The organism is Bradyrhizobium sp. MOS001 (assembly GCF_004634465.1).
GTDB lineage: Bacteria > Pseudomonadota > Alphaproteobacteria > Rhizobiales > Xanthobacteraceae > Bradyrhizobium > Bradyrhizobium barranii.
The window spans coordinates 54,298-110,423 of record NZ_SPVJ01000014.1; the positions used below are offsets into that span (position 1 = coordinate 54,298).

Annotated in this window: 51 protein-coding genes and 1 tRNA gene (2 of these 52 only partly in view); 28 read left to right on the plus strand and 24 right to left on the minus strand. The window is 65.6% G+C overall.

What is annotated here, in order from left to right:
- Both rpoH and CT676_RS19400 read right to left on the minus strand, forming a co-directional pair.
- Nucleotides 1–378, minus strand: partial view of an RNA polymerase sigma factor RpoH gene (gene rpoH, locus CT676_RS19395; RefSeq protein WP_014492123.1) — the 5' portion only. It extends 522 nt beyond the left edge of the window; only the first 378 of its 900 coding nucleotides appear in the window; the start codon lies at nt 376–378; its stop codon lies off the left edge, out of view.
- Between the two features lie 216 nt (nt 379–594).
- Nucleotides 595–1,602 (minus strand): RluA family pseudouridine synthase, encoded by a 1,008-nt coding sequence (locus CT676_RS19400; RefSeq protein WP_063985479.1) that lies wholly within the window; start codon nt 1,600–1,602, stop codon nt 595–597.
- On the opposite strand from CT676_RS19400, the gene CT676_RS19405 reads away from it, so the two are divergent.
- The 4 genes from CT676_RS19405 (at nt 1,601) to CT676_RS19420 (ending at nt 3,446) form a co-directional block, all read left to right on the plus strand.
- Complete coding sequence (locus CT676_RS19405) at nt 1,601–1,945, plus strand: hypothetical protein (protein ID WP_063985478.1); 345 nt, start codon at nt 1,601–1,603, stop codon at nt 1,943–1,945. The two genes, CT676_RS19400 and CT676_RS19405, sit on opposite strands and share 2 nt — an antisense overlap.
- Before the next feature lie 98 nt (nt 1,946–2,043).
- Nucleotides 2,044–2,634, plus strand: coding sequence for a DUF2846 domain-containing protein (locus CT676_RS19410; RefSeq protein ID WP_085400470.1), 591 nt, complete (start codon nt 2,044–2,046; stop codon nt 2,632–2,634).
- A 141-nt stretch (nt 2,635–2,775) separates the two neighbouring features.
- A tRNA-Glu gene (locus tag CT676_RS19415) sits at nt 2,776–2,850 on the plus strand.
- 62 nt (nt 2,851–2,912) lie between these two features.
- Nucleotides 2,913–3,446: a 2'-5' RNA ligase family protein gene (locus CT676_RS19420; RefSeq protein WP_085400472.1), complete on the plus strand. Its 534-nt coding sequence runs from the start codon at nt 2,913–2,915 to the stop codon at nt 3,444–3,446.
- Between the two features lie 80 nt (nt 3,447–3,526).
- On the opposite strand, the gene CT676_RS19425 is transcribed toward CT676_RS19420, so the two are convergent.
- Nucleotides 3,527–4,522: a tetratricopeptide repeat protein gene (locus CT676_RS19425; protein WP_167768096.1), complete on the minus strand. Its 996-nt coding sequence runs from the start codon at nt 4,520–4,522 to the stop codon at nt 3,527–3,529.
- 284 nt (nt 4,523–4,806) lie between these two features.
- Here CT676_RS19425 and CT676_RS19430 point away from each other — a divergent pair, with 284 nt between their 5' ends.
- Nucleotides 4,807–6,297 (plus strand): amidohydrolase family protein, encoded by a 1,491-nt coding sequence (locus CT676_RS19430; protein WP_244623205.1) that lies wholly within the window; start codon nt 4,807–4,809, stop codon nt 6,295–6,297.
- Nucleotides 6,298–6,301: 4 nt separating this feature from the next.
- Entirely contained in the window at nt 6,302–7,231 is a 930-nt protein-coding gene (locus tag CT676_RS19435) for a GTP-binding protein (RefSeq protein WP_085400477.1), read from the plus strand.
- Nucleotides 7,232–7,265: 34 nt separating this feature from the next.
- On the opposite strand, the gene CT676_RS19440 is transcribed toward CT676_RS19435, so the two are convergent.
- Nucleotides 7,266–7,643 carry a tautomerase family protein gene (locus CT676_RS19440; RefSeq protein ID WP_085400479.1) on the minus strand — a complete coding sequence of 126 codons (378 nt, stop codon included), beginning with the start codon at nt 7,641–7,643 and terminating at the stop codon, nt 7,266–7,268.
- A 171-nt stretch (nt 7,644–7,814) separates the two neighbouring features.
- Between CT676_RS19440 and CT676_RS19445 the strand changes: the two genes are divergently transcribed.
- Nucleotides 7,815–8,414: a TetR/AcrR family transcriptional regulator gene (locus tag CT676_RS19445; protein WP_063985470.1), complete on the plus strand. Its 600-nt coding sequence runs from the start codon at nt 7,815–7,817 to the stop codon at nt 8,412–8,414.
- 142 nt (nt 8,415–8,556) lie between these two features.
- Here CT676_RS19445 and CT676_RS19450 read toward each other — a convergent pair whose 3' ends face one another.
- Both CT676_RS19450 and CT676_RS19455 read right to left on the minus strand, forming a co-directional pair.
- Entirely contained in the window at nt 8,557–9,030 is a 474-nt protein-coding gene (locus CT676_RS19450) for a hypothetical protein (RefSeq protein WP_135215193.1), read from the minus strand.
- 11 nt (nt 9,031–9,041) lie between these two features.
- Nucleotides 9,042–9,392, minus strand: coding sequence for a hypothetical protein (locus tag CT676_RS19455; RefSeq protein ID WP_244623207.1), 351 nt, complete (start codon nt 9,390–9,392; stop codon nt 9,042–9,044).
- 447 nt (nt 9,393–9,839) lie between these two features.
- On the opposite strand from CT676_RS19455, the gene CT676_RS19460 reads away from it, so the two are divergent.
- From CT676_RS19460 to CT676_RS19470, 3 genes are all read left to right on the plus strand, one after another.
- Nucleotides 9,840–11,522: a cache domain-containing protein gene (locus tag CT676_RS19460; RefSeq protein WP_085400483.1), complete on the plus strand. Its 1,683-nt coding sequence runs from the start codon at nt 9,840–9,842 to the stop codon at nt 11,520–11,522.
- Between the two features lie 194 nt (nt 11,523–11,716).
- Nucleotides 11,717–15,019, plus strand: a complete 3,303-nt coding sequence (locus CT676_RS19465) for a carboxyl transferase domain-containing protein (protein ID WP_085400485.1) — start codon at nt 11,717–11,719, stop codon at nt 15,017–15,019.
- A 95-nt stretch (nt 15,020–15,114) separates the two neighbouring features.
- Nucleotides 15,115–16,971 (plus strand): sigma-54-dependent Fis family transcriptional regulator, encoded by a 1,857-nt coding sequence (locus CT676_RS19470; protein ID WP_085400487.1) that lies wholly within the window; start codon nt 15,115–15,117, stop codon nt 16,969–16,971.
- A 195-nt stretch (nt 16,972–17,166) separates the two neighbouring features.
- Here the strand turns inward: CT676_RS19470 and CT676_RS19475 are convergent, their stop codons facing one another.
- Together CT676_RS19475 and CT676_RS19480 are read right to left on the minus strand one after the other, a co-directional pair.
- The gene (locus tag CT676_RS19475; RefSeq protein ID WP_094183977.1) at nt 17,167–17,721 is read right to left on the minus strand and encodes a flavin reductase family protein; all 555 of its coding nucleotides are present in this window, start codon (nt 17,719–17,721) and stop codon (nt 17,167–17,169) included.
- A 56-nt stretch (nt 17,722–17,777) separates the two neighbouring features.
- Nucleotides 17,778–18,875 (minus strand): LLM class flavin-dependent oxidoreductase, encoded by a 1,098-nt coding sequence (locus CT676_RS19480; RefSeq protein ID WP_063985464.1) that lies wholly within the window; start codon nt 18,873–18,875, stop codon nt 17,778–17,780.
- A 240-nt stretch (nt 18,876–19,115) separates the two neighbouring features.
- On the opposite strand from CT676_RS19480, the gene CT676_RS19485 reads away from it, so the two are divergent.
- The 3 genes from CT676_RS19485 to poxB all read left to right on the plus strand — a co-directional run bounded on the left by CT676_RS19485 (nt 19,116) and on the right by poxB (nt 22,493).
- Nucleotides 19,116–20,030: a 2-dehydro-3-deoxygalactonokinase gene (locus CT676_RS19485; RefSeq protein WP_085399798.1), complete on the plus strand. Its 915-nt coding sequence runs from the start codon at nt 19,116–19,118 to the stop codon at nt 20,028–20,030.
- Between the two features lie 13 nt (nt 20,031–20,043).
- A complete protein-coding gene (locus tag CT676_RS19490; RefSeq protein WP_085399799.1) occupies nt 20,044–20,676 on the plus strand; it encodes a 2-dehydro-3-deoxy-6-phosphogalactonate aldolase in 633 nt (210 codons plus the stop codon).
- A gap of 80 nt (nt 20,677–20,756) precedes the next feature.
- Complete coding sequence (poxB, locus tag CT676_RS19495) at nt 20,757–22,493, plus strand: ubiquinone-dependent pyruvate dehydrogenase (protein WP_085399837.1); 1,737 nt, start codon at nt 20,757–20,759, stop codon at nt 22,491–22,493.
- Here the strand turns inward: poxB and CT676_RS19500 are convergent.
- Nucleotides 22,490–22,855, minus strand: coding sequence for a hypothetical protein (locus tag CT676_RS19500; RefSeq protein WP_038942774.1), 366 nt, complete (start codon nt 22,853–22,855; stop codon nt 22,490–22,492). The two genes, poxB and CT676_RS19500, sit on opposite strands and share 4 nt — an antisense overlap.
- Before the next feature lie 68 nt (nt 22,856–22,923).
- Nucleotides 22,924–23,832 carry a PaaI family thioesterase gene (locus tag CT676_RS19505; protein WP_135215195.1) on the minus strand — a complete coding sequence of 303 codons (909 nt, stop codon included), beginning with the start codon at nt 23,830–23,832 and terminating at the stop codon, nt 22,924–22,926.
- A 160-nt stretch (nt 23,833–23,992) separates the two neighbouring features.
- Between CT676_RS19505 and CT676_RS44115 the strand changes: the two genes are divergently transcribed.
- Nucleotides 23,993–24,310 carry a hypothetical protein gene (locus tag CT676_RS44115; protein ID WP_028151536.1) on the plus strand — a complete coding sequence of 106 codons (318 nt, stop codon included), beginning with the start codon at nt 23,993–23,995 and terminating at the stop codon, nt 24,308–24,310.
- A 38-nt stretch (nt 24,311–24,348) separates the two neighbouring features.
- On the opposite strand, the gene CT676_RS19515 is transcribed toward CT676_RS44115, so the two are convergent.
- Together CT676_RS19515 and CT676_RS19520 are read right to left on the minus strand one after the other, a co-directional pair.
- A complete protein-coding gene (locus CT676_RS19515) occupies nt 24,349–25,818 on the minus strand; it encodes an amidase (RefSeq protein WP_167768098.1) in 1,470 nt (489 codons plus the stop codon).
- 112 nt (nt 25,819–25,930) lie between these two features.
- Nucleotides 25,931–27,061: a ring-opening amidohydrolase gene (locus CT676_RS19520; protein ID WP_085399802.1), complete on the minus strand. Its 1,131-nt coding sequence runs from the start codon at nt 27,059–27,061 to the stop codon at nt 25,931–25,933.
- Between the two features lie 248 nt (nt 27,062–27,309).
- Here CT676_RS19520 and CT676_RS19525 point away from each other — a divergent pair, with 248 nt between their 5' ends.
- From CT676_RS19525 to CT676_RS19540, 4 genes are all read left to right on the plus strand, one after another.
- A complete protein-coding gene (locus CT676_RS19525) occupies nt 27,310–29,646 on the plus strand; it encodes a Tex family protein (protein ID WP_085399803.1) in 2,337 nt (778 codons plus the stop codon).
- 340 nt (nt 29,647–29,986) lie between these two features.
- Nucleotides 29,987–30,544 (plus strand): hypothetical protein, encoded by a 558-nt coding sequence (locus tag CT676_RS19530; RefSeq protein WP_085399804.1) that lies wholly within the window; start codon nt 29,987–29,989, stop codon nt 30,542–30,544.
- A 100-nt stretch (nt 30,545–30,644) separates the two neighbouring features.
- A complete protein-coding gene (locus tag CT676_RS19535; RefSeq protein WP_135215196.1) occupies nt 30,645–31,337 on the plus strand; it encodes a response regulator transcription factor in 693 nt (230 codons plus the stop codon).
- Nucleotides 31,324–32,400, plus strand: coding sequence for a HAMP domain-containing sensor histidine kinase (locus CT676_RS19540; protein WP_085399805.1), 1,077 nt, complete (start codon nt 31,324–31,326; stop codon nt 32,398–32,400). Before CT676_RS19535 ends, CT676_RS19540 begins: the two co-directional genes overlap by 14 nt.
- Nucleotides 32,401–32,412: 12 nt before the next feature.
- On the opposite strand, the gene CT676_RS19545 is transcribed toward CT676_RS19540, so the two are convergent.
- Both CT676_RS19545 and CT676_RS19550 read right to left on the minus strand, forming a co-directional pair.
- Nucleotides 32,413–32,784, minus strand: coding sequence for a helix-turn-helix transcriptional regulator (locus CT676_RS19545; protein WP_135215197.1), 372 nt, complete (start codon nt 32,782–32,784; stop codon nt 32,413–32,415).
- Nucleotides 32,781–33,647: a S1C family serine protease gene (locus tag CT676_RS19550; RefSeq protein ID WP_135215198.1), complete on the minus strand. Its 867-nt coding sequence runs from the start codon at nt 33,645–33,647 to the stop codon at nt 32,781–32,783. The genes CT676_RS19545 and CT676_RS19550 overlap by 4 nt, the downstream gene beginning before the upstream one ends.
- A 200-nt stretch (nt 33,648–33,847) precedes the next feature.
- Here CT676_RS19550 and CT676_RS19555 point away from each other — a divergent pair, with 200 nt between their 5' ends.
- The 3 genes from CT676_RS19555 to CT676_RS19565 all read left to right on the plus strand — a co-directional run bounded on the left by CT676_RS19555 (nt 33,848) and on the right by CT676_RS19565 (nt 38,265).
- Nucleotides 33,848–34,813, plus strand: a complete 966-nt coding sequence (locus CT676_RS19555; protein ID WP_085399807.1) for a VOC family protein — start codon at nt 33,848–33,850, stop codon at nt 34,811–34,813.
- 64 nt (nt 34,814–34,877) lie between these two features.
- Entirely contained in the window at nt 34,878–35,753 is an 876-nt protein-coding gene (locus CT676_RS19560) for a dihydrodipicolinate synthase family protein (RefSeq protein WP_085399808.1), read from the plus strand.
- A gap of 187 nt (nt 35,754–35,940) precedes the next feature.
- On the plus strand, nt 35,941–38,265 hold the full coding sequence (locus CT676_RS19565) for a xanthine dehydrogenase family protein molybdopterin-binding subunit (RefSeq protein WP_085399809.1): 2,325 nt from the start codon (nt 35,941–35,943) through the stop codon (nt 38,263–38,265).
- 238 nt (nt 38,266–38,503) lie between these two features.
- Here the strand turns inward: CT676_RS19565 and CT676_RS19570 are convergent, their stop codons facing one another.
- The 3 genes from CT676_RS19570 to CT676_RS19580 are packed head-to-tail and all read right to left on the minus strand — an operon-like array spanning nt 38,504 to nt 41,714.
- On the minus strand, nt 38,504–39,700 hold the full coding sequence (locus CT676_RS19570) for an acyl-CoA dehydrogenase family protein (RefSeq protein ID WP_085399810.1): 1,197 nt from the start codon (nt 39,698–39,700) through the stop codon (nt 38,504–38,506).
- A gap of 15 nt (nt 39,701–39,715) precedes the next feature.
- A complete protein-coding gene (locus tag CT676_RS19575) occupies nt 39,716–40,855 on the minus strand; it encodes an acyl-CoA dehydrogenase (protein WP_085399811.1) in 1,140 nt (379 codons plus the stop codon).
- A gap of 4 nt (nt 40,856–40,859) precedes the next feature.
- Nucleotides 40,860–41,714: an enoyl-CoA hydratase gene (locus CT676_RS19580; protein ID WP_135215199.1), complete on the minus strand. Its 855-nt coding sequence runs from the start codon at nt 41,712–41,714 to the stop codon at nt 40,860–40,862.
- A gap of 171 nt (nt 41,715–41,885) precedes the next feature.
- Here CT676_RS19580 and CT676_RS19585 point away from each other — a divergent pair, with 171 nt between their 5' ends.
- The 6 genes from CT676_RS19585 (at nt 41,886) to CT676_RS44120 (ending at nt 47,235) form a co-directional block, all read left to right on the plus strand.
- Nucleotides 41,886–42,494 (plus strand): LemA family protein, encoded by a 609-nt coding sequence (locus CT676_RS19585; protein WP_063985447.1) that lies wholly within the window; start codon nt 41,886–41,888, stop codon nt 42,492–42,494.
- A 138-nt stretch (nt 42,495–42,632) separates the two neighbouring features.
- Nucleotides 42,633–43,529, plus strand: a complete 897-nt coding sequence (locus tag CT676_RS19590) for a YgcG family protein (RefSeq protein WP_085399813.1) — start codon at nt 42,633–42,635, stop codon at nt 43,527–43,529.
- Between the two features lie 5 nt (nt 43,530–43,534).
- Nucleotides 43,535–44,032, plus strand: coding sequence for a TPM domain-containing protein (locus CT676_RS19595; RefSeq protein ID WP_085399814.1), 498 nt, complete (start codon nt 43,535–43,537; stop codon nt 44,030–44,032).
- A gap of 351 nt (nt 44,033–44,383) precedes the next feature.
- Nucleotides 44,384–45,343, plus strand: coding sequence for a hypothetical protein (locus tag CT676_RS19600; RefSeq protein ID WP_085399816.1), 960 nt, complete (start codon nt 44,384–44,386; stop codon nt 45,341–45,343).
- A 93-nt stretch (nt 45,344–45,436) separates the two neighbouring features.
- Nucleotides 45,437–46,987, plus strand: coding sequence for a hypothetical protein (locus CT676_RS19605; protein ID WP_135215200.1), 1,551 nt, complete (start codon nt 45,437–45,439; stop codon nt 46,985–46,987).
- A gap of 80 nt (nt 46,988–47,067) precedes the next feature.
- Nucleotides 47,068–47,235, plus strand: coding sequence for a hypothetical protein (locus tag CT676_RS44120; protein ID WP_014492272.1), 168 nt, complete (start codon nt 47,068–47,070; stop codon nt 47,233–47,235).
- Between the two features lie 11 nt (nt 47,236–47,246).
- Here CT676_RS44120 and CT676_RS19610 read toward each other — a convergent pair whose 3' ends face one another.
- The 3 genes from CT676_RS19610 to putA all read right to left on the minus strand — a co-directional run bounded on the left by CT676_RS19610 (nt 47,247) and on the right by putA (nt 52,557).
- The gene (locus CT676_RS19610; protein ID WP_085399818.1) at nt 47,247–47,894 is read right to left on the minus strand and encodes a glutathione S-transferase family protein; all 648 of its coding nucleotides are present in this window, start codon (nt 47,892–47,894) and stop codon (nt 47,247–47,249) included.
- A 341-nt stretch (nt 47,895–48,235) separates the two neighbouring features.
- Nucleotides 48,236–49,441, minus strand: a complete 1,206-nt coding sequence (locus CT676_RS19615) for a CoA transferase (RefSeq protein ID WP_085399819.1) — start codon at nt 49,439–49,441, stop codon at nt 48,236–48,238.
- A gap of 116 nt (nt 49,442–49,557) precedes the next feature.
- Entirely contained in the window at nt 49,558–52,557 is a 3,000-nt protein-coding gene (gene putA / locus CT676_RS19620) for a bifunctional proline dehydrogenase/L-glutamate gamma-semialdehyde dehydrogenase PutA (protein WP_135215201.1), read from the minus strand.
- Nucleotides 52,558–52,671: 114 nt separating this feature from the next.
- Between putA and CT676_RS19625 the strand changes: the two genes are divergently transcribed.
- Nucleotides 52,672–53,133 carry an Lrp/AsnC ligand binding domain-containing protein gene (locus CT676_RS19625; protein ID WP_038954741.1) on the plus strand — a complete coding sequence of 154 codons (462 nt, stop codon included), beginning with the start codon at nt 52,672–52,674 and terminating at the stop codon, nt 53,131–53,133.
- 170 nt (nt 53,134–53,303) lie between these two features.
- On the opposite strand, the gene CT676_RS19630 is transcribed toward CT676_RS19625, so the two are convergent.
- The 4 genes from CT676_RS19630 to CT676_RS19645 all read right to left on the minus strand — a co-directional run.
- Nucleotides 53,304–53,504 (minus strand): cold-shock protein, encoded by a 201-nt coding sequence (locus CT676_RS19630; protein WP_008134691.1) that lies wholly within the window; start codon nt 53,502–53,504, stop codon nt 53,304–53,306.
- 208 nt (nt 53,505–53,712) lie between these two features.
- Nucleotides 53,713–54,021, minus strand: a complete 309-nt coding sequence (locus tag CT676_RS19635; protein ID WP_071917135.1) for a sulfite:cytochrome C oxidoreductase subunit B — start codon at nt 54,019–54,021, stop codon at nt 53,713–53,715.
- Between the two features lie 12 nt (nt 54,022–54,033).
- Nucleotides 54,034–55,233 carry a molybdopterin-dependent oxidoreductase gene (locus CT676_RS19640; protein WP_085399821.1) on the minus strand — a complete coding sequence of 400 codons (1,200 nt, stop codon included), beginning with the start codon at nt 55,231–55,233 and terminating at the stop codon, nt 54,034–54,036.
- Between the two features lie 334 nt (nt 55,234–55,567).
- On the minus strand, nt 55,568–56,126 hold the 3' end of the coding sequence (locus CT676_RS19645) for an adenylate/guanylate cyclase domain-containing protein (protein ID WP_135215202.1). The gene runs 1,172 nt beyond the window's last position; only the last 559 of its 1,731 coding nucleotides appear in the window; its start codon lies off the right edge, out of view; the stop codon is at nt 55,568–55,570.

Genomic DNA, 56,126 nt, shown 5'->3' on the forward strand with positions numbered 1-56,126 from the left:
CATCTTCACGAGCGACCAGGAACGCAGGATGTACTCTTGAATCGACGCCTTGATCCACCACATCGCGTAGGTGGCGAGACGGAACCCCTTTTCGGGTTCGAAACGCTTCACCGCTTGCATGAGGCCGACATTGCCTTCCGAGACGACCTCGGAGATCGGCAGGCCGTAGCCGCGATAGCCCATGGCGATCTTGGCCACGAGGCGGAGATGGCTGGTGACGAGTTGGTGCGCCGCGTCGCGATCGTCATGCTCACGCCAACGCTTGGCGAGCATGTATTCCTGCTGGGGTTCCAGCATCGGGAACTTGCGGATCTCGGCGAGGTAGCGAGAAAGGCCGGATTCTCCATTGAGGACCGGCAAAGCAGCGGTACGGGCCATGATGAAGCCCTCCAAGGTTCAGGCCCCCGATAGCGGCGGGCCAGGCAGACGACCGCTGTGTTAAAGCCGGCCGTAGCTGCGATGTTCCGTTGGTCATTTCCAACGCAAGCGCAATATACCCCAAGGGGGGTCAAAAAGGGAAGGATTGCTGACGTCACGTCCCCGTGTGGCAGCTATAACTTTTTGTAATGTAACGCTTTTCCAAGGTGGCCTGCGTCATAGCGCCGCTTTCAGAGCGCCCTGAAGGAGAAGCAAATCCTTCGGCAGAGGCGCTTCCCAGTGGAGTAATTCTCCGGTTCTCGGGTGCTCCAATACCAGCAAATAGGCATGCAGGGCCTGCCGTCCAAGCGTGGCCAGAGTCGCCTGCGACTCCGGGCCGAGGTGGTTCGCCTTGGTCTTGAAGTGCGGGCCATAGACGGCGTCGCCCATCAGGGGATGGCCAATATGGGCGAGGTGGACGCGGATCTGGTGGGTGCGTCCGGTCTCGAGCTCGCAGGCGAGCAGGGAGGCGATCGGCTTGCCGTCACGCCCCGCAAAACTCTCCAGAAGCTCCCAATGCGTCACCGCCTCGCGGCCGCCCTGGCGCACCGCCATCTTCTCGCGCGCATACGGGTGGCGGTCGATCGGCGCATCGACGGTGCCGCGGTGGCGTCCCGGCAGCCCCCAGGCGAAGGCCATGTAGCCGCGGCGCATCGCGCCCGTCCGGCCGTGGTCGGCGAATTGCGCGGTGAGCGAGGCATGGGCGAGGTCGTTCTTGGCGACTACCATCAGCCCGGTCGTGTCCTTGTCGAGCCGGTGCACGATGCCGGGCCGGCGTACCCCGCCGATGCCGGAGAGCGAGCCGCCGCAATGGGCGATCAGCGCGTTGACCAGCGTGCCGGTCTCGTGCCCGGCCGCGGGGTGCACGACGAGGCCCTTCGGCTTGTTGAGGACGACGATGTCGTCGTCCTCGAACACGATATCGAGGGCGATATCCTCACCCTTGGGCTCCGGCGGGGCCGCCTCCGGCACGTCGATTGTGATCGTATCGCCGGATGTGACGTGATAAGCGGGGTCGCGGATCGCGGCGTCCTTGAGGCTCACCGCGCCCGCCAAAATCAGGGCTTTCAGCCTCGATCGCGACAGGTCGGTGAGGTGCGCCGCCAGCACGCGGTCAAGCCGAGCCGAGCCCTCGTCGCCGGCGACGACAACTTCCAACCTTTGCGCAGAGCCTGAGCTATCCATGACGACGTCTGATACCGCTGTTCCCGAACCGAGCCCCGAGCAGGCCGCGCTGTTCGCGCGGGTGCGGCGGATGATGCTGATCGCGGGGTTGACCACGGCGCTGGCAATCTGCGCCGTCCTGATCGCGGTGGGCTACCGCCTTTTCAAGTCGGAGGGAAGGGCGTCCGAAATGGCCGGCGACGTCACCGCCGCCCTGCCCAAGGGCGCCAGGATCGTCTCGACCGGGGTCGCCGGCGACCGCCTCGTGGTCACGCTGGACGTTGGCGGGGTCATCGAGATCCGCACTTTCGACGCCCACACCCTGAAGCCGGCCGGAAAGCTGAAATTTGCCAATGAGCCGTAGGGCTGGCCGCGGCTGTTGATCGTTCTCCGGTCCAGTTTGTCTTGCCGCGCAACTTCTGATTTAGCTCTCGGGCTTGGGAAGTTGGGCTGGGACTGGGAATGGGACGTATCAAGTCGCGCGTCGTCGCAATTGCACTCGTTGTCGGGTCGTACGGATGCGCTGGATTTGCGGCGCTCGCAGAGCCGGCCAAGCAGCCCACAGCGCCAGCCAGGCAGGCTGGACTTGCCGCGCCGGCCAAACAACCCGCGGCGCAGGCCAAGCCAACGGGCTCGCGGAACGCACGGCTCTATTTCTTGCGCGAGAAGGGCATTTTCGGCGCGATGGGCGGAATGGCGGCCTCGTCGGAAATCCTGATCGACGGCAAGTCCGTCGGTAAGGTCGACATGGGGACGTTCTTCTTCGTCGACCGGCCGCCGGGCGTCCACAAGATCGCTTCCCACATGAAGATGTCGATGACGGACTATGAGGTCGAGGTCCCCGTCGAGGCCGGCAAGACGTATTATTTCGGCGTCGGGACGCAGCGGACAGGCGCCATCGGCCAGGACCTGCTCAACCAGGCCGTCGCCGGCAGCAGCGGCCAGCAGATCCGCTCCTCATCGCCGTTCAAATCCGCCTTTGCGGGCGCGGGCCTGTTCCGCCTTGAGCCGGCCGCGGGCGCTGCGGCGATCGAGAAACTGAAGCAGCCGTGAGTGTTCCCGGCGGTTTCGTAGGGCGCGCGGCGGCCCGCCGCGCAATTAAGCCTAAGCCGCATTGACCGTGCATATCCGGGGTTCTCGCCCCCGATCGAGGCTTGCCGCCGACAAAATTCGCGGCTATGTCCTGTCCCTCACGCTCCCTTCGTCTAGCGGTTAGGACGCGGCCCTCTCAAGGCTGAAACAGGGGTTCGATTCCCCTAGGGAGCGCCATTGCCTTGAAGCTACCTTCCCTTGATCTCGATTTGATTGTTCCCCCCGCTGGGTGAGCGCTTGTGGCATTGGCGATCAACGTTCGAGCCGATAACAATTCAGCAAGTGAGATCGAGCGGCTGTGGGATCAGGTCGTAGCGTTCGAAGTCGAGCCCTCGATGCGCGCCCTTGGCTATCGGCCACATTTTACATTTGCGATCTACGACTCGCCTGCGATCGACGAAAAGATAGCATGGGCCGCCATGCTGGCGGCCGTTGCTGGCGAAGCGCAATTTCGCATCGAGTTCAAACGGATTCGTTGGTTCGCAGGCTCGCCTCTCGTTCTCTGGGCGGAGCCGAGCTCCAATGAGGCGCTAACCCGCATCCACAGCTCGGTCAGCGCCGCAATCGACCCGGCGCATTGCCGCCCTCATTACCGGCCCGGGGCATGGACGCCGCATTGTACGCTCGGCTTGCGCATCGCCGATGAGCGGCGTGATGACGCGATTGCTTTTGCGCGATCGTTTGATCGAAGCATGGAAGTGCTGTTCGACGTGGCAGATTGCGTTACCTTTCCGCCGGTTCAGGTAATCGCTGAGCAGCGATTGCCCCCGTAGTCGATGGCACGGCCACGGCGGGCAAGGTCGGTAGCTTCGACGCCAAGTCGCTAGCAAACATGTTGCAGGCGAAGGCGCGATCACTGCGCCTGCAATCGCTTCAGGTCGGCAATGGCGGCACGATACTCTCGAAACGAGGTCGGGCATCCGTCTCGCGCGGCTGCAAACTCGTTCCGGGCCGCCACTGTATCTTTGCTCTTGAGCTGAGCGATCCCAGCGTAATAGTGTGCCTCGCAAGTTTGATCTGAATTCCTGGCCGAAGCCAGGGCTGCGGCGGGCGTGATCCGGCCGACAAGCAATTCGCCGACGGTTCTCGGCCAATCCCTGAGCTGGCCCTTGTCGAGTGCAGCGGACAGCGCGATGCCGGCATCGGCAGATCGTCCCTGCATCCGCGCCACCGATCCCCAAATCACGCCGTAGCCATCGGGATCGGAAAACCGCGCCTCCCGGTCGTAGTCCGAAGCGGCATCCCTGAAATCGCCTCTCCGATAGTACGCATCTCCCCGGGCCTCGTAGTAGTCAGTCGCGACGCGATCGGCCTCCGGACGACTCACCTCCTGGTCTTTGGCAAAGGTGGTGTTCTTGTCGGGTCCAAGCCTGATGGCATCGGTGAAATCCCGGATCGCCTCGTCCAGCCTGTCCTCGGACATATAAATCTGCCCGCGAATGAACCGGCTTGCGGCACCTGAGGGATCAAGATTGATGGCCTCGGTGAGCGAAGCGATTGCGCGTGTGGTGTCGCCCTTTTTGGCCAAGGTCAGTCCCAGCTCGTGATGAGCGTAGTTGTTCTTCGGGTTGAGCCTGACCGCCTCGGTGAAGTCGGCTTCAGCCGCATCCATGTTGCCGAGTGCAAAATTTCCGAAGCCATGCTTGAGCAATGCCATGGATCTTGCACCGGGAGGTAGTCTGGCGTCCTGGGAGAGGCTGCTGCACGCTGCCATCATGCGCGGGACATCGGTGCTGTCCTGACAATCGTTCAGGTCTTGTGGGGTGGCCGCAAACGCGCTTGCCGCCGAGACGACGATGGAGATGATCAAAGCTGCCCTGCAGCTGATGCGCAGGCCCTGATTTGACATTGCAGACATTTCGCTCCCTTGCACGACACACTTGGCCGATGATCCCGACGCAGGCAACGCGACCTGCCGCGACGACAACCTTATAGAGATCTTTTCCATCATTCTACCGGAGGTTTGTTGGGCCGTTGCCCTTCGGGCAAGGCACGCCGCGAGGTCGCGAGCGCATGCAGCATCGGCATCAGTGCCGGTAGTCGTTCTCCCCAAAATCTGCACTATGCGCTCCGCGCCTCCGGAGCTTCTGCAGGGCTTTCGGAGGTTCTGGCAATAGCATGCGGAGTGACGACATGAGCGGTTTGGTGATCTCTGGCGGCCGGGTGGTGGATCCCGCGAGCGGAATGGACGCCATCGGTGATGTAGCGGTGATGGACGGCAAGATCGCCGGCGTCGGCACGGGCCTCGGCGGCGCCGAGCGGGTGATCGACGCGACGGGGCTCGTGGTCGCGCCGGGCTTCATCGACCTGCACGCGCATGGCCAGTCGATCCCGGCCGACCGCATGCAGGCGTTCGACGGCGTGACGACGACGCTTGATCTCGAGGCCGGCGTGCTGCCGGTCGCCTCCTGGTATGAGCGCCAGGCGCGGAAGGGACGCGTGCTGAACTACGGCGCCGCCACCAACTGGGCCTTTGCGCGCATCGGCGCGATGACCGGCTCGAATGCGGAGAGCTCGCTGGAAGCGTTCGGCAACGCCATGCGCGATCGCCGCTGGATGGACAACGTCGCCAGCGATGCGGAGGTCGCCGGCATCCTCGAGCGTCTTTCGCGCGGCCTGAACGAGGGCGGCATCGGCATCGGCATCCTGAACGCCTATGCGCCGGGCGCCGGCGTGCAGGAGCTGACCGCGGTCTGCCAGCTCGCGGCCAGGCAGGACGTGCCGACCTTCACCCACGTCGCCTACATGTCGCGCGTCGACCCCGAAAGCGCCGCGGAAGCCTATATCCGCCTGATCGGCTATGCCGGCGCCACCGGCGCGCACATGCACATCTGCCATTTCAACTCGTCGAGCAAGACGGATATCGAACGCTGCCGCGTGCTGGTCGAAAAGGCGCAGGCGCAGGGCTTGCCCATCACGGTCGAAGCCTATCCCTACGGTACCGGCTCGACCGTGCTGGCCGCGGCCTTCTTCAGTGATCCCCAGTTCGTCGAGCGCAACGGCACCGGTTACGATTCAGTGCAGCGCGTGACCGACGGTCACCGCTTCCGCGATCGCGAGGAGCTGCTGAAGGCGCAAGCCGAAGAGCCGTCCTCGCTGGTGCTCTGGCACATCCTCGATACCGACAACAATGCGCATCATCGCGATCTGCTCGATATGTCGGTGCTGTATCCCGGCGGCGCGATCGCGTCCGATGCGATGCCGTGGACGACGTCGGACGGCAAGACCTACACCGGCGATGCCTGGCCGCTGCCGGATGACGCCACCTCGCATCCGCGCTCGGCCGGCTGCTTCACGAAGTTCATCCGCGAATGGGTGCGCGAGCGCAAGGCCGTGTCGCTGCTCGAAGGCGTGCGCAAATGCGCGCTGATCCCCGCAGAGATCCTTTCGCAAAGCACGCCCGCGATGCGGGCCAAGGGCCGCCTTGCCAAGGACGCCGATGCCGACATCGTCGTGTTCGACTACGAGAAGCTCTCGGACCGCGCGACCTTCACGGCGATGAACCGCCCCTCGGACGGCGTGCGGCATCTGATCGTCAGCGGCCAGCCGCTGATCAGCGATGGCGTGCTGGACGTGGCGGCGCGGCCCGGCCGCCCCGTGCGTCGCCCCGTCGTCGAGGGCTGATCCCATGCCGGTCCCCATTCTCCTGGTGACGGGCTTTCTGGGGGCGGGCAAGACCACGGTCGTCAACCATCTGCTGGCGAACGCGGAGGGACGGCGTATCGCGGCAATCGTCAACGATTTCGGCGCGATCAACATCGACGCGGAGTTGATCGCGGGCGCGAGCGACGGCGTGGTCAGCCTCGCCAATGGCTGCATCTGCTGCTCGCTCGAAGGCGATCTCCTGCGCACGCTCTCGACGCTGCTTCGGCGCGATCCGAAGCCCGAATATATCGTCATCGAGACCAGCGGCGTCGCCGATCCCGCCGACATCGTCCGCAACCTGATGGACCCCGTGATCCTGCGCGAGGCGCCGCTGGAAACGGTGCTCTGCGTGATGGATGCGGCGACGCTACCTGCGGCCCTGGATGATGCGCTGATGCGGTCGCAGCTGCGCGCCGCCGATATCGTGGCGCTGAGCAAGCTCGATCTGGCGGACGAGAGCGCAGGCGCCCGCATGCGCGAAGCCATCCGCGCGCAGCGTGTCCCCGCCGTGGTGGTCGATGCCAGGCACGGCGAGATTCCGTCCGCGCTGTTGTTCCCCGCGGCTGTTGATCGCGCGCCCGCGCCGCGCGACCCTGGACCACGACGGCCGTCCGAGGAGCGCTTCGAGACGCTGAGCTGGACCTCGGATCAGCCGCTGTCGCTGCAGCGCCTGCAGCCGGCGATCGGCCGCCTGGCGCCAAAGCTTGCGCGCGCAAAAGGCCTGTTCGAGACCGTCGAGCAACCCGGGCGCCAGATGGTGTTTCAGTTCGCCGCCGGCCGCGCGACGCTCGCGACGGGCGGTGCACCGGCGGAAGGCGTGCCGCGATCGCGGATCGTCTTCATCACCGAGCTCGGTGTGCTCTCGAAGGCCGAGCTCGACGGGATCATGGCGGCGTGCGTTGCGGGTGGGTGAAGCAAGCGATCACGCCAGAAGCACGCCCCTCACTTCACGCGAATTGCGCGATGCCGTTTCCGACGGACCAGTTCTCCGCGGGGGCATCGAGCACGTTGACGAACACGTCCTCCGGCCGGATGCCCGGGTTTTCGCCGAGTAGGTCTGCGATCCGCCGGTACAGCACCATCTTCTGCTCCGCCGTGCGCGAAGCGAACACGGTGATCTGGATCAGCACGGCGTCGTCGCTGCGTTTGACGCCATAGGCATTGCCGCAGCGGAAGTTCGAGGCGTCATGCTCGCTGATGGTCATGAACTCGTCGCCCTCGGGCACGTTCAGTGCCTCGCGCATGGCGCGGTACAAACCATCGAGGATCGCCTGCCGATAGGCTTCCGGTTTGCCGGCGCGCATCGAGATGTGAAGGAGAGGCATGGGCGGGTCCCTTTTGGCATGCGAGCCCGATCGGCCAGGGCGCACGCAAGCGCCGGCCGTTGGGCCCATTGACGGAACGGGCTATCAATCCCAATTAGTTTTTGACACGATGTCGAGAAAACACGTTATTGACATCGTGTCAAATATTTTTGCCGTACCGAGGAGCAGGATTTGAGGCCGCGCGAATTCGACCACGACGACGTCCTGCGTATCGCGTTCGACCAGTTCTGGCGCAAGGGCGTGCGCGGCACGTCGCTGTCGGACATCGCGCGCGATGCCGGTGTTCAGCGCGGCAGCCTCTACAATGCCTTCGGCAGCAAGGAGGCGCTGTTCCTCCAGGCCTATGAGCGTTATGCGGGCGATTATCTCCTCGCCCTGCAAAAGGCGCTCGGCGCGGGCTCACTGCGAAAACGCCTTACCGCGTTCTTCGACCTGACCATCACCAACTTCCGCTCGGGCTCGCCGCCGCGGGGATGTCCGACCACGCGCGGATTGATGGAGCTCGGCGCGGCCGAAGGGGAGGGCTTGGATGAAGACGCGCGTCAGGCCTTTGCGGGCCTCATCTCGCGCATCACCATGCTGGTTCAAGAGACGTTGGCGGCAGGCGCAGAGCGCGGCGAGTTCAATGGCAATCCCGCGGCCGCAGCGCTGCATATCATCACGGTGACGCGCGGCCTTGGCGTGCTCGAACGTGCCTTCGGCGACGAGCCGCAGCTGCGCAAGATCGCGGCTCACACCATCGATCTCGTGCTTGGCAAGAAGGGCGGTTAGGCCAGGCCGCAAAACGACGACCCCAGCGGTGGTGATCCCTGGGGCCGTCTGGAGGTTTTATGGAGGGCATCGAACACTGCGTCTCCATGGCGATGTTGATAGCGCAAGGTCGCTTGAGATGCGACTAGAACCCATCAAAGCGTCAGCACAAGGCAAGCGCGTTGACGGCCCGCGTCGTCGCGATCTCGTTCTCGTTCCCGACGTACTGGCAAACGATGGATTCGAGTTCGCCCGGCTGGTTGCGGCGTGCGACCGCCAGCAGTCGCATCAATTCCGCCTCGTCCTGCGACAGGCGCCGGCACGAGGGCGGCATGAAGCACAGTTCGCACGGCCGGCCGCTGCGCAGGATCCTGACGAGCGCAGCAGCGCGCGCCACCAGCAGCGGACTGTCGGCGATGCCCGGCGCCTCGTCGGCGAAGCGATAGGCCGCTTCCCAGCAATCGGAGGCGCCGGTCGTATAGGCCGCTCCGATGAATCGGAACAGCGACAGCGCAACGCGGGAAAATTCATCGTAGCTCTCGACGCAGGGACGCGCCGCAAGCGCGGCCTGGAGCGGACAGAGCCGCGGCTGGCCGGCTGTTTCGACTGGCGCAGAACCGCACGTATCGTGGAGCATGAACGATCCCGTCAGTGCAGCGTGGGACTTCCGACCAGCCAGCTCTTCATTGCCATCGTCCGGTCATGGTCGAAAGACTGAACGTGTCGGTCGGGCAGGATGAGGCCGGCCATGCGGAAGATCGTTGCAAGCCCCCGCACGGGCGCGAGAGCCCAATCGGCACCGACCGGCGGCAACCAGCTCTCGAACTGCTCGCGCGCGACGTCGATGCGTTCCTGTTGTGCCGCGGCGATCGCCCGCAAGATTCCGTGCTCGCTGTCCGACATCTTCGGACAGGTCGGACAATGAACTTCGATGGCCGTATGCGCCGTGCACGCGAAGATCTCGATGATGGATTCTAGCGACGGCACGGCGTCGCCCACGCGAAAGTGGTCGTACACTTGCTGGATATCGGCCGCAGTCGGAACGGCGCTTCCGCTGCGTGCCTTGGCCCGAAATCCCCAGATGAAAAGCCGCTCCGCCGCGCACAGCGCAGGAAGGTCGAGGGACTTGTCATATGTCGATTGATGCATTGAGCCTCTGGCCTTCTGTGCAGCTCACGCCACAGCTGGCGCTGATGATCTGCGCCGATCGTTCCGCCAGAGCCGACCGCAAGTCAACGCTCGCAGCGGCGATATCGAGGTCTTCTAGATCTAAAGAGCCGGGATCCCGGATGCAGCCAAGCCTCGCCAGCCTGCCAAGTCGCACGCCGCGCGCCGGCTGCCTCCAACGCAATTTCGTGGGGATTTGGGGAACCCGAATGCTTAAAGCTTCGCTAAGGGGTGCGGGATAAACTGGCATATCAGCCCTTCCAATTCTTGCGAGCTCCGATGTTTTTCTCCCGCATCAGTTTCAAGCTAGTCCTGATTGTCGGCATCAGCCTCCTCGGCATGATCGCTCTGGCGCCGATCGCGCTCTCGACCCTGCGTGCGCAGATGATTGCCGACCGCCAGGCCAAGACGCAGCACATGGTCGATGTCGGCTACGGCATCCTGGCGCACTATCAGAAGCTCGAGAGCGAGGGGAAGTTGCCGCGCGAGCAGGCGCAGGCCGCCGCGATCACAACGATCAAGAGCCTGCGTTATGACAAGGTCGAGTATTTCTGGATCAACGACATGGCCCCCAAGATGGTCATGCACCCGATCAAGCCCGAGCTCGACGGCAAGGATCTCTCCGGCATGAAGGACCCCGCCGGCAACGCGCTGTTCATGGGCTTCGTTGACGTCGTCAACAAGCAGGGCGCCGGCTTCTACAGCTATCTCTGGCCGAAGCCGGGCTTCGAGCAGCCGGTCGGAAAAATCTCCTATGTGAAGGGCTTTGCGCCCTGGGGATGGATCATCGGCACCGGCATTTATCTCGACGACGTCGACGCCGTTTTCCGCCAGAACGCGACGACATTCGCCTACATTTGTCTGGCCGTCCTGGTCCTGGTGCTGGCCTGCTCCTTCGTGATCGGCCGCAGCGTGACCCGGCCGCTCGCGAAAATCACCGCGCTGACCGAGCGACTCGCCGCCGGCGACAGCGCGTTCGAGGTGCCCTACACCGGCCGCAGCGACGAGGTCGGCGGGCTCGCCAAGGCGCTTGCCGTGTTCAAGGACAATGCGTCGGCGGTGAGCCGCATGCATACCGAGCAGCAGGAGACGAAGCAGAGGGCCGACGACGAGAAACGCAAGACGATGGGCGATCTCGCCGGCAAGTTCGAGGCGAGCGTTCAGGCCGTCGTCCGCGACGTCTTCACCGAGGCGCGCGCGATGCAGCAGGCCGCGCAAGGCATGTCGGAGACCGCGAACAAGGCGACCGACCGCGCAAGCTTCGTCGCGACCGCCTGCCAGCAGGCGTCGAGCAATGTGCAGACGGTGGCGTCCGCCGCCGGGCAGCTGTCGTCCTCGATCACCGAGATCAGCCAGCGTGTCGCGCAGGCTGCAAGCGTGGCCGACAAGGCGGCCGCGGACGGTCAGCGCACCAACGACACCGTGCAGGGGCTGGCCGCCGCCGCGCACAAGATCGGCGAGGTCATCGACCTCATCAACCAGATCGCCTCGCAGACCAACCTGCTCGCGCTCAACGCCACCATCGAAGCGGCGCGCGCCGGCGAGGCCGGCAGGGGATTTGCCGTGGTCGCGAGCGAGGTGAAATCGCTGGCGAGCCAGACCGCGAAGGCGACCGACGAGATCGGCGCGCAGATCACCGCGATCCAGGCCGAGACCAACCAGGTCGTCGGCAACATCGAGAGCATCCGCAAGACCATCATGGAGGTCAACGAGATCTCCTCGTCGATCGCCGCCGCGGTCGAGGAGCAGGGCGCCGCGACGCAGGCGATCGCCCACAGTGTGCAGGAGGCGGCGTCCGGCACCGACCAGGTCTCGCAGAACATCTCCGGTGTCACCGACGCCACGGCGGAAACGGGCCAGGCCGCGGGCCTCGTGCTGCAATCGAGCGGCCGGCTGTCGCAGAAGCTGCAATCACTGGAGAACGAGGTCAGCACCTTCGTTGCGGGCGTGCGGGCCGCCTGACATCGCGCTCATACTATCTGCCGTGGCGCGGATTATGCGCCTCGTCGCCGCGCGCGCCGGCAACTGATATTCCGGCCCGCGGGACCGGCTATTGCGACGGGCGTTCTCGCCCTTGACGAGCGCGGTTAAAGTGAAGAAGCAGGATCATCGAACCTGCCGACCCGCGCCTCGGCCCGCGGGCATGGAGACGCCGCATGTCGTTCAAGAAACTCCTGATCGCCAACCGTGGCGAGATCGCCATCCGCATCGCGCGCGCGGCGGCCGATGCCGGCATCGCGACGGTCGCGATCCATCCGGCCGATGACGCGCTGTCGCTGCACGCGCGTGTTGCCGACGGGGCGGTCGAAATCCCCGGCCGCGGCGCACGGGCCTATCTCGATATCGAAGCGGCGGTGAAGGCGGCGAAGAGCGCCGGCTGCGACGCGGTGCATCCCGGTTATGGCTTCCTCAGCGAGAATGCCGCGTTCGCCAAGGCCTGCGCGGATGCGGGCATCGCCTTCGTCGGGCCGAAGCCGGCCGCGCTTGAACTGTTCGGCGACAAGGTCGCGGCGCGGCAACTGGCGAAGCGTTGCGGCGTGCCGATCATCGCCGGCACCAGCGGGCCCTCGTCGCTGGAGGAGATCACGGCATTCTTCGAATCCCTCGGCAAGGGCGCGGCGATCGTGATCAAGGCGATGGCCGGTGGCGGCGGCCGCGGCATGCGCGTCGTGGAGAATGCCGCCGATCTCGCGGAAGCCTATGCGCGCTGCCAATCCGAGGCCAAGGCGGCGTTCGGGTTCGACGGCGTCTATGCCGAGCGCCTGATCCGCCAGGCCCGCCACATCGAGGTGCAGATCATCGGCGATCGCCACGGCGCGATCTCCCATCTCTGGGAGCGCGAATGCACCATCCAGCGCAGGCACCAGAAGCTGATCGAGGTGGCGCCGAGCCCGTCGCTCAGTGACGCCTTGCGCGGCCGCATCATCGAAGCTGCGAAGCAGCTCGCGACCGCTGCGTCTTACGACAATCTCGGCACCTTCGAGTTCCTGGTCGACGGCACGGCCGAGGACAGCTTTGCCTTCATCGAGGCCAATCCGCGGCTTCAGGTCGAGCATACCGTGACGGAGGAAGTGCTCGGCCTCGACCTCGTCCGCGCCCAGCTCGCGGTCGCCGCCGGCGCAACATTGGCATCCCTTGATCTGGCACAGGGCGCCATCCCAAAGCCGCGTGGCTATGCCATGCAGCTCCGCGTCAACATGGAGACGCTGGACGAGCTGGGGGCGACGCATCCGACCGGCGGCGTGCTCGCCGTGTTCGAGCCGCCGTCGGGGCCCGGCGTCCGCGTCGATAGTTTTGGTTATGCCGGCTATAAAACCAGCGCGGCGTTCGACTCCCTGCTGGCCAAGGTCATCGTGCACACGCCGGGCGAAGCCTGGCACGACGTCGTGGCAAAAGCCTCGCGCGCCTTGCGCGAGTTCAGGATCGACGGCGTCGTGACCAACATCGCCTTCCTCCAAGCCGTGCTCGCACATCCCGATTTCAGGACTAACCGCATCGCGACCGATTTCATCGATCGCAACATCGCAAAGCTGGTCGAGGCGGCCGATGGCGCGGCAAAGCCGCTCTATTTTGCCGCGACCGAGCGAAGCGGCCATGGCGCGGAGACGCACGTCGCGCAGATCGTGCCCGAAGGCGCGGTGATGGTCGCTGCGCCCTTGCAGGGAACCATCGTCATCATCCAGGTGAAGGAAGGCGAGATCGTGCGCCCGGGCCAGCAGCTCGCCGTGATCGAATCCATGAAGATGGAGCATCTGGTCATGGCCGAGCAGGGCGGCCGCGTCATGAAGCTCGTCGCCGGCGATGGCGTGACCCTGATGCATGGCGAACCAATCATGTATCTGGAGCCGCTCGACGTCGCGGCCGATGCGTCGGCAGCGGAGGCCGATGTCGATCTCGACCACATCCGCCCTGATCTCGCCGAGATGATCGCGCGCCAGGCCAATACGCTCGATGCGAACCGGCCGGCCTCGGTCGAGCGCCGCCGCAACACCAACCAGCGCACAGCGCGCGAGAACGTCGCGCAGCTCGTCGACGACGGCTCGTTCATGGAATATGGCAGCCTTGCGATCGCAGCGCAGCGACGCCGCCGCAAGCTCGACGATCTCATCAAGAGCACACCGGCCGACGGCCTCGTGATGGGTGTTGCGACGGTGAATGCCGAGAAGTTCGGCGCCGAGGGCGGCCGCTGCATCGTCGTGGCCTACGACTACACCGTGCTCGCGGGCACGCAGGGCCACATGAACCACAAGAAGATCGACCGCATGCTGACGCTGGCGGAAGACTGGCGTGTGCCCTTGGTGTTTTACGCCGAAGGCGGCGGCGGCCGGCCCGGCGACACCGACCGACTCGGCATGACCGGCCTCGACGGCCCGTCCTTCGTGCAGTTCGCACGGCTCTCCGGCCTCGTGCCGGTTATCGGCGTGGTCTCCGGCTACTGCTTTGCCGGCAACGCCGCGATGCTCGGCTGCTGCGATGTCATCATCGCTACCAGGAACGCCTCGATCGGCATGGGCGGTCCGGCGATGATCGAAGGCGGCGGTCTCGGCGTCTATCATCCGGCCGAGGTCGGCCCTGTTACGTTCCAGTCGCCGAATGGCGTCATCGACATCCTGGTCGAGGACGAGGAGGAGGCGACGCGGGTGGCTCAAAAATACCTGTCCTACTTCCAGGGTGCGGTGACGGAGTGGCAAGCGGCCGACCAGCGCCTGCTTCGCCGCGCCATCCCGGAGAACCGCCTGCGGGTCTACGATATCCGCAGCGTCATCGATCTCGTCGCGGACAAGGATTCCGTGCTGGAGTTGCGCCGCGACTACGGCGTTGGCATGATCACCGCGCTGATCCGCATCGAGGGCAAGCCGTTCGGACTGATCGCCAACAATCCGCGCCATCTCGGCGGCGCGATCGATGCCGACGCCGGCGACAAGGCCGCGCGCTTCCTCCAGCTCTGCGACGCCTTCGATCTGCCGATCGTCTCGCTCTGCGATACGCCCGGCTTCATGGTCGGTCCGGAGGCCGAGAAGACCGCGATCGTGCGCCACGTCTCGCGCATGTTCGTCACCGGCGCGAGCCTTACCGTACCGCTGTTCGGCATCGTGCTGCGCAAGGGCTATGGTCTCGGCGCGCAGTCGATGATCGGCGGCGGCTTCCACGCCTCCTTCTTCACCGCGGCCTGGCCGACCGGCGAATTCGGCGGCATGGGCCTGGAGGGGTATGTCCGCCTCGGCTTCCGCAAGGAGATGGAGGCGATCGCCGACCCCGAGGAGCGCGAGACCTATTATCGGAACAAGGTCGCCGAGCTCTATGCCAACGGCAAGGCGGTCTCGATCGCCTCGGTGTTCGAGATCGACAACGTCATCGACCCCGCCGAGACGCGGCGCTGGATCATGGCGGGCGTGCGCTCGGTGCCGAGGCCGCCCGCGAGGACGAAGAAGAAGCGACCCTGCATCGATACGTGGTGAGCGCAGTGCAGCAATAGCTGCGTCCCGGTTCCCGATTGACATCCCCGCCTGTGCTGCCAGACTTTGCACAATAATGCAGGGTGGAGACGTCCGCGATGGCCAGCCTTTCGGCCTCGAACCATGTCGCCCGTGTCTTGTCCGTCGCCAATCACGTGGCCGACGTCGATGCCTCTTCGCGCATCGCCAATTCCTGGCGGCGCTGCCTGGTGAGCCACAAGCTCGACCCCGCCCGCCAGGGCCCGCCGCAGACGCTCACCGAAGCCGAGATTCGCCACGTCGCCGGGCCCATGGAGGAGACGATCAGGCTCGTGACCCCCGAGCTCGACGATCTCGCCCGCGTGCTGCGCGACGCCGGCTACTGCGTCAATCTCGCTGACGTGAACGCGACCATGCTGTTCAGCCGCCTGCCGGCCGAAGCCGACGCAAAGATGTTTCTGGACTGGAAGATCTACACCGGCTCGAATTTCGCCGAGACCTTCGAGGGCACCAACGGGCTCGGCACTGCGCTTGCCGAAGAGAAGCCCATCCTGGTGCATCGCGACGAGCATTTTCGCGCGCAGTGGCACATGTTCTCCTGCGCCGTGGCGCCACTGTTCGATCAGGCCGGCCGGCTCGCCGGTGCCGTGAACATCACCTCGTGCCGCGAGGATCTCGAACGCGCCGGGCATCAGCTCGCGCTCGCGGTGACGATGGAGGCGACGCGGCGGATGGAGGGCGCGATCTTCCGCGGCCATTTCCACAACGCCTGGATCGCCACCGTGCCGGGCGACGGCGGCAGCGGCCTGCTTGCCTATGACGACGATCGCCGCATCGTCGGCGCCTGCCGTTCGGCGCGCGCGCTGCTGGGCCTCACAGACGGCTTGATCGCATCGGGCATCGATCTGTCGCGCTATATCAAGTTCGATCATCACGCGGCGCGTGGTGCGGACGAGGTCGTCGAACTGCGCCGCGCCGACGGCAGCGCGCTCGGGCAGGGACATGTCGCGCCGCCGCTGCGGGCGAGGCCGTCCACTCAGCGTCGTGACGTTCCCGTCGATCGTTTCAATTCGCTGCATCGGCTCGCAGGTCGCGATCCCGGCCTGATCAAAAGCGTCAAACGGCTGAGAAGCATCGGCGACCACAATCTGCCGGTGCTGCTGCATGGCGAGACCGGCGTCGGCAAGGATGTGTTCGCGCGCGCCATTCACGCGGCGAGCAACCGCGCCCGCAACCATTATGTCGCGCTGAACTGTGCGGCGATGCCGGAGAGCCTGATCGACGCCGAGCTGTTCGGCTATGAGGCCGGCGCCTTCACCGGCGCGCGCCGCGACGGCTCGAAGGGTCTGATCGTGCAGGCCGACGGCGGCACGCTGTTTCTCGACGAGATCGGCGACATGCCGATCGCGCTGCAGACGCGCCTCTTGCGCGTGCTCGAAAACCGCGAGGTCTGGCCGCTCGGCGCGCTCAAGCCGGTGCCGGTCGACATCCGCCTGATCAGCGCGACCCATCGCGACCTCGGCCGCATGGCGGAGGAGGGCGCCTTCCGCGCCGATCTCTACTTCCGGCTGCGCGGCATGGACGTGCGACTGCCGGCGTTGCGCGAGCGCGCCGACAGAGACGATATCATCCGCCAGATCGCGCGCGAGGAGGCGCCGGATTGCCGCCTGTCGGACGAGGCCTGGGCGTTGCTCTCGGCCTATCCCTATCCCGGCAACATGCGCCAGCTGCGCCACGTGCTGCGGCTTGCCGGCTGCACCGCGGAGGACGGCGTCATCATGGATGCCGATCTCGATCTGCCTCCGTTCGGTGGGTGGACGGCAGAGCCCGATCTCGCAACGGCCGAGCGCGCGACGATCGTCGAGGCGCTACGCAAGCATGGCGGCCGCGTGACGGAAGCTGCCCGCGCGCTGAAGCTGAGCCGCGCCACCCTGTACCGCAAGATCAAGCAGTTGAAGATCGAGACGGCGCAGTAGCGTTCAGTCGCATGCGGCGTTCTTTCTTCCTCTCTCCCCTTGTGGGAGAGGGTGGATCGCCGCGTAGCGGCGAGACGGGTGAGGGGTCTGCCTCCGCGATTACTCCCTTTCGAGTTTGCGGAGACATACCCCTCATCCGGCGCTTCGCGCCACCTTCTCCCACAAGGGGAGAAGGGAAAACAGCAAGCGAGAAGCTTACGAAAAATCGCTCCAGCTCAGATGCCGCGAATCGAGGTCGCCGACTGAAACGGTGCCGCGGATTTCGTGAGGGACGTGGAAGCTGCTGCGCAGATACACCAGCGGCGCGGCCTCGTCGGAATGCGTGACGCCACGCACCTCGCCGACGAAGATCGAATGCGTCTTGGTCTCGAATTCCTGCGCCAGCACGCAGTCGAATGCGGCGACCGCATCCGTCAGCACCGGTGCGCCGGTCACCCCGCGCGTCCATTGCCCGAACGCAAATCGGTCGTCGCCGTTGACGCCCTTCTGGCCGCTGAAGGTGAGCGCGAGCACGGCGTGGTCCTCGTGCAAGAAGTTGATCGCGAAGGCGCCTTCCTCGCGGATTCGCGCATGTGCGCTGGCGTTACGGTTGACGCAGACGATCAGGGACGGCGGATTGTCCGATAGCGAGCAGGCTGATGTCACAGTCAGCCCGGTGCGCTTGCCGTGCTCGGCGCCAACCGTGACCAGCGCAACCGCGCCGGCGCATTGGCGCATTGCCAGTTTGAAATCCTTTGCGTCGACGCTCACGCCGAAATCTCCGAAACGGGGCGGGTGCGACACGATTGCGCCGCACCCGCCGCGCGTCAAGCGGCCTTCTTCGCGGAGCCGAGATGCTTCAGGCGCGGCATCACCTCTTTGCTGAGCAGCGAGAGCGAATGGCGCCAGGCCTCCGGCTTGTGCTTGTAGTCGAAGCCGAACACCAATAGCACGCCGAAGCCGCCGACCTCGTCGTAGATCTTCTCGATCTTCTCGGCGACGGTTGCGGGTGAGCCGACGATCCAGTTCCGCTTGGCGCAATATTCGACGGTGACGTCGCTGTCGGGCACGTCGGGCGCGTGCTTCAGATAGTCCTTGAAGCCGAAATGGCCGAGCAGGGGCAGGAAGTACTCGCCCATCATCCGGCCCATCATGTCACCGGTCGAGAGCTTCCACGCCTCTTCGTCGGTGTCGGCGACGAACACCTCGCGTACGAGGCGCCAGTCCGCCCGGTTCGGCTTGCGTCCGGTCTTGGCGGCGCCGATCTCGACCGAGTCCCAATGGCTGCCGACATAGGCAGGGTTGAGGTTGAGGCTCATTGGAATGAAGCCGCGCTCGCCGGCGAGCTTCAGCGTGTCCGAGTTCTTAGAGAGCCCGGCAACGCCGATCGGCGGATGCGGGGCCTGGAGCGGCTTGATGTGGGGCTTGAGGAAGTCGAACATCGTGTCCGGCTTGGTCACCGTCCAGAACTTGCCCTTGTAGGTGAAGGGCGCGGGATCGGACCACAGCTTCAGGATGATCTCCAGCGCCTCGCGGGTCATGTCGCGGTTCTGTCCGCTCATGCCGTCGACGTTGAACATCGCCCAGTCGCTCGGCAGGCCGCTAGCGGCGACGCCGAAATTGAGTCGACCCTCGGAGAGATGGTCGAGCATTGCGACGCGGTTGGCGAGCTCGGCCGGATGGTGATAGGGCAGCAGGAAGCCGCCCGGCCCGATGCGGATATTCTTGGTCTGCATCAGCGCCTGCGCGATCAGGAGGTCCGGCGTGGGATTGGGTTCCCAGGGCGCGGTGTGGTGCTCGCCGACCCAGGCCTCCTGATAGCCGAGCTCATCGAGCCAGCGCATGACTTGCAGGTCCCAGTCGTTTCCTTCCTTCAAGCCGCACTCCGGCGGGTGCGAAGGCATCGTGAAATAGCCGATCTCCATGGGTTTCCTCATCTGATGTTGACGCGTCTTGTTGCGCGTTCCCGGACTTGAACAGGACAGCTTTAGCAAGCGGTGTGCCACCGCATCGCAAGCGGTGTGCCAGCGCGGCGAGCGCCTCAGACCCGCGAAAAATCGCTGGTTTGAGGCGGCAATAGCCGATATCCCGGGGCGGATTTGCGCGCCGTCGTCTCATTGTCGCGAGACGGCGTCTTGGCCGTGAGACTAAGGATACGTGTTGAGATGACCGAACCCGCCTATGTCGCGGTGGACTGGGGCACCAGTAGCTTCCGCCTCTGGCTGATCGACCGTGCCGGCAAGGTGCTGGCTGAACGTCGCAGCGATGAGGGCATGCTGGCCGCGGCCAAGGCCGGCTTTGCCGGCGTGCTGCAGTCGCATCTCACAGCTGTCGAGGCCCCGGCCCAGCTGCCGGTGCTTGTCTGCGGTATGGCCGGCGCCAAGACCGGCTGGGTCGAGGCCGGCTATGTTGACACACCTGCGCCGCTCTCTGCCGTGCTGAAGCAGGCCGCGCTTGTGCCCGGCGAGACGCGCGATATTCGCATCCTGCCCGGGATCGCGCAGCGCGATACCAGGGCGCCGGACGTGATGCGCGGCGAGGAGACGCAGCTGCTCGGTGCACTCGGTCTCGGGGCCCCTGGCGAAGCGCTGGTCTGCATGCCCGGCACGCATTCGAAATGGGTGCGCGTGAAGGACGGCACGGTCGTGCATTTCTCCACCTTCATGACCGGCGAGCTCTTCAGCGTGGTCTCGCGCGAGACGATCTTGTCACTCGCGGTCGCCGGTGCCGATGACGCCGAGGATGTCGCGAGCTTCAAGGCGGCCGTGAAAGCCGCGTATGAAGCGCCGGCCTTCGCGGCCAACCTTTTGTTCACAGCGCGGTCGCGGCAGCTCCTGTTCGGCGGCACGCCGGCCGCCGCGCGCGAGACGCTGTCGGGCACGTTGATCGGCGTCGAGCTGGCGGCAGGGCTCTCCGGCACGGTGCCGAAAGCGGGCATCACGCTGATTGCCTCCGGGCGGCTCGCGATGCTGTACCGGCTGGCCTTCGATGCGCTGTCGGTCACCGTGCAGCCGATCGATGCCGATGAAGCCGTTCGCCGCGGCCTGTCGATGGCCGCTGCCGCGATCTGGACGAAATGAGAGGAATCTTGAGATGAGCGTTCCCTTTCCGCCGATGAAGCGTCCGCTGGTCGCGATCCTGCGTGGTGTGAAGCCCGAGGAGACCGAGGCGATCGTCGGCGTGCTGATCGAGGCCGGCATGACCGCGATCGAGATCCCCCTGAATTCACCGGAGCCGTTCCGCTCGATCGCGATTGCCGCGAAGCTCGCGCCGGCCAGCGTCCTGATCGGCGCCGGCACGGTCTTGACCGCCGCAGATGTCGATCGTCTCAATGACGTCGGCGGCAAGTTGATGGTCTCGCCGAATGTGGATACGCAGGTGCTCACGCGTGCACATCAGTACGCCATGGTGACGTTGCCGGGCGTGTTCTCGCCGACCGAGGCGCTGCTCGCGGCGCGCTCCGGAGCATCGGGCCTGAAATTCTTTCCGGCCAGCGTGCTCGGTGCGTCCGGTATTGCCGCGATCCGCGCCGTGCTGCCGGCGGGCGTGATGATCGCCGCCGTCGGCGGCGTCTCCGACCAGAATTTTGCCGAGTACATGAAGGGCGGCGTGACCGCGTTCGGGCTCGGCTCCAGCCTCTACAAGCCCGGCATGACGGCCGCCGATGTCGCCGCTCGCGCAAAGGTGACAATCGCGGCCTATGATCGGGCGATTGTGAAAGACTGACCCAGCAATAAACAAGCCGTGATCCCGTCATAGCCGCGCTTTATCCTATCTTGCTGCACCAGCGAGATCAGGAGACCGACATGGCGATCAACAACGTAGCCGATCTGTTCGTGGCAACGCTCGAGCAGGCCGGCGTCAAGCGCATCTACGGCATCGTCGGCGACAGTCTGAACGGTCTCACCGAGGCGCTGCGCCGCCGCGGCACCATCGAATGGATTCATGTCCGCCACGAGGAGGTGGCGGCCTTCGCGGCTGCCGGCGAAGCCGAGATGACCGGAAGCCTTGCGGTGTGCGCAGGCTCCTGCGGCCCGGGCAATCTGCATCTGATCAACGGGCTGTTCGACGCGCATCGCAGCCGTGTTCCCGTGCTCGCGATCGCCGCGCAGATCCCCTCGGCGGAGATCGGCGGCGGCTATTTCCAGGAAACCCATCCGCAAAACCTGTTCAGGGAGTGCAGCCATTATTGCGAGCTGGTGTCGGATGCGAGCCAGCTGCCTTACGTGATCGAGAACGCCATTCGTGCGGCGGTCGGCCTGCGCGGCGTCGCGGTTATCGCGATGCCCGGCGACATCGCGTTCCGCAGCCCGCCCAAGCGCGCGCTGTCGACGACGCGCGGGCTCGCGCTGTCGGCGCCGAAGGTTGTGCCGCAGGCCGACGAGCTGAAGGCGCTCGCGGACCTCCTGAACGGCGCCGAGCGCATCACCCTGTTCTGTGGCCGCGGCTGCGCCGGCGCGCATGCGCCGCTGATGCAGCTGGCCGAAGCACTGAAGAGCCCGATCGTGCATGCGCTCGGCGGCAAGGAGCATGTCGAGTACGATAACCCCTACGACGTCGGCATGACCGGCTTCATCGGTTTCTCCTCAGGCTATGCCGCCATGCACGCCTGCGACGCGCTGGTGATGCTCGGCACCGATTTCCCTTACAAGCAGTTCTTCCCCACCGATGCGCAGGTCGCGCAGATCGACATCCGCCCGGAAAATCTGGGACGGCGCTGCAAGATCGATCTCGGCCTCGTCGGCGACGTCAAGCTGACCATCGAGGCGCTGCTGCCGCTGCTCAAGACCAAGACCCAGCGGAGGCATCTCGACGACGCCATCGCGCATTACAAGAAGGCGCGCGAAGGGCTCGACTCGCTTGCGAAGGGGACACCGGGCAGCAAACCGATCCATCCGCAATATCTGGCAAAAGTCATCAGCGACCATGCCTCCGACGACGCCGTCTTCACCGCCGATGTCGGCACGCCCACGGTGTGGGCCGCGCGCTATCTCGACATGAACGGCCGCCGCCGGCTGATCGGCTCGTTCGTGCACGGCTCGATGGCCAACGCGATGCCGCAGGCGATCGGCGCGCAGGCCTCGCAGCCCGGCCGCCAGATCATCTCGCTTTCCGGTGACGGCGGCTTCACCATGCTGATGGGTGACCTGATCACGCTGACCCAGATGAAGCTGCCGGTGAAAATCGTGGTCTTCAACAACGGCGTGCTCGGCTTCGTTGCGCTGGAGATGAAGGCGGCCGGGTTCGTCGACACCAATGTCGATCTTGAGAATCCTGATTTCGCGGCGATGGCGCGCGCGATGGGCATTTTCGCCAAACGCGTCGAGGACCCCGGCGAGCTTCCGGGCGCCGTGAAGGAGATGCTGGCGCATGACGGACCCGCGCTGCTCGACGTCGTCACGGCGAAGCAGGAGCTGTCGATGCCGCCGACCATCACGCCCGAGCAGATCAAGGGTTTCAGCCTCTGGGTGTTGCGCGCCGTGATGAACGGGCGCGGCGACGAGGTGCTGGATCTCGCTAAAACAAATCTGCTACCGCGCTAGCCCCGCTTCACCGAAGGCGCGGGCAGCCGCTCGTGGCGGTGCTGGAAGCGCTGCCAGTGCAGCACGATGCCGATCAGCAGGGCCGGCACGAAGCCGAGTGCGATCAGGAAATACGGCAGCTGCGTCGGCGAGATGAATGCAATGGCGATATCGGAGATCAGCCAGAGCGCTGCGAACATCACCGCGAAATCGGTGCGCGGGCAGCGCAAATAATAGAACACGGCGGTGATGACGATGGCGGGCCCGATCGCGATGCCGATCATCACCGCGGTCAGCTCCTTCGGCGTCAGCGCGTCGAGCACCATCGACGCCAGCAGCCAGAGCGCGGCGAACATGGCGATGATGTCGAGCGGATGCCGCAATCCAATACCTCTCGCAGGAACCGCGCTATCGTTGTGGCCGGAACTCCGGTCGTCAAGGGAAAATACGCCTATTCCTCGTCACTTCCGGGCGTTGGCCGCAGCATGAAATGGCCGAAAGCGGTGGCGATCGGCTTGTTCGCATCGTCCTGCCAGGCCCGCGCCTCGAAGGCGACGATACGCCGGCCCTGTTTCACGATCGAGACATTGGCGACGGTATCGAGGGCGCGTCCGGAACGCAGATAGTTGACGGTGAGTCCGATCGGCTTGGGCAGCGCGGCGATGCCGAGCTCGCGCCTCACGCCGAGGATCGCGGAGGTCTCGAGGAAAGCACCGGTCATGCCGCCATGGATCGCGGGCAGGATCGGATTGCCGATGATCTGCGGCGAGAACGGCATCGTCAGCGTGCCGTCGTTATTGACGCGAATGCCGAGGCAGCGCGCGAACGGGCTGTTGGCGAACGGGCCGTCCGGATCGTCGGGCGCCTCCAGCGTCGGGATGCTGCGCGAGTCCATCCTGCGGTCCGCGAGCATGTTGGTGCGATTGGCGCCGATCATGAAGCAGGCGGTCGCGGTTGCAACCGGATCGTCCTCGGAGTCCTGATAGGCGGTGGAGCGCACGAAGGCGATCGAGCGCGTGGTGCGGTAGCAGACCGAATGCGCCTTGATGTCGAGGCCCGGTGTCGCCGGCTTCTGATAATCGATGCGCAGATCCAGGGTTGCGATCGCGCGCGTGCCGTCGAGCGCAAGTTGCACCGCCATGCCGCAGCTCTCGTCCAGCATCGCGGTGACGACGCCGCCATGCAGCACGCCGGTCTCGGTGTCGCCGACGAAGACCGGACGATAGGGCAGGCTGGACCAGGCCTCGGCGGGGGCGAAGCGGTCGAGCTGGAGCCCGCTGATATGGCCGTAGTCGGAGCGGCGGCCCTTGATCGCCTCGGCGAGATCCTCGAACGGCAGCGTGGTGGGTGAAGTGGACATGACGACGTTCTAGACCAGGTCGGGCGCCGCGCAAAACCCCGAAAGGGGCTCATCAGGCAGGTTCGCAGGCTGGTCTGCCTGGGCCGGTTTGGCCTCGACATGGTGTGCCGAAGCAACGATGGTGGGCGCTTCGTCCGTCGACTAGCCCTAAGGAGTGCCCATGGCCGACCCCGAAACACCCGCCACCAATCAGGGGCCCGTGACCATTTCGAGCTCCAGCTCGGAACGGGCACCGATCATCTATTTCGACGGCGCATCCTGCTTCGGACACCACAACGGCGCGATCCAGATCGAGCTCGCCGCGAACCTGCTGATGCCGGTCGGTGCCGCCGTCAGGGTCGACGTGGTCCAGACCGCGCACTTGCGTTGCAGCGTGGCCGCAGCGCTGGCGCTGCGCGAGGCCCTCGACAAGGCGCTGGCGATGTACAGGCAGGGTCAGCAGCAGCCGGCGGAGGTGATCCCGACGGTGAAGAATTGAGATCGCGGGCGATCGCTTTTGAATGCGATCGCAATCTCTCAGCCCACATGCACCTTCGGCTTCTTGCCGCCGTTCCACTTGCCGTCGAGCGCGCGCTCGATCTGGGCGGCGAGCTGCAGGAGCAGGCCGTCATTGGCCTGCTTGGCGATGGCCTGGATGCCGAGCGGCAGGCCGTGGTCTTGCTCTGCCATCGGCATCGAGATCGCCGGCATGCCGCAGAGATTGGCGAGCGGCGTGAAGGCGAAGAAGCGCCAGAGATTGCCGAACCAGTCGAGGACGTCAGGATTTTCGGAGATGGTGAGATATTCCCTGGTGCCGACCTTCGGCGTCGGCAACGCGGTGATCGGCGTCAGGATCACGTCCCACTGCTCGAAGAACGCGCCGAAGCCGCGTGACGTGGTGTTGAACACGCCTTGCATCTTCGCCCGCTCGGCGAAGCTCGTGTGCCGACCGGCTTCCCAGATCCTGATGTTCATGGGCTCGATCAGATCTTCCGGTGGCTTTTCCATCCCGCGTGCGGCGAGCATGTTGGAGATCACCACGGCAAAATTGCTGATGTAGCAGGTGGTCTGCGCCGCGAACGCGGCGCGGAAGTCGAGTTCGGGCAGCGCGTATTCGACGTGATGGCCGAGGCCTTCAAGGAAGCGGCCGGTTTTCTCCAGCTCGGCGGCGATCTCCGGCGTCGCAGTGTAGTCGCCCCAGGTGTGCGACAGCGCGATGCGAAGCTTTGACGGGTCGCGCTTGATCATCTCGGAATAGGGCTGCGCCGTGGTCCAGAACGGCATGAACTCGCCGGGCGCAGGCCCGCGCGCGTGATCGACGAAGGCAGCGGTGTCGCGCACCGAGCGCGACTGGCAGCCCTGGATCGAGACGAGACCGGTGAGGTCGGACATGTGCGGGGCCAGCGAGAACACGCCGCGCGACACCTTCAGCCCGATATTGCCGTTGACGCCGGCGGGAATGCGGATCGAGCCGCCGCCGTCGGTCGCATGCGCGATCGGGACGACGCCGGCCGCGACCATCGCCGCGCTGCCCGCGGACGAGCCGCAGGTGGTGTAGTCGGTATTCCAGGGATTGCGCGTCACGTAGACGGCGGGATTGTCGGCCGAGCTGCACACGCCGAATTCCGGCGTCGTGGTGCGTCCGATCAGGTTGAGGCCTGCCTGACGGAATTTACCGGTGAGGAACGTATCGGCCGCGGCGCGATTGCCGCGCATCAGCAGCGAGCCCATCTCCTGCAGCCGGCCCTTCATGGTCGGTCCGAGGTCCTTCATCAGGAAGGGCAGGCCGGCGAACGGGCCGGCAAGATTGGCTCCGTCCTTGGCCGGATCGGCGATCACGTCCTCGAACAGCTCGACCACGCCCGACAGTGCCGGATTGACCTTGGCCACGCCCGCGGCGGCCTGGCGCGCCAGTTCCTTCGCCGTCAGCTCGCCCTTGCGGACGCGCGCTGCCAGTCCGACGCCATCGTGCTGCGCCCATTCGTTCCAGCTCATCGGCAAAGTCATGAAGTCAAAATCCCCGTGGGTAGCGGCGTCACCTTTTTCGCAAGGGCCCGCGTGAATCAACTGAGCCGGCGCGAAGGGCAGGGTTGCGCCGGGCGGAGAGGTCGCCGCGTCATTAAGACAGCCTTGCGATCACCGCAACCGGGCCGCCGCCCGCCGGCCCCTGATGCTCGGCACCACCGGAGACATAGACCGCGCCGGTGCCGGCGAGGCCGGCGATCAGGCCGCCGACGGCCGCGCGGGCGTGGCGCGTCGAGCTGATGTCGGTATCTTCGAGCATGGTGTGGCGGAAGCCGCGCACGCTGCCATCAGGCGAGGCCTCGGCCTTGGCGAAGATGTTGACGAGCTCGCGGCCCTCGGTGGCTAGCGGCGCGACGCCAAGCCCAACACCAAGGCCAACACCAAGCCCGACGCTGTTCAACGCCGACACCACCGCCGGGGCATCGATCGCATCGTTCATCACGGCGTGGCCGATCTCGAACTCGCCTGCTGAAGACGCCGAGTTGCCGAGCACGATGATGACGTTGTGCATCAGCTCGATCCCGGACGAGGTGGACGCAACCGACGAGAACAGATCGTAGCGCCGCAGCACGTCGTCGTCGCCAACATCGGAAGCGATCTCGTCGAGCGCGACCGCGACCCCAAGCGCGGAGGCGCCGCGCGAATAGGCCATTGAGCTGTAGGCGCTGGTCGTGGCCGTCTTGTTGCCGCGCGCGTTTGCTGTTTCGACGCGGTCGCTGGTGAGCAGCGGGCATTTGATCTGCACGAAATGGACGTCGGCGGGATCGGTGATGCCGGCATCCGCCATCGCGGCAGTCACCGCCTTGGCCGTTTCCATGATCTGTGCGGAGCGGCCGATCTCTTCGGGGAGGAAGTCCCGCGTGTGCGCCATGCCGATGCTCAAGCGCTTGCCGGACATGCCTGCCGGGCGCTCAGCCTGGCGCCGCGTGAACACCGTGATATGCGGGCTGAGCACGCCTTCGGTGCCGCCCGATATCACGAAGGCGATGCGCTGCTCGACCGCCTCTGGCGAAAGGCCGAGTTCTGGCGCCAGCGCGGTGCACAACGCAGCAACGGCATATTCCCGCGTAAAATCGTTGACGCCGCCATTGCCTTCGGTCTTGCCGAGGATGGCCAAAATCGTTGTCGGGTCGATCGCGCCGGAGCCGATCATGGCCATGAGGCCGGAGACGTCGCCGGGGCCCTTGGTGGCGACCCTGAAGACGCCGACCGATGCTGTCCGCATTGCAGTCCTCGTGTGGAGTTCGGTGGTCCGGCGGATGAACCAGCCGTGGAACGGAGGCGCATGTCAAGGCACAAGCGGGGGTGCAGGCACCCACGAATGTGGCGAGATCGCATCCGGTTCAACAAAAAAATCCTCTGTCGACGGTTGCGCGCCGCACCTTGATGAATCAACCTCGGTTGGTCCATAAGCGGCGTCCCGCTGCCGGTGGTTCGCCCCCGCGTCGCGTGCTTGGATAGAGGGATTCTCGCGTGGCAAATATCAACCAGAAAATTGCGCAGGAGCTTGGGGTACGGGCGGAGCAGGTCGAGGCGACGGTGACGTTGCTCGACGGCGGCGCCACGGTTCCCTTCATCGCCCGCTACCGCAAGGAAGCGACCGGTGCGCTCGACGACGCGCAATTGCGCACCCTGGAGGAGCGCCTGGGCTATCTGCGCGAGCTCGAAGACCGCCGCAAAGCCATCCTCGAATCGGTCCGCGAGCAGGGCAAGCTCGATGCGGCGCTGGAAGCCTCCATTCTCGCCGCCGACAGCAAGGCGCGCCTGGAAGACATCTATCTGCCGTTCAAGCCGAAGCGCCGCACCAAGGCCGAGATCGCCAAGGAAGCCGGTCTCGAGCCGCTGGCCAATCAGCTGATGGCAGAGCCGGGCAACGATCCGAAGGTCGTGGCCGAAACTTTCATCAACGCCGAGAAGGGCGTTGCCGATGCCGCTGCCGCGCTCGATGGCGCCCGCGCCATCCTGGTCGAGCGCTTCGACGAAGACGCCGACCTGATCGGTGCTTTGCGCGAAGAGATGTGGACCAACGCGCGCATGGCCTCCAAGGTGCGCGAGGGCAAGAAGACCGAGGGCGAAAAGTTCGCCGACTATTTCGAGTTCTCCGAGCCGCTGACGAAGCTCCCGTCGCACCGCATCCTCGCGATGTTCCGCGGCGAGAAGGAGGAAATCCTCGACCTTCAGATGCAGGCCGAAGCCGAAGCGTCGCCGCCGGGCGTGCCGAGCGCTTATGAATTGAAGATCATGAAGCGGTTCGGCATCGCCGACCTCAAGCGCGCCGGCGACCGCTGGCTGATCGACACCGTGCGCTGGGCCTGGCGCACCAAGATCCAGGTGCATCTCAACATCGACCTGCGCATGCGGCTGTGGAATGCCGCCGAGACCGAGGCCGTGCGCGTGTTCGCTTCCAATTTGCGCGACCTGCTGCTCGCGGCACCCGCCGGCACCCGTGTCACCATGGGCCTCGATCCGGGCTACCGCACCGGCGTCAAGGTCGCCGTCACCGACGCGACCGGCAAGGTGGTCGATACTGCCGTGATCTATCCGCACGAGCCGCAGCGGCAGTGGAACGAGGCGCTTGCGATCCTCGGCAAGCTTGCGCTGAAGCATCGTGTCGAGCTGATCGCGATCGGCAACGGCACCGCCTCGCGCGAAACCGACAAGCTCGCAGGCGATCTCGTCAAGGGCCTGGCCGAGCTGAAGATGACCAAGATCGTGGTGTCGGAAGCCGGCGCGTCGGTCTATTCGGCCTCGGCCTTCGCCTCGGAGGAGTTGCCGGGTCTCGACGTCACCCTGCGAGGCGCAGTCTCGATCGCCCGCCGTCTCCAGGACCCGCTCGCCGAGCTCGTCAAGATCGAGCCCAAGGCGATCGGCGTCGGCCAGTACCAGCACGACCTCGGCCAGGCCAAGCTCGCCAAGTCGCTCGATGCCGTGGTCGAGGACTGCGTGAACGCGGTCGGCGTCGACGTCAACACCGCCTCGGCGCCACTTCTGGCCCGCGTGTCGGGTGTCGGCTCCGGCCTGGCCTCGAGCATCGTGGCCCACCGCGACGCCAACGGCCCGTTCAAGTCGCGCAAGGCGCTGAAGGACGTGCCGCGGCTCGGCCCGAAGGCGTTCGAGCAATGCGCCGGCTTCCTGCGCATCCTCGGCGGCGAGGACCCGCTCGATGCGTCCGGCGTGCATCCGGAAGCCTATCCCGTGGTGCGCCGGATTCTCAGCGCCACCAAGAGTGACATCAAGGCGCTGATCGGCAGCAGCGAGATCGTGCGTACGCTGAAGCCGAAAGATTTCGTCGACGAGACCTTTGGTCTGCCGACCGTCACCGACATCCTGCGCGAGCTCGAGAAGCCCGGCCGCGATCCGCGTCCGGCGTTCAAGGCCGCGGTGTTCAAGGAGGGTGTCGAGGAGATCAAGCATCTCCAGAAGGGCATGATCCTCGAGGGGACCGTGACCAACGTTGCCGCCTTCGGCGCCTTCGTCGATATCGGCGTGCACCAGGACGGCCTGGTTCACATCTCGGCGATGTCCAGGAACTACATCAAGGATCCGCGCGAGGTGGTGAAGCCCGGAGACATCGTCAAGGTGAAGGTGCTGGACTTCGAAGTCGCCCGCAAGCGCATCTCGCTGACATTGCGCCTCGACGACGAGGTCGGCGCCAAGAAGGACGCGCCCGGCATGCAGCGGGACAACAGCTCGCGAAACCCCGCGCGCATGACGTCGTCGGCCCCGCGCAACCAGGAATCCTCCGGCGGCGGCGCCCTCGCGGAGGCCATGCGCCGGGCGGCCGAGAGGAACGGCGGCAAGCGGGCGTGATACTTTAACCTCTCCCCGCTCTTGCGGGGAGAGGTCGGATCGCGCTAGCGATCCAGGTGAGGCAAGGCATGCGGCTGACCGGATCAAAGGCCCCTCCGGCTCGTAACTTGACGGTGCACGGGACAAGCGTTGCGATCACTTTTTAGATCACCTTGGCGGGACGCAGCCTCTCACCCCACCCTCTCCCCGTCAGAACGGGGTGAGGGAGCGAAAGAGCGTTCGTCCCTAACACCTGCGTCAGAATCTGGCGCGTTTGTAAGTTGAAGGTGCCTGTCCCTTCCTCTCATCTGATCCTCCTCGCGCGGCAGAAAGATCGCCGCGCAGCACGGAGGATGCTTCGATGGACAACAGGCTTCTCAAAGGCGTCACTGCGGTGACGCTCGCCGCAATGATGGCGCTCGCTTCACCTGCGCTTGCCCGTGGCGGCGGTGGCGGAGGCCATGGCGGTGGCGGCTTCGGCGGTGGCGGCCATGGCGGCTTTGGCGGTGGCGGGCATTTCGGTGGCGGCGGAATGCATGCGGGTGGCTTCGGCGGCATGCGCGCGGGTGGTTTCGGCGGCATGGGTGGCGCGCGCTTTGCTGGCGGCCCGGGCTTCGGTGGAGCCCGCTTCGTCGGCTCGCCAATGGCTGCCCGCGCCGCCATCGGGCCGCGCTTTGCCGGTGCACCATTAGCGACCCGCGCCGCTTTCGGCCCGCGGTTTGCTGGCCCGGGCTGGCACGGCAGGCCGTTCATTGGCCGCCATGCCTTCTTCCACCGTCACCGCTTCAACCGGTTCGCTTTCGTCGGCGCGCCGTTCTTCTATGCCAACTATGCCAACTATTACGACGATGGTTGCTGGCGCAGGAGCTTGACGCCCTATGGATGGCAATGGGTCAATGTGTGCGGAGACTATTGGTAGTCGCATCGCGGTACCGCACCATTGTCGCGATCGCCACCGGGCGGTTCCGCTCAGCCCCGGAACGGGATAGTCTGGTGGCGATCGTCGCGCGGAGTTTTGCATGACCGGAGGTCACCGCCGCATTCTGGTCGTCGAGGACGATCCGGAAACCGCAGGCCAGCTCGTCGAGGAACTCACCAACTCGGGCTACGACGTCGATCTTGCCGCGACGGGTCGTGAAGCCCTGAGCCACGGCGTCGCCCGCGACTATGCCGTGATCACCATCGACCGCATGCTGCCCGACATCGACGGCATCGCCGTGATGCGCCAGTTGCGCGACGACGGCATCGCCGCACCCTTCCTGATCATCTCCGCGCTCGGCGAGGTTGACGACCGCGTGCGCGGTTTGCGCGCCGGGGGCGATGACTATCTCGTCAAGCCGTTCTCCTTCGTCGAGCTGCTGGCGCGCCTCGAGGCGCTCGGCCGCCGCAGCGAGACCGTCGCCAAGGAAACCATCCTGCGGGTCGGCGATCTCGCCATCGACCTGATCGCGCGCAACGCCAGCCGGCGCGGCCGGAAAATTCCGCTGCTGCCGCGCGAGTTTCAGCTGCTCGAATATCTCGTCCGCAACGAAGGCCGCGTCGTCTCCCGGGCGATGCTGCTCCAGCATGTCTGGGATCTGCATTTCGATCCCTCCACCAACATCATCGACGTCTATGTCGGGCGGGTCCGCCGCAAGGTCGACGATGCCCAGGCCTATCCGCTGATCCATACGATCCGCGGCATCGGATATTGCATCCGTGCTCCTGGCTAAGACGCTCCGCTCCTCCACCTTCCGTCTGGCACTGATCGCGATCGCGGCGTTCGGCCTGATCGTCGCGGCGATCATGGCCTATGTCTATTTCGGCACGATCGCCTATGTGCAGGGCCGGGTCGGCGACGCCGGCGATCACAGCGGCTTCACCGCGATGATCGAGCTCGCGATGGTCGCCGTCGCCGTGCTGCTGGCCGTGCTGGCCGGGGTCGCGGCCGTGCTGGTGACGCGGCGCACGGTCGGACGGATCGAGGAGATCAATGCGACCAGCCGCGCCATCATGCTGTCGGGGCTCGACCGGCGCATTCCCTTGCGCGGCAGTCACGACGAGTGGGACCGCGTCGCCGAAAACCTCAACCAGATGCTCGACCGCATCGAGACGCTGATGGGTGAGGTCAAGCAGGTCAGCGACAACGTCGCCCACGATCTGCGCACGCCGCTGACGCGCATGCGCGGCCGGCTGGAAAAGGCCTATCACACCCCGCGCAATGGTGAGGCCGATGCGGTGCTGATCGGCGACACCATCGCCGATCTCGATTCGGTGCTCGGCATGTTCGCTTCCATCACGCGGATCTCGGAGATCGAGACCCGCGCCCGCCGGAGTGCGTTTCGTGCGCTCGACCTCGCTGAAATCGCCGGCGAGGTCGTCGAACTCTATGACGCCGCGGCCGAGCAGGTGGCGACCCGCCTCAGCCTTGACGGCGACCGCCAGGTGGCGATTACGGGGGACCGCGACCTGCTGTTCGACGCCATCGCCAATCTGGTCGACAACGCGATAAAGCACGGCCGCGCGGGCGGGCAGGTCACCGTGACCTGTCGCAGCGCCGGTGGCGGGGCGGTGATCGCGATCGCCGACGATGGCCCGGGCATTCCCACCGGAGAGCGCGATCACGTGTTCAAGCGCTTCTACCGGCTCGAACAGAGCCGTTACACGCCGGGCAACGGTCTGGGCTTGAGCCTGGTCGCGGCCGTTGCCGGTCTCCATGGCGCCGAGATTGCACTGCACGACAATGCGCCGGGCCTCACGGTCCGGCTCAGCTTCCCGGCGACATCAGCGCGATAGGAGCTGACGGCGTCATAGCTCGATCACGCCGCGGCGTGCCGGATGCGCGACCGCGTCGGTGCGGCCGGTGGCATCCAGCTTGTCGAGCAGCGAACCGACGTGGAATTTGACCGTGTGCACGGAGATGCCGAGCTGGCGCGCGATCAGCTTGTTGGACGCGCCTTCCGCCATCAGCGCCAGGACATCGAGCTCGCGCTGCGTCAGCGCGATGTCTTCCGGCATGCTGCGCGGATCGCGCGCCATGACCGTCGCCGTGGCGGCCTCGCCGGGCGCGGCGAGCCGAAGCCCGGCGATGTTGCCGAGCAAGACCGCCAGGCGATCGGCGAGGGCGGGATCGTCGATCTCCAGGGCGAGCACGATCTCGGGCGCGTTGTCCTCGCTCACGCCTCGGGCCTCTCGCCGATCGTGACCTTGAAGCTGACTGGCTCGCCGCCGCGGCGCACCGCGACATCGACGACCGTGCCGACGCTCGCAGGTCCCAGCGTCCGCGACAGCGCACGCACGCCGGAGAGCTTCTGGTCGTTAACCGCCACGATGACGTCGCCCTGGCGGATGCCGGCCGCAGCCGAAGGGCCGGCCTTGTCGACATTCATCACCATCGCGCCGATGCCATCGTCGAGCCGCACCGGCTGGAGCCCGAGGCCGAGATATCCGCGGGCGATGCGGCCGCGCGCCTCGAGCTGTGCCGCGACCCGCTCGATTGTCGCCGTCGGGATCACCAGGACCCGCCGCGGCCCGAGCACGGCCATGCCGAAGGCGTCGCCTGATGCATCGAGCGCGAGCCCGCCTTGTTGCGCGAAGCGCAGGCGTACGTCGAGCTCGATCCGCGCATCGATGTCGCCGCCGCGCAAGGAGCGCCAGCTCTTGCCGGACAGTGATACCATGCCGAGCGCCGCGCTCGGCGCATCGCGATCGGTGGCGACGACGACCGACAGCGTGCCGAGGGGCGGAACGGTCGCGGCCAGCTTGACCGGCGCAAGACTGGCATCGGTGCGCAACAGCGCGATGTCGGTCGTATGGTCGCGGCCGACGATTGTGGCGGCCGCGGTGCTGCCGTCGGGGAGGCTGATCTGGATATCGCCCTCGTCGGCCAGCGCTTCGTCGGCGGTGACGATCAAGCCGGGTTTCCAGACGAAGCCGGTGGCGCGGGAGCGATGCGAATACACGGCGACGACGGATGGCGCGGTGCGCGTCACGACATCCGCGAGCGCGGACGAAAGGGACGACAGAGGAGTGGGGTCGGTCATGGAAGGCTCCTGTAAATTGTCCTCAATCTGGGATGTCGCGGGCGATAGCGAAACTGGCCGGGTGGCCAGGACAGATGGGGCGGACCGGCTTCCGCAGGACTACGGCCGACGAACATGTGATTGGGAGGCCTTCACGGGAACGTGTAGCAATCCAGAAATTGCACCGCACGTCCCTAAGCGTTTCCAGCGAGCCCCGACCGATGACCGTCGACCTCACCCGCCGTACCCTGCTTCAACTCGCCGGTGCGACCTCGCTCGCGATGGCGGCGGCCGCCGCCGCTCGGGCCGAGGGCCTGCCGCAAGGCGGCGGTCCGACCTATGCCAGCCGCACGCCGATGCGGGTGGGCATGGTGACGCTCCGGGTCAAGAACCTCGACAAGGTCGCGGACTACTATCGCGACGTGATCGGGCTCACCGTGATGGAGCGCTCCGCGACCGGCGCGACGCTCGGCACGGCCGGTATCACGCTGCTCGTGCTGGAAGCCCGTCCCGAGGCCGCGATCGAGCCGCGCAACGCCGCGGGCCTCTACCACACCGCCTTCCTGATGCCGTCGCGAAAAGATCTCGCGCGCTGGCTGGTGCACGCCGCCTCGCACCGCGTGCCGCTGTCGGGCTTCGCCGATCATCTCGTCAGCGAATCCGTCTATCTCGACGACCCCGAAGGCAACGGCATCGAGGTCTATGCCGACCGCGATCCCTCGCAATGGCAGTGGAGCGAGGGCAGCGTGAAGATGGCGAGCGACGAGCTCAACATCCCTGACCTCTTGTCGCTGACCAACACGCGCGTGGCAGACTACGCCAAGGCGCCGGATGGTCTGCGCGTCGGCCACATGCATCTGCGTGTCGGCGATCTCGCCGAGGCCGAACGGTTCTATCACGGCACGGTCGGCCTCGATCCGACCCGCCGCCGTGGCGGCGCCGCGTTCCTGTCGTCGGGCCGCTATCACCATCACCTCGGCATGAACGTCTGGCAGAGCCAGGGGGCCGGCCAACGCGACGATCAGACCACGGGGCTCGCCTGGTTCTCGCTGGTGATGGCGAAGCAGGACATTCTCGCTGCGCAGGAGGAGCGCCTGCGCAAGGGCGGCGCGCATGTCACGGCGCTCGCCAATGGTCTGGAGGCCGTCGATCCCTGGGGCACGCGGGTGCGCCTGATCAGGGTTTGATCGATAGCGCGGGCATTGCTATGACCGGTCAGGCGCTAGCCAATTTTCCGGGGTTCAGCCTGACATGCCTGATTTTCACGGCGTCTTTCCCTACCTCATTTCGCCCGTCGATGCCGATGGCACGGTGCGCACCGAAGTCCTCGGCAAGCTCTGCGACGATTTGATCGGCGCAGGCGTGCACGGGCTGACGCCGCTGGGTTCGACCGGCGAGTTCGCCTATCTCAATGCCGCGCAACGCACCGCGATCGTGCAGACCACCATCGAGGCCGCGAAGGGCCGCGTGCCGGTCGTGGCCGGCGTCGCATCCACCTCGACGGCGGATGCAGTGGCGCAGGCGAGGGCGTATCAGAAGTGTGGTGCCAACGGCATCCTGGCGATCCTGGAAGCGTACTTTCCGCTCGCCGATGCCCAGGTCGAATCGTACTTCCGCGCCATCGCGGATGCCGTGGACATCCCGGTCGTCATCTACACCAATCCGCAATTCCAGCGTTCCGATCTCACGCTCGACATCATCGCGCGCCTCGCTGAACATCCGCGCATCGGCTACATCAAGGACGCCTCGACCAATACCGGCCGGCTGCTCTCGATCATGAACCGCTGCGGCTATGCCTTGCGCGTGTTCTCGGCCTCCGCCCACATCCCGGCGGCGGTGATGCTGATCGGCGGGCTCGGCTGGATGGCGGGACCTGCCTGCATCATCCCGCGCCAGAGCGTCGCACTCTACGACCTCTGCAAGGCCGGCCGCTGGGACGAGGCCATGGCGCTCCAGCGCAGACTGTGGCGGATCAACGAGGCTTTCGCCCGCTTCAACCTCGCCGCCTGCATCAAGGCGGGGCTGGCGGTTCAGGGCTACGACGTCGGCGATCCCGTCCCGCCGCAGGCCGCGCTGTCGGCCGACGCCCGCAAGGTGGTGGAGGCGGCGTTGAGGGAGCTTGATTAGCCGTCATGGCCGGGCTTGTCCCGGCCATCCACGTCTTGCCCTGTGGCACATAGAACGTGGATGCCCGGGACAAGCCCGGGCATGACGAATCTGTGGGTTCACCGCCCAAAACCGCGGCTGGTATGCCTCCGATCGATCCGCTAAAAGGCGGCCCGCAGTTTCGAAAAGACCCTGAGGACCCCACGGAATGAACATTCTTCCCGGCAATTTGCGTTTCGGAGCGGGCCAGCCCGTCAAGCGTTTGGAAGACCAGCGGCTGCTCACCGGGAAGGGTCAGTTCATCGACGACAAGCCGGAGGAGGGCGCGCTGTGGTTGCATGTGCTGCGCTCGCCGCATGCGCACGCGAAGATCGTCGCGATCGACACCAGCGCCGCGGCATCGATGCCGGGCGTCACCGCGGTCTACACCGGCGCTGATCTCGTCAAGGACGATATCGGCACCATTCCGACCCTGAGCATCTTCAAGCGCCCCGACGGCAAGCCGATGACGGTGCCGCCGCGCCGCCTGCTCGCCCATGAGATCGTCCGCTATGCCGGCGAAGCCGTGGCCGCAGTGGTGGCCGCCTCGCGTGCCGAGGCGCAGAGCGCGGCCGAAGCGATCGTGATCGAATACGACGTGCAGCCCGCGGTGGTCGATCCGGTCGAAGCGGTCAAGCCCGGCGCGCCCGTGGTGTGGCCCGAGGCGCCCGACAACATCGTCGGTGCGATGAGCTATGGCGATGCCGCCAAGGCGGACGAGGCATTCGCCAAGGCCGCGCATACGGTCGAGCTCGACATCGTCAGCCAGCGTCTGGTGCCCTCCGCGATGGAGCCGCGCTCGACCATTGCCGAGATCGACAAGAAGACCGGCCGCCTCCTCCTGCATGTGCAGTCGCAGACGCCGGCCTCGACCCGCGACGTGCTGGCGGAAGCCGTGCTCAAGCGACCCAAGGACAGCGTCCGCGTGCTGGTCGGCGACATCGGCGGCGGCTTTGGTCAGAAGACCAACCTCTATCCGGAAGACGGCATCGTCGCCTATGCCGCGACCAAGCTGAACCGGAAGATCCGCTGGCGCGGCGACCGCACCGACGAATTCGTCGGCGGTACCCATGGCCGCGATCTCACCTCGACGGCATCCTTCGCGCTCGACGAGAAGGGCAAGGTGCTGGCCTATCGCGTCAAGTCGATCGGCTGCACCGGCGCGTACTCGTCGGGTGCGGCGAACATCATCCCGCTGGTGCTCGGGCCGTTCGTGCAGACCGGCGTCTACGATCTGCCGCTGGTGCATTTCGAGGTGCAGTCGGTGATGACTCACACCGCGCCGGTCGGCGCCTATCGCGGCGCGGGCCGGCCCGAAGCGGTGTTCATCGTCGAGCGCCTGTTCGACGCCGCCGCGCGAAAAATCGGCATGGATCCGCGTGCGATCCGGAAAGCGAACTACATCAAGCCGGCGCAGCTGCCCTACACCAACGCCGCGGGTCAGGTTTACGATTCCGGCGCCTTCGCCCACCTGCTCGATCGCGCCGTGAAGTTGGCCGATTGGGACGGCTTTGCCGCGCGCAAGAAGGCGGCGAAGAAGAAGGGCCTGCTCTACGGCCGCGGGCTCACCTCCTACATCGAATGGACCGGCGGCCGCGCGCATACCGAGAAGGTCAGCCTGCACGCGACCTCGCAGGGCCGCGTCGTGCTGCATTCCGGCACCATGGCGATGGGGCAGGGGCTGCAGACCACGTACACCCAGATGATCTCCGACACGCTCGGCATTGCCATGGACAAGATCGACGTCGTCCAGGGCGACACGGATCTTGCGATGGGCTTCGGCAGCGTCGGCTCGCGCTCGCTGTTCGTCGGCGGCACGGCCGTGGCAGTTTCCTCCAACGACCTGATTCAGAAGGCGCGTGAGAAGGCGGCCAACGTGCTGGAGACCTCGGTCGAGGACATCGAATATCAGGGCGGCATGCTCACCGTGGTCGGCACCGACCGCCGCATCAGCCTGTTCGATCTCGCCGAGAAGGAGGGCGGCGCCAAGCTCAGCGTCGATTCCGAAGGAGAGGTCGATGGCCCGAGCTGGCCGAACGGCACGCATATCTGCGAGGTCGAGATCGATCCGGAGACCGGCGTGTCCAAGGTCGTGCGCTACACCACCGTCGACGACGTCGGCGTTGCCGTGAACCCGATGCTGGTCACCGGCCAGATCCATGGCGGCGTCGCGCAGGGCATTGGACAAGCGCTGTACGAGGGCGTGTCCTACGATGAGGACGGCCAGCTCCTCACCGCGAGCTACCAGGACTATTGCATCCCCCGTGCTGACGACGTTCCGCCGATCGAGGTCACGCTCGACGACTCCGCGCCCTGCCGGACCAATCCGCTCGGCGCCAAGGGCTGCGGCGAATCCGGCGCCATCGGCGGCCCGCCCTGCGTCACCAACGGCGTGATGGACGCGCTCGCCGAGCTCGGCATCACCCAGCTGAACACGCCCCTGACGCCCCAGAAGATCTGGAAGGCGATCAAGGACGCGAAGGTGGCGGGTTAAGCGGGGCGCGTTGTTACGCCGGCTGTCGCCATACACCCAGCTGTCGTCCCGGGGCGCGCAACGCGCGAACCCGGGACCCATAACCACAGGAAGTGGTTTGGCGAAGACTCGTGGTGACCAGCTCGCGCCATAACCTCACCCTGTGGTTATGGGTCCCGGATCTGCGCTTCGCTTCGCTGCGCTTGTCCGGGACGACAGCGGAGAATGCCCCGCCAGCTCTGGCTAAATCCCCACGCCCTTAAATCCCCAGCATCATCTTCGCAATGATGTCGCGCTGGATCTCCGAGGTGCCGCCGAAGATCGTGTAGGCGCGGCCGTTGAGATATTCCGGGACCACCGTCAGCATCTCCTCAGGCGTCGCCGGCGCATGGTTGAGCTTGTAGAGCGGGCGCATCGGCTCGACCGCGAGCGCGTCGTGACCGATCACGTCGACCCCCAGCCGCGTCACGGCCTGCCTGATCTCGCTGTTGCGCAGCTTCAGGATCGACGACACCGCGCCGGGATTTTGCCCGGTCTGAAGTGCGGAGAGCACGCGCAGCTCGGTCATCTCCAGCGCGTCGATATCGATTTCGACCTCCGAGATGCGCGTCGCGATATCCGGGCTGTCGATCGCGCGACCCGTCAGGTCCGACTCGGCCAGCTCCGCGATCGCCTTCAGACCCTCGCGCAATTTTGCCGAGGCGATGCCGGAGCCGCGCTCGAACTCGAGCAGATATTTGCCGTAGGTCCAGCCTTTGCCTTCGTCGCCGACGCGGTTGGCCACGGGCACGCGCACATCGTCAAAGAACACCTGGTTGACCTCGTGGTCGCCGCCGATGGTGAGGATGGGGCGCGTGGTGATGCCCGGCGTTGTCATGTCGATCAGGATGAAGCTGATGCCGTCTTGCTGCCGCGGTCCGTCGCTGGTGCGCACCAGCGCGAACATGCGGTTGGCGTGGTGGGCGTGCGTGGTCCAGATTTTTGTGCCGTTGATGATGTAGTCGTCGCCGTCGCGGACCGCGCGCGTCTTCAGCGACGAGAGATCGGAGCCGGAGCCCGGCTCGGAATAGCCCTGGCACCAATAGTCTTCGCCGGAGAGGATGCGTGGCAAATAAAAATTCTTCTGCTCGGGCGAGCCGAAGCCGATGATGACGGGCCCGACCATCTTCACGCCCATCACGTTGACATTGGGCACGCCGGCGCGTGCGGATTCAGTCTCGAAAATCCAACGCTGCGCCGGCGTCCAGTCCGGACCGCCATATTCGACCGGCCAGCCCGGTGCGCCCCAGCCCTGCCGGTGCAGCGCGCGCTGCCACGCCATGCCGATATCAGGGTCGGAGAACACCGACGGCGTCAGCGCGGTTGCGCGCTTCATCTCTTCGGTGAGGTTTTTTGCAATGAAGCCGCGCACCTCGTCCTGGAAGGCGCGCTCCTCGGTGTTGAACGAGAGGTCCATGATGCGCTCCTTGTGTCAGGCCGTGCGGCCGAGCTGGGCGTGGCGGCTGTAATGGTGCGCGCTGCCGCCGAACAGCGTGTCGAAGGCGACCAGCCGCTTGAAATAGGCGCCGACCTCGAGCTCCTCGGTGACGCCCATGCCGCCATGAAGCTGGATCGACTGCTCGCCGACGAAGCGCGCGCATTTGCCGATCTTCGCTTTCGCACCGGAGGCAGCGCGGGCGCGCTCGACCGGCGAGCTATCGACCTTCAACGCGGCGCGCAGCGCCATCGAGCGCGCCTCATCGACCTGCATCGCCATGTCGGCGAGGCGGTGGCGGATCACCTGGTTGGCGGAGAGCGGCCGGCCGAACTGCTTTCTGATCTTGGTGTATTCCAGCGTTGTGTCGAGCAGCGTCTGCATGATGCCGACGGCTTCGGCACCGAGCGCAGCCATGGCGCGGTCAACGGCCCATTCGATCGCGGGCAGGGCGTCGTGTCCGTCGCCGAGCAGGGCATCCTCCGGCAGCTCGACGCCGGACAGCTCGATATTGCAGGCCCGTCCGCCGCCGAGACGTTCATAGTCGGTGATGACGACGCTGGGCGTCTTCGCCGGCACCAGGAACAGGCCGATCCGTCCCGAAGGTCCCTTGTGATCGTGGATATGCGCGGAGACGATGATCTCGTCGGCGGCGAGGCCGTCGAGCACCGCGATCTTGCTGCCGGCAACGCGCCAGCCTTGCGCCGTCTTGTGGGCGACGGTCGCGACTATTGCGAGATCGAACCGCGCCGCGCGCTCGGAATGGGCGAAGGCGAGTTTCAGTGATCCGTCCGCGACCTTCGGCAGCCGCGCCTGCTTCTGCGCGGTGCTGCCGCATTTGTCGATCAGCGAGGCTCCAAGCACCACCGTTGCAACATACGGCTCCGACACCAGCCCGCGACCAAAGGCTTCCATCAGAATGCCGATCTCGACCGCGCCGCCGCCGAGCCCCTCAAACTCTTCGGGAATCGGCAGCGCCAGCCAGCCAAGCTCGGCGAACTGCTTCCAGACCGCTGGGCTGAAGCCGAGCGGGTCGTTCGCCATCTTGCGGCGGTGATCGGCATCGTAGCTCTCGGCCACGAAGCGCTCCGCGCTTTCGCGCAGCAGCCGTTGCTCGTCACTCAGGTTGAGGTCCATGTCGTTACTCCGCGGCCGCCGGCGGCTTGCGCACGGAGGGATGCAGTCCTGATGGATCGACCACCATGCCGAACTGCTGAAGGTTATGGGCGTGACAGAGCTGATGCAGCGCAAAGGCCTGGTCGATCGCGGCGGGCTGGCCCATCACATCGACCGAGCGATTCACGGCTTCCTTGGTCAGCTTCAGCGCGAAGGACGGCTTTGAGGCGATCCGGCGCGCCAGCTCCAGCACCGACGCTGAAAGCTCCGCGCGCGGCACGACCCGGTTGACCATGCCGAGCTGATGCGCCTCCTGCGCACTCCATGCGTCGGCGGTGAACAGGAATTCCTTGGCCTTGCGCGGGCCGAGCTCCCAGGGATGCACGAACCATTCGACCCCGCAGACGCCCATGGTCACCACGGGATCGCAGAACTGAGCATCGTCGCTGGCGACGATGAGGTCGCAGGCCCAGGCCAGCATCAACCCGCCGGCGATGCACTTGCCGTGCACCTCGGCAATGGTCGGCTTGGCCAGGTTGCGCCAGCGCCGCGTGATCTGGAGATATATTTCCTGCTCGCGCGCGAAGCGGCCATGCGCGTTCGCCTCCGCAAAGCCACCCCAATTTCCGATCGGCGGAAAATCGACGCCTGCGGCGTTCTTGCCGCCGGGGCGCAGATCGTGGCCCGATGAGAAATGCGGCCCGTTGCCGGCGAGGATGATGACCTTGAGCGCGTCGTCCTGCACCGCCTCGTCGAAGGCGGCGTTGAGGTCGTAGGTCATCTGCAGGTTCTGCGCGTTGCGCGCCTCGGGCCGGATCATCACGATCCGGGCAATCGCCGGCTCGGGCCTCTCCACGAGGATGGTCTCGAACGAGCTCATCGCGTTCCCCTTGGCGTTTCCGTTCTTGTTTTGCTCAAGTTGACTATGTCGGCCAGGGATAGGCAAGGGGCTTGCGTCAGGCGGTTGCTTTTCGCGCCGCCGGCACAAGATGTCTGGCACCGCGCGCGTTCAATCTGATAGTTTACGCCAGATTTCACCGGGAGGAATTTGATGCGCAAGATCCTGACCGTGCTGGCGGCTCTGGCCTCGCTGAGCCTGACCAATTGCGGCTACAACGCGATCCAGAGCGAGGACGAGCAGATCAAGGGCAACTGGTCCGAGGTCGTGAACCAGTATCAGCGCCGCGCCGATCTCGTGCCCAATCTCGTCAACTCGGTAAAGGGCTTTGCGCAGCAGGAGAAGGACGTGCTGCTCGGCGTCACTAATGCGCGCGCCAAGGTCGGCAGCATCCAGGCGACGCCTGAGGTGCTGAACGACCCCGCCGCCTTCCAGAAGTTCCAGGCCGCCCAGGGCGAGCTCTCCAGCGCGCTGTCACGTCTCTTGGTCGTCACCGAGAACTATCCGCAGCTCAAGTCCGATGCGCTGTTCAAGGATTTGATGTCGCAGCTCGAAGGCACCGAGAACCGCATCACGGTCGCGCGCAACCGCTACATCAAGGCGGTGCAGGACTATAACGTCACCATTCGCTCCTTCCCGAGCAACCTCACCGCAATGATGTTCGGCTACAAGGAGAAGCCGAATTTCGCGGTCGAGAACGAAAAGGAGATCTCGACCGCGCCGAAGGTCGATTTCAATCCGGCGCCTGCGCCGTCGAAGTAGCTGCGCGCCGTTTTGCGAATGCGCCCAGCCCCACCCACCGCCGTCATTCCCCGCGAAGGCGGGGAATCCAGTACGCCGCGGCTCCTCCGTAGTCCTCTGGCGTCTCTGGAATACTGGATCGCCCGGTCAAGCCGGGCGATGACAGCGAGGTTGTGGCAAGCGATAGCCGTATTCGTACTCCTCCTCGCATTCAATTTCCCCGCCCTTGCCGACGTCGCCATCCCGCAACTCACCGGTCGCGTGGTCGATCAGACCGGCACGCTGTCGAGCGGCGACATCGCCGCGTTGTCGCAAAAGCTGCGTGATTTCGAGACGCGCAAGGGCAGCCAAATCGCCGTCCTGATCGTGCCGACGACCCAGCCGGAGACGATCGAGCAGTTCTCGATCCGCGTCGCCGACGCCTGGAAGGTCGGCCGCAAGAAGGTGGACGACGGCGCGATCCTCATCGTCGCCAAGAACGACCGGCACTTGCGCATCGAGGTCGGCTACGGTCTCGAGGGCGCGCTCACCGACGTCACCTCGCGGCGGATCATCGACGAGATCATCACGCCGAAATTCAGGACGGGCGATTTCGCCGGCGGCATTACTGATGGCGTCGATCGCATGATCCGCGTGATCGACGGCGAGCCGCTGCCGGTGCCTTCGCCGACTGTGAATTTCGGCAATCTGGACGATATTGCGCCGCTGTTCATCGTGACGCTGTTCGCCTCGATCGGGGTTGGCGGCTTCTTCCGGGCCATGCTGGGCCGGCTGCTTGGCTCATTGGCGACCGGCGGCATCATCGCGGCGCTGACCTGGCTCATTCTCGGATCCTTCGCAATCGCGCTCGCGCTCGGAGCGCTGGGCTTCGTCATCGGCTTCATCGCCGATCTGTTTGCGGCGATGGCGCCAGCCACGAGATCGTCGCGCGGCGGCTCGTGGTCGAGCGGCTCCTCGGGAGGTGGCTGGAGCAGCGGCTCGTCGTCCAGCGACAGCGGCGGTTTCAGCGGCGGCGGTGGCAGTTTTGGCGGCGGCGGCGCCTCGGGGAGCTGGTAGCGGTCATGGGCATCAAGCGCATTGCCAGACATCTCGTGCAGCATCATTGGCGGGCGAAGCAAATCTTTCCGCCAAAGGTGCTCGCCCGCATCGAGCAGGCGATCAAGCAGGGTGAGAGCACGCATTCCGGCCAGGTCCGCTTCGTCGTCGAAGGCGCGCTCGACGGGCGACCGCTGATCCGCAACCAGCCGGCCCGCGAGCGCGCGCTCGACGTGTTTTCGCATCTGCGTATCTGGGACACCGCGCACAACAACGGCGTCCTGATCTATCTCCTGCTCGCCGATCGCGACGTCGAGATCGTGGCCGACCGCGGTATTCACGCGAAGGTCGGTGACGAGGGCTGGGAGAGCATCTGCCGCGCGATGGAGGCCGAGTTCGCCTCCGGCCAGTTCGAGCGCGGTGTGATCGGCGGCATCGCTGCGGTGTCGCGCGAGCTGGCGCGACATTTCCCACCGCAAGGCCCGCATGCGAACGAGCTGCCGGATGCGCCGGTGGTGATGTGACGGATAGTGATGTGGGCGGAGCGGTGACGTGAACGGAGTGGGCGCCGCCCACTCCGTCATTGCGAGGAGCTCTTGCGACGAAGCAATCCAGACTGCGGCCTTGGAAAGATTTTGGATTGCTTCGCTGCGCTCGCAATGACGGTGTGGAGGCAGCCATTCCGCGGCCGTTCATCTTCCCCCGCTTACAATTTGTTTCACGCCCGCCACACCGGTTCCACGTTCCCGGCCCAATTCGGCCCCGGATGACTTCCTAAAATTTCGGTAAGCGGGTCCCGAAGTAAGGATTTCGCAAGCAATGAAAGTTACCAAAAGGTCAATCCAGAGTGGAGTATTCGAACTGTGAGCGAACCAATGGCTGAGCAGGCTGCCCAGGATACGAGCGTCGTGGAAGCTTCGACCGCGCCGCAGGCCGTCGAGGCTGCCGGCATCGAGGCCCCCTCGATCGCCCCCGACCATGAGTCGCCGCCCAAGCCCGATCCAGTCAAGGCAGAGGCCCCGAAGGTCGAGCCGCCCCGGATCGAAGTGCCGAAGTTCGAGACCAAGCCGGAGCCGAAGCCCGGCAAGCTCATCGTCATGGCACCGTCGGAGCGCTCGTGGGAGCGCGAGGAGTTTGCCCCGCATGTGAAGGCGGACGAGTCGCGCGAGACCGGCGACAAGCGCCGCCTGTCGGCGATGGCCGCGGTGGTGGCGATTGCGGCCAGCGTCGGCGCCATCAGCGGCGCGCTCGCGACCGCCGGCATGATGCATTTCGCAGCCCCGGCCCCCGCGCCGGCGCAGGTCGCCGACACCAGCGCGCTGGAATCCTCGGTTGCCAGGATCGATGCCGATGTCGTCGCACTGAAGGCGAATGTCGAGCACACCTCCAAGACTGGCCTCAGCCAGTTCAATCGCGCCAATGACCGCCTCGACAAGCTCGAGAAGGCCCAGGCCGAGCCGATGGCCAAAATCGCAAAGCTGTCCGAGACCGTCGACAAGCTCCGCGCCACGCCGCCCGCGGCCCCCGCGCAGGCCGCGGCAGCCGCCGCGAAGGAGACCACCGGCTCGATCGCGCCGACCCAGGTTGCGACCGCCGCCGCCGCACCGGTTCCGGCCCCAGCCGCGCCCAAGACCGAGGTCGGCCGGTTGCCGACGATCGACGGCTGGGTGCTGCGCGACGTCGCCAATGGCGGCGCACTGATCGAGGGCCGCGGAGGCCTCTACGAGGTCTATGCCGGTGACCCGATCCCCGGAATTGGCCGCGTCGATGCGATCCGCCGTCAGGACGGCCGCTGGGTCGTCGTCACCAGCAAGGGCCTGATCGTCGCACGCTGAGCGTTCGATATCCGCTCTTCAAAGAGGCGCTTCACCACCATGTGAGGCGCCTTTTGACTTGAATAGGCCGGCTTACGCGGTGTTACTGAAGGCATGAGCCGCGCGTTGCGAATTCTCTTTGCTGCCGCCGTCTTGCTTGGCGGAACTGTTTCGCTTTTCGCAGCGGAGAACGCGCCGTTGACGCGCGGCACGGCGATCATCGATCCCGATCTGCTCCGCAAGCTCGACCAGAACGATTCGCTTACGATCTTGCGCCTGCTATGGCCGGAGCGGAACGCAAACGTTCCGCTGACGACCGATTTGCTGTTCTCGTCGCTGTCGCAGCTCAAGGGAATTCCACCCGCGATCGACGCGGAGTTCGACCACTACATCATCCGGCAGAAGGCGGCGTACCCGACCGAAACCATCGGCGTCGGCGAAGGCTTTGACGTGCAGCTGTTCGATCGGGCCAATCTCAAATCCCGCGACACCCGCTTCGTGCTGGCGGGCATCGTCAATCGCATGGACCGCGCCTATGTCTCGGAGGAGGCGTGCGGCGAGATCAGGCTGATTTATCGGCTGGTGCGTTTCGAGAGTAAGCCGGAAGGTGGCAAGACCGCGACGCGCCTGCCGATGACGTTCAATCTGGTGATGAAGGCACGCGATGCGCGCCAGACCGATGCGAACGGAAAGCCTGTTACCTGTGCCGAGGTCGCGCGGCGCTGGCTCGACAATGGCGACTGGCAGGGGCTGATCGGCGGCGGCATCTCTCCTTCCGACGCCATGCTCGATCGCATCGAGACCAATATCCAGATCTCGATCGCGCCGAAATCGGCATTGCACGATTTCCGTTCCGACTATCTGCTCAAGGTGTTCAAATATAACCCCGCGACGAAGACGTTCGAGGAATCGACGCTGGAGAACCAGATCGACCGCGACCGCATCCTCGCCGACAACGATCTTCGACGTGATTTCAAAGCCTGGCTGCTCGCGCCGGAAAATCTCCGCGAGTTCGATCGCGGCACAGTGCTGATCCCCGAGACATTCCTGGCCAAGGCCGCGGTGGTGCCGACGCCGGCGGGCCTTGACGCTTCGCCGTTGCAGCCGGAGTTCGGCATGGTGCAAGGGGAGGACAGGGACAGCAACAAGGGCGAGCCGGTCTTCACCGACAACGACGTGGTCGGCGCGCTGAAGCAGGCGGCGGCGCGTGGCATCGACATGCAGAACATCCGCTCGGTCGCGGGCTTCCAGCGCCGCCTCAACGACGTCACCTGCGCCGGCTGCCACCAGACCCGCGGCATCGGCGGCTTCCATTTTCCGGGCGTCGATTGGCTGGCGGACAAACCGTCGAACTCCACCATCGTGCCGGCCTCGCCGCATTTCTTCGGCGACCAGGTTCGCCGCCGCGACATCCTGACCGCATTCGCCGCGGGAAAACGCCCTGATTTCTCACGCGGATTTGCCAGCCGGCCGCAGACCCGCGGCAGCGGCGAGCTGGCCGGCACCGAATATCAGGATGGTTGGGGTGCCCATTGTGCCCTGCAAAATGCGGGATCGGGAACGCCGGATAAGAGTTTTACGTCATGGAGCTGTGCTAAAGGTCTCACCTGTCAGGCTGCCGCGGCATCGAGCCGCATCGGCATGTGCTTCATCAAGACGCGTTAGCGCGTGATCCGAAAAAGTGTGTAGCGGTTTTTCGAAAAGGTCACGCGCCAGATAAAACCAGCAACCGGTTTGGATGACCCATGACTGAGACCAGCGACGCCGACAAGGAGCGCAATCGCGAGATCGCGCGCAATGAGGAAGCCAAGCAGGTCACCGGCAGCATCCGCGTCAGCACCTGGGCGGTCGCGGTGGTCGTCATCGTCGGCGGGATTCTGTTCACGCTGGGCTGGCTGGCACTGCGGGGTTAGTGCCAGCGCCCTCACTTCGCGTAATTCGTCATCCGCTTGCCGGGCAAGAGTTCATAGGCCGGCTTCCAGCCGGGCAGGGTGGCCATGCGGCCGAGCCAGGCGTGGACGGCAGGATGGCTCGCCGCGAAATCAAAACCGTGCTCGTCGCTCGGATAGTGCAGGTAGGCCATCATCGAGATATCGGCGACCGTCGGCCTCGCCCCGATCGCAAAGGCATTGTGCTGGAGATGTCCGTCGAGAATGCCGAGGAAGTCCTCGAGCCGCCGGCGAAAATGCTTCAGCACCTGCGGATCGTTTTTCTCAGTGAACGCCCGCATGAAGCGATAGGTCGCCATGTAGCCGGTGAGCTTGTGGTTGTCCCAGAACAGCCAGCGCAGCAGCTCGAACTTCTCGTCCTCGGTCTCGGCACCGAAACGGCCGTACTGCCCGGCAAGCTTCAGCAGCAAGGGCGCGGTCTGTGTCATCTTCACGCCGTCGACCTCGAGCACGGGAATCTCGCCCATCGCGTTCACGGCCTTGCGCCATTCCGCCGTGCGCGTGACGCCACCACCGAAATCGGTCCACACCGGCTCGAACCTCTCGCCGCAAAGCGTCAGCATCAGCGCCAGCTTGTAGCTGTTGCCGGACTCCGGGAAGTAGTGCAGGCGATATTTGGGCATGAGGGCCTCACGAGACGCGATGTTGTCGTGAGTTTATAGCGAGATCGTCCCACGCCGTCATTGCGAGCGCAGCGAAGCAATCCAGCAATGCATCCGCGGTGGGATTCTGGATTGCTTCGCTGCGCTCGCAATGACGTCGTCTGTGACGACGAGCTACCTCCCCAACGTCGTCCCGGACAAGCGCGGCGAAGCGGAGCGCAGATCCGGGACCCATAACCACAGGAAGGTGTTTGGCGAAGACTCGGAGTTGGCAGCTCGTGTCACAACCACTCCCTGTGGTTATGGGTCCCGGGCTCGCGCCTTGCGCGCCCCGGGACGACAGGGGAGTTTGTGGCGCCGCCCTACCCCACCGCGCCTGACGACCGCAGCTGCTTGATTGCCTTCTCGTCGTATCCCGCCCCGCGCAAAATCTCGTCACTGTGCTCGCCGACGGCCGGCGGCTTGCGCGGCTGGACCTTCTTGGCGCCGTCGATCCAGATCGGGCTGGAGATGGTGAGCATGGTGTCGTTCTCGAACGGCACCAGCACCTCGTTGTCGAGCATCTGCTTGTCGTTGGGGATGTCGTCGAGAATGCCGACGATGCCGAACACCAGTCCGTTGCCGTCGAGGATCCTGCGCCACTCGGCGAGATCCCTGGTGGCAAACGTCTCGTCAAAAATCTTGATCAGCTCGACCGAGCGGGCGTGGCGGTCAGCCTTGGTGGCAAAGCGCGGATCGGTGATCAGGTCTTCGCGTCCCAGGCATTTGGCGAGCGTCGGAAACTGCTTCTCCTCGCTCAGCAGCGACAGGATCAGCCAGCGGCCGTCCTTGCACTGGTAGTGGTTGGCGACCGCATTCAGCGCGCGCTCGCGCGGCCGCCGCTCGGCGAACCTGGCGCCGCAGAGCTTGGCCTGCGCCAGCGTGCCCGCGGCCCACACCCCGTTCGCCATCAGATTGGAGGCGACATGCGAGCCCTTGCCGGTCTTCTCGCGCTGATACAGCGCGGTGACGATGGCGCCATAGAACGCCATGGCGCAGGGATGGTCGCCCATGCCGGCGACCGAGCGGGCCGGCGTCGTGTGGGTGTCGGCGCGGACGAGGTCCATCAGGCCGGAGCGCGCCCAATAGGCGTTGCTGTCGAAGCCGGGCTTGTTGGCCTCTTCGCCCTTCTCGCCATAGCCGGTGAACGAGGCGTAGATCAGCCGGTCGTTGAGATGGGCGAGGTGGTCATAGGTGATGCCGAGCTTGGCGCGCACCGGCGGCGGCATGTTGGTGATGAAGACGTCGGCCTCTTCGACCAGCTTGTAGAGCACGGCCTGCGCCTCCGGCTTAGAGAGGTCGAGCGCGATGCTCTTCTTGTTGCGGGCCTCCAGCAGCCAGGCGAAATTGTGCTCGCTGCTCGGATAGCCCGGAATGTTGGGCAGATTGCGGTAGGGGTCGCCGGCGCCGGGCGGCTCGATCTTGATGACGTCGGCGCCGAAATCCGACAGCACGGTCGCGGCCGCGGGCGCTGCGATGAAGCTCGCGCAGTCCAGAACCTTGAGCCCTGCAAAAATGCCCTTTTCCATCGCGGCGTAGCTCCCTCGCTCTTGTTGTTTCCCGCGCGCTGGAATTGGCGCAGATCAAGTCATGGCAGCATTAGACCGATGTTTCAGCGGGATGCAACGGCGCCAGGCGCAGGGCCTCACTCCTCCCCCGCAAGCAGCGCGGCATTGCCGCCGGCTGCCGCGGTGTTGATCGTCACGGTCTGCTCGGTCGCAAAGCGTGCGAGATAATGCGGGCCGCCCGCTTTCGGGCCGGTTCCGGACAGCCCGTTGCCGCCGAATGGCTGCACGCCGACCACGGCGCCGATCATGTTGCGGTTGACATAGATGTTGCCGACCTGCACGCGATCGATGATCGCCTCGATGGTGTCGTCGATCCGGGAGTGAATGCCGAGCGTGAGTCCATAGCCGCTGCGCTCGATCGCCTGCAGGACGCGGTCGAGGTTTTCCGCGCGATAGCGCACGACGTGCAGGATCGGTCCGAACACCTCCTCGGTGAGCTGGCCGGCGTCCTTGAGCTCGAAAATGTGCGGGGCGACGAAGCAGCCCTCGGGCGCAGTGCCGGCAAAGTGCAGCCGCGCCTCGCTCTTCATCCGCGCGATATGCGCATCGAGGCGCTGCTTGGCCTCGGCGTCGATCACCGGACCGACATGGGTCGCGACATCTGCGGGATCACCAATCCTGAGTTCGCGAGCAGCGCCCGCGATCATCTCGATCATGCGGTCGGCAACATCCTCCTGCACGAACAGCAGCCGCAGCGCCGAGCAGCGCTGGCCGGCGGAGCGGAAGGCCGAGGTCACGACGTCGTCGGCGACCTGCTCGGGCAGCGCGGTCGCATCCGCGATCATGGCGTTGATGCCGCCGGTCTCCGCGATCAGAGGCACGATGGGCCCGTCCTTGGCGGCGAGCGTCCGGTTGATCAGGCGCGCGACCTCGGTCGAGCCGGTGAAGACGACGCCGGCGATGTCGGCATGCGCGGTCAGCACGGCGCCGATGCGGCCGTCGCCGGTGACGAGATGCAGCGCGCTCTTGGGAATGCCGGCCTCGTGGAGCAGGGCTACGGCCTCGCGGGCGATGCGCGGCGTCTGCTCGGCCGGTTTTGCGACGACGCTGTTGCCGGCCATCAGCGCCGCCGTGACCTGGCCTAGGAAGATCGCCAGCGGAAAATTCCACGGCGAGATCGCGACGAAGGCGCCGCGCCCGCGCATGGCGAGCGCATTGCTCTCGCCGGTCGGGCCCGGCATGGCGGCATCAACGCCGAACAGCTTTCGACCCTGCGCGGCATAATAGCGGCAGAAGTCGGCGGCCTCGCGCAGCTCCGATAGCGCATCGTCCAGCGTCTTGCCGCCCTCGGCTTGCAGCAGCGCGATGAAATGGGCGCTCCGGCTCTCCAGAAGATGCGCGGCCTGCTCCAGTGCGGCCGCGCGCGTAGCCGCCGGCGTCCGGCTCCAGGCGGCAAAGCCGGCGCGCGCAGCAGTCACCGCCGCATTGGCTCGGTCCGGCGTTGCGTCGGCTATGGGCTTGAGGTCGGCTGCCTCGGCCTTCACGTCTGCCAGCAACCGGTCGAGGGCCGCGCGCGCGCCGAATTCGACGCCGCGCGAATTGCACCGCTCCGGCGCGAACAGATCGCCCGGCAGCGGAATTCTGGGATGGGCCGCCGCTTGCGGCCGGACGATGGCATCGGCCGGACGCTGCAACAGCGCCACAACCGGCACGCGATAGTCGGCCGCCTGCGCCACGAACGACGAGTTGGCGCCGTTCTCCAGCAGCCGCCGCACCAGATAGGCGAGCAGGTCGCGGTGGCTGCCGACCGGGGCATAGGTACGATAAGCGATGTCGGGGTGATCCTTGGCGAGCTGTTCATAAAGCGCCTCGCCCATGCCGTGCAGGCGCTGGAATTCGAAGCCGCCACCATCTTGCGCAAGCTCCAGCACGGTCGCGACCGTCAGCGCGTTGTGGGTGGCGAATTGCGGGAAGATGCGCGGCCGCAGACTCAAAAGCTTCGAAGCGCAGGCGACGTAGTTCAGATCCGTCATCGCCTTGCGCGTGAACACGGGATAGCCGTCCAGCCCGCGCTCCTGCGCGCGCTTGATCTCGGTGTCCCAATAGGCGCCCTTGACCAGCCGCACCATCAGCTGGCGGTCATGCGCGCGCGCCAGCGCGTCGACATAGTCGATCACGGCGCTCGCGCGCTTCTGATAGGCCTGGATCGCCAGCCCAAAGCCGTCCCAGCCGCTGAGCGAGGGGTCGGCGAGCGTCGCCGCGATCACGTCGAGCGACAGCTCCAGCCGGTCGGCTTCCTCGGCATCGACGGTGAAGTTCAGATCATGGGCCTTGGCGCGCTGCGCCAGATCGAGCAGCTGCGGCACCAGCTCGGCCATCACGCGCGCGCGGCTGATCGCCTCGAAGCGCGGATGCAGCGCCGACAGCTTGACCGAGATGCCGGGACGGTCGGGCAGGGGATGGTTGCCGGCCGCCTTGCCAATGGTCAGAATCGCGCTCGCATAGGCGTCGAAATAGCGCCTGGCGTCCGCCGCGGTGCGCGCGCCTTCGCCGAGCATGTCGAAGGAGTAGCGCGTCTTTTGACCGGAGCGCGGACGGCCTCGCTCCAGCGCCTGCTCGATGGTCTCGCCCAGCACGAAATGGTTGCCCATCAGCCGCATCGCCTGGCGCGTGGCGGTGCGCACCGCCGGCGCGCCCAGCCGCTTCACCAGCCGGCCGATGGTGCCGTCGGGCGTCTCGCCGGGCTGGATCACCCGCGCCGAGAGGCCGAGCGCCCAGGCCGAGGCGTTGACCAGGAAGGCGGTGGACTTGGTCTCGTGGTGGATGAAGTCACCCTCGCCGAGCTTGTCCTCGATGAACTGGTCGGCGGTGCGCGCGTCGGGCACGCGGAGCAGCGCCTCGGCTAGCACCATCAGGGCGAGCCCCTCCTTGGTCGAGAGCGCGAACTCCCGCAGCATGTCCTCGACACCGCCAAGCCGGTCGTCGCGCTTGCGGATCGCCTCGATCAGCCGCGTCGCGGTGCGGTCGATCCGCGCCTCCTGCGGCGGGCCGAGATGCGAAGCCGGCAAGAGCCGCGCGGCAATCTCGGCATCATCGGGCGCGTAGGGGGCGGTGAAGGGCGGCGGGATGTTCGGCATGGCGTGTCCTGTGGCTGAAATCCAGGATAAGGCCCGCTAGACCGTAGTTCGATAGACAAATTAGTCATTTTGCCTTAGGAAATGAAGATCATTGCTATATTGGCCACATAAAATATGGAACTCGATCGAATTGACCGGAAGATCCTCTCAATTCTGCAGCAGGACGGGCGCATCGCCAATGTCGAGCTCGCCGAGCGCATCGGGCTGTCGCCGACCTCGGTCGGCGAGCGGCTGAAGCGGTTGCAGCGGGAGGGCTTTGTCGAGGGCTACGGCGCGCGGCTCAATCCGCACCGGCTCGGCCTGGGTCTTCTGGTGTTCGTCGAGGTGCTGCTCGACAAGACCACGCCGGACAATTTCGAGCGGTTCGCGCGCGCGGTGAAACTCGCACCCGAGGTGCTGGAGTGTCACATGGTTGCAGGAGGCTTCGACTATCTTGTGAAGGCGCGGCTTGCGGACATGACCGCCTATCGACGCTTCCTCGGCGAGACGTTGCTGTCGATGCCGGGCGTGCGCGAGACGCGAACCTATGCGGTGATGGAAGAGATCAAGCGCGACGCACCATTGCCGGTGGACTAACGAAGGGCCGTCGCGATTGTCATTGCTGTGGCGTTGAACGAGCGGTCTTCGCGGGAAAATAGCTCTCCGTGTGCAATCGCAACGCCCGTCGTCGAATGCACTGGCCGTCTTCTAAAATTTTTTTGGCCCGGCTCCCGGACAGATCCGGGAGGCAGCAAAGGCTGCCGGGCTTATACTTTGAGGTTCTCTGCGGAGGTCTTGCCCCGGTTTGCGATCTCTTCGTATTCCACCGTCTGTCCTTCGTTCAGGGACGACAGACCGGCTTTCTGCACTGCCGAGATATGCACGAACACATCCTTGCCGCCCGACGCAGGCTGGATAAATCCATAACCCTTCGTCGGGTTGAACCACTTGACCGTACCTTTAGCCATCACGTCTTCTCCGCGGGTCTTCCTCCGAGATCTCGAACCGCCAGTCCCCGCCAACCGGCCGGTTCGGTCCTAACAGGATACGCGGAATGTGGCCGGCTTGGTAGCTCAAACCATATCGGCATTTCGCCGAATTCCGCTCAACTTCGCAGCGTTTTTGCCGATTTTGCCCGTTTCGCGGTCAATTGATCGGCACGCCGCGCGCCATCCGTCAATAAGTCGCGGCCAGATAATCGACGATCTTGCCGACATCGGCATCGTCGATCGGGGCGCCATAGACCTTGATCATCTTGGTCACCTCGGCCTGCCAAAAACCTTTCTTGTCCTTCATCGGCGGCTGCGTGTTGACGTAATCGGCCGAGTGGCAGGCGCTGCAATTGCCCTGCACGACCTCGAGATTGGGGCCCGGCTTGAAGGCGGCGACCTCGTCGGGCGTCTTGTAGTTGAGCGGCGCTGCAAGGGCCGAACCGACCATTGCGGCGACGGCGAGTGAGATGGCGAGGAGAACGGTGCGCTGCATGATCATTCTCCCTCAGGCCACGGTGACGCGGACGGTTTCGACGACGTTGCGTAGATAACCCGCCGGGTTCCAGCGTGGCGCATCCGGCTGGGTCTCGCCGCCATTGCCGGTGGCGCGCACCTTGAGCTCGTGGGCGCCCGCCGCGAGCTTCACCGGCAGCTTCCATTCACGGAATGAGTATTTGCCGAGATCCTTGCCGAGCTTGGCGCTGACCCAGGTCTTTCCGCCGTCGGTGGAAACCTGGACGTCCTTGATGCCCTTGCCGCCGTCGAAGGCGATGCCGCGCAGCGTCGTGCCGCCGGCCTTCAGCTTGGCGCCATCGGGAACGCTGGTGATGAAGGATCGGATGGTGAAGCGGTTGATCGGGATCGTCGCCTTCGGCGCGGTGCCCGGTTCGACCGCATTGTTCGGCGTGTCCGGAATGCGATAGGCCGACTTCATCCAGAAGCCGTCATAGACATTGTCGATGACGGTGATCTCGTTGAGGTGCTTGACCCAGTAGGTGCCGTAATAGCCGGGCACGATCAGGCGCAGCGGAAAGCCGTTGAGGAACGGCAGGTCCTCGCCGTTCATGCCATAGGCCAGCATCACCTCGCCGTCGGTGGCGTGCTCGAGATCGAGCGCCTTGACGAAATCGGGCGTCTTGTCGCTGACGGGGCCGTCCATGCCGTTGAAGGTGACCTGCTTGGCGCCGCTCTGCACGCCCGCCATCTCCAGCACGGCCTTCAGCGGCACGCCGCGCCAGCGCGCATTGCCCATGGCGCCATTGGCGAGCTGGCCACCGGCGACACGCGGCTCGGAGAAGCCGCGGCTGTTGCCGGAGCACTGATTGACGGCGACGATCTCGGTCGCCTTCATTTTCCTGATGTCCTTGAGCGACAGCTTGAGCGGCTTGTCGACCTTGCCCTTGACCTCGAGCGTGAACTTGTCGGGATCGAGATTGTAAGGCAGGTCCGAGAGGTGATAGCGCACGAAGAACGCGTTATTCGGCGTGATCGGACCGTCGTTGAAGATCGCGAACGGCGTCTCGAGCTGCGGCGGCCGGCTGGTCAGGCCGATCATCGGCCGCTTCTGCGGATATTTCACCAGCGGCCGCTCGCCATTGGCGAAGGGAAGCGTGACGGTGTCGAGTGCCAGCGCCCTGGTGGAATTCAGTGTGGCCGCCATAGCGGCAAGGCCCGCTCCTTTGAGCAGGTCGCGTCGATCGAACATTCTCGTCTCCTCCCGGAGCTTTTCGTTGGACCGCAGTCATCACCGCGATCCCGCGCTCATCTGTCGCAACGATCGAGATGAAGTCAATTCGTGCTTTCGCAGCAGGCCCATGTCGCTGCGTTGCAGCAAGCCGGTGTTACGTTCGTAACGAGATTGCCGAGCTGTAGCCGCAGTGACAGTGCACTCCCTCGCCCCGCCTGCGGGGAGAGGGGTGGGGTGAGGGGGAGTCTCCGCGAGCGAGGTGAGAGTTGGATTCGCGGAGGCTCCCCCCCACCCGGAATCCGCGCTGCGCGCGCATTCCGACCTCTCCCCGCTTGCGGGGAGAGGTGAAGAATCAGGCCGCGACGCGCTCGCTTCGGTCAACCAGCGCCGACAGCTGCCTCGTGTCCGCAACGACGCGCACGGCCAGGGGCTCGTCGCGGCCGCGGATCGCGACCTCCTGCTGCGGCAGCGCATCGTCGGCAAGGCCCGCGGTGCGGCGGACCTCCTCCGAGACGATCGCTTCGCAGGCCAGCGTCTTGGTCATGTCCTGGAGGCGGGCCGCGACATTGACGGCATCGCCGAGCGCGGTGAAGACGATGTGATCGCGATAGCCGATATCGCCGATGATCACCTCGCCGCCGTGAATGCCAATGCCGAAGCGGATCGGCTGGCGGAGATCGTGGCTCAGGAGCTCGTTGAGCTCGTCGATATGCGTGGCGATGCCGGCGGCAGCCTTCAGCGCTTGTCGGCAGGCGGTCTCCGGATCGGCTGACAGCCCGAACAGCGCCAGCATGCCGTCGCCGACGAACTGGTTCGGCTGGCCGCCATTCTCGATCACGGCCCGCGAGACGGCGCCGAGGAAGCGGTTGACGATGAAAACGGTGTCGAATGGCAGCCGCTTCTCGGCAAGC

What these genes read in the sequence shown, in the direction of transcription:
- CT676_RS19410 (WP_085400470.1), top strand. Translation starts at nt 2,044, where the DNA reads ATGGGACGTATCAAGTCGCGCGTCGTCGCAATTGCACTCGTTGTCGGG.
- CT676_RS19515 (WP_167768098.1), bottom strand. Translation starts at nt 25,818, where the DNA reads ATGACTTTGCCGATGAGCTGGAACGAATGGGCGCAGCACGATGGCGTC.
- CT676_RS19480 (WP_063985464.1), bottom strand. Translation starts at nt 18,875, where the DNA reads ATGGAGATCGGCTATTTCACGATGCCTTCGCACCCGCCGGAGTGCGGC.
- CT676_RS19600 (WP_085399816.1), top strand. Translation starts at nt 44,384, where the DNA reads ATGGCTGAGCAGGCTGCCCAGGATACGAGCGTCGTGGAAGCTTCGACC.
- CT676_RS19520 (WP_085399802.1), bottom strand. Translation starts at nt 27,061, where the DNA reads ATGCGGACAGCATCGGTCGGCGTCTTCAGGGTCGCCACCAAGGGCCCC.
- CT676_RS19565 (WP_085399809.1), top strand. Translation starts at nt 35,941, where the DNA reads ATGAACATTCTTCCCGGCAATTTGCGTTTCGGAGCGGGCCAGCCCGTC.
- CT676_RS19550 (WP_135215198.1), bottom strand. Translation starts at nt 33,647, where the DNA reads ATGACCGACCCCACTCCTCTGTCGTCCCTTTCGTCCGCGCTCGCGGAT.
- CT676_RS19430 (WP_244623205.1), top strand. Translation starts at nt 4,807, where the DNA reads ATGAGCGGTTTGGTGATCTCTGGCGGCCGGGTGGTGGATCCCGCGAGC.
- CT676_RS19530 (WP_085399804.1), top strand. Translation starts at nt 29,987, where the DNA reads ATGGACAACAGGCTTCTCAAAGGCGTCACTGCGGTGACGCTCGCCGCA.
- CT676_RS19465 (WP_085400485.1), top strand. Translation starts at nt 11,717, where the DNA reads ATGTCGTTCAAGAAACTCCTGATCGCCAACCGTGGCGAGATCGCCATC.
- CT676_RS19435 (WP_085400477.1), top strand. Translation starts at nt 6,302, where the DNA reads ATGCCGGTCCCCATTCTCCTGGTGACGGGCTTTCTGGGGGCGGGCAAG.
- CT676_RS19555 (WP_085399807.1), top strand. Translation starts at nt 33,848, where the DNA reads ATGACCGTCGACCTCACCCGCCGTACCCTGCTTCAACTCGCCGGTGCG.
- CT676_RS19470 (WP_085400487.1), top strand. Translation starts at nt 15,115, where the DNA reads ATGGCCAGCCTTTCGGCCTCGAACCATGTCGCCCGTGTCTTGTCCGTC.
- CT676_RS19560 (WP_085399808.1), top strand. Translation starts at nt 34,878, where the DNA reads ATGCCTGATTTTCACGGCGTCTTTCCCTACCTCATTTCGCCCGTCGAT.
- CT676_RS19640 (WP_085399821.1), bottom strand. Translation starts at nt 55,233, where the DNA reads ATGTTCGATCGACGCGACCTGCTCAAAGGAGCGGGCCTTGCCGCTATG.
- CT676_RS19405 (WP_063985478.1), top strand. Translation starts at nt 1,601, where the DNA reads ATGACGACGTCTGATACCGCTGTTCCCGAACCGAGCCCCGAGCAGGCC.
- CT676_RS19585 (WP_063985447.1), top strand. Translation starts at nt 41,886, where the DNA reads ATGCGCAAGATCCTGACCGTGCTGGCGGCTCTGGCCTCGCTGAGCCTG.
- CT676_RS19630 (WP_008134691.1), bottom strand. Translation starts at nt 53,504, where the DNA reads ATGGCTAAAGGTACGGTCAAGTGGTTCAACCCGACGAAGGGTTATGGA.
- CT676_RS19490 (WP_085399799.1), top strand. Translation starts at nt 20,044, where the DNA reads ATGAGCGTTCCCTTTCCGCCGATGAAGCGTCCGCTGGTCGCGATCCTG.
- CT676_RS19485 (WP_085399798.1), top strand. Translation starts at nt 19,116, where the DNA reads ATGACCGAACCCGCCTATGTCGCGGTGGACTGGGGCACCAGTAGCTTC.
- CT676_RS19580 (WP_135215199.1), bottom strand. Translation starts at nt 41,714, where the DNA reads ATGAGCTCGTTCGAGACCATCCTCGTGGAGAGGCCCGAGCCGGCGATT.
- putA (WP_135215201.1), bottom strand. Translation starts at nt 52,557, where the DNA reads ATGCCGAACATCCCGCCGCCCTTCACCGCCCCCTACGCGCCCGATGAT.
- CT676_RS19570 (WP_085399810.1), bottom strand. Translation starts at nt 39,700, where the DNA reads ATGGACCTCTCGTTCAACACCGAGGAGCGCGCCTTCCAGGACGAGGTG.
- CT676_RS19635 (WP_071917135.1), bottom strand. Translation starts at nt 54,021, where the DNA reads ATGCAGCGCACCGTTCTCCTCGCCATCTCACTCGCCGTCGCCGCAATG.
- CT676_RS44115 (WP_028151536.1), top strand. Translation starts at nt 23,993, where the DNA reads ATGGCCGACCCCGAAACACCCGCCACCAATCAGGGGCCCGTGACCATT.
- CT676_RS19605 (WP_135215200.1), top strand. Translation starts at nt 45,437, where the DNA reads ATGAGCCGCGCGTTGCGAATTCTCTTTGCTGCCGCCGTCTTGCTTGGC.
- CT676_RS19625 (WP_038954741.1), top strand. Translation starts at nt 52,672, where the DNA reads ATGGAACTCGATCGAATTGACCGGAAGATCCTCTCAATTCTGCAGCAG.
- CT676_RS19575 (WP_085399811.1), bottom strand. Translation starts at nt 40,855, where the DNA reads ATGGACCTCAACCTGAGTGACGAGCAACGGCTGCTGCGCGAAAGCGCG.
- CT676_RS19460 (WP_085400483.1), top strand. Translation starts at nt 9,840, where the DNA reads ATGTTTTTCTCCCGCATCAGTTTCAAGCTAGTCCTGATTGTCGGCATC.
- CT676_RS19595 (WP_085399814.1), top strand. Translation starts at nt 43,535, where the DNA reads ATGGGCATCAAGCGCATTGCCAGACATCTCGTGCAGCATCATTGGCGG.
- CT676_RS19610 (WP_085399818.1), bottom strand. Translation starts at nt 47,894, where the DNA reads ATGCCCAAATATCGCCTGCACTACTTCCCGGAGTCCGGCAACAGCTAC.
- poxB (WP_085399837.1), top strand. Translation starts at nt 20,757, where the DNA reads ATGGCGATCAACAACGTAGCCGATCTGTTCGTGGCAACGCTCGAGCAG.
- CT676_RS19400 (WP_063985479.1), bottom strand. Translation starts at nt 1,602, where the DNA reads ATGGATAGCTCAGGCTCTGCGCAAAGGTTGGAAGTTGTCGTCGCCGGC.
- CT676_RS44120 (WP_014492272.1), top strand. Translation starts at nt 47,068, where the DNA reads ATGACTGAGACCAGCGACGCCGACAAGGAGCGCAATCGCGAGATCGCG.
- CT676_RS19615 (WP_085399819.1), bottom strand. Translation starts at nt 49,441, where the DNA reads ATGGAAAAGGGCATTTTTGCAGGGCTCAAGGTTCTGGACTGCGCGAGC.
- CT676_RS19505 (WP_135215195.1), bottom strand. Translation starts at nt 23,832, where the DNA reads ATGTCCACTTCACCCACCACGCTGCCGTTCGAGGATCTCGCCGAGGCG.
- CT676_RS19440 (WP_085400479.1), bottom strand. Translation starts at nt 7,643, where the DNA reads ATGCCTCTCCTTCACATCTCGATGCGCGCCGGCAAACCGGAAGCCTAT.
- CT676_RS19590 (WP_085399813.1), top strand. Translation starts at nt 42,633, where the DNA reads ATGACAGCGAGGTTGTGGCAAGCGATAGCCGTATTCGTACTCCTCCTC.
- CT676_RS19450 (WP_135215193.1), bottom strand. Translation starts at nt 9,030, where the DNA reads ATGCTCCACGATACGTGCGGTTCTGCGCCAGTCGAAACAGCCGGCCAG.
- CT676_RS19535 (WP_135215196.1), top strand. Translation starts at nt 30,645, where the DNA reads ATGACCGGAGGTCACCGCCGCATTCTGGTCGTCGAGGACGATCCGGAA.
- CT676_RS19425 (WP_167768096.1), bottom strand. Translation starts at nt 4,522, where the DNA reads ATGTCAAATCAGGGCCTGCGCATCAGCTGCAGGGCAGCTTTGATCATC.